This is a genomic window from Janthinobacterium sp. Ant5-2-1 (genome assembly GCF_001445815.1).
GTDB lineage: Bacteria > Pseudomonadota > Gammaproteobacteria > Burkholderiales > Burkholderiaceae_D > Janthinobacterium > Janthinobacterium lividum_E.
Map to the genome: position 1 here is coordinate 1 of NZ_LNCE01000007.1, position 46,202 is coordinate 46,202.

The window sequence follows — 46,202 nt, forward strand, 5'->3', positions numbered from 1 at the left end:
CCGAGGTGGGCGTGTTGACGGTGACGGACGAGCCGCTCTTGCCGGTGGCGTTCAAGCCGCCGACGACCACGTTGCCTTGCGCCAGCGCATACGTTTCATTGTCGGCCGCGCGCAGTTGCGTCAGCAGCAAGGTGCCGCCGCGCAAGCTTTTCGCATCGCCCAGCGACGAGACGGTGACGTCGATGGCCTGGCCACGGCGGTATCCTGGTGGAAATACGGCGCTGACCATGACGGTGGCGACGTTCTTGCTTTTCGCTTCGGCGCCGTCCGGCATCTTCACGCCGAACTGCTTGAGCATGTTGACCACGGACTGGCTGGAAAACTTTACCTGCGTGGTGTCGCCGCTGCCGTTCAGGCCCACGACGAGGCCATAGCCGACCAGAGGGTTGTCGCGCACGCCCTCGATGCTGACCAGGTTGCGCAACACTTGCGCGGCGCTGGCGGGCAGGGCAAAGCCGGAGAGCACGGCCAGCATGGCTGCCAGGGGCAGGGCGGAACGAAATTTCATGAGGTCACCTTAAAACGGCATCCATGGGCCGACGAAGAAGCGCGTCAGCCAGCCTGGTGTATTGGCTTCGGCCAGGGTGCCCTGGCCGGAATAGGCGATCTGTGCATTGGCGATGCGCAAGGACGAGACCTGGTTGTTCGAATCGATGTCGGCCGCGCGCAGGTAGCCGCGCAGGCGCACGAATTCCTCGCCCTGGTTCAGGGTCAGCGTTTTTTCGCCCTGCACGCGCAGCAAGCCGTTCGGCAGCACTTCCTGCACGATCACGGTGATGGCGCCGGACAGCGCATTTTGCTGCGTGCTGGTCGAGTCGCCGGCGAAGTTGCGGTCGGCCGACAGGTCGATGCCGGTCTTGGGGAAGGTCTTGCCGAGGATGTTGGCCGCATTCACGCCGACGGACGAGCCCTTGTTAAACGAGGTGCCGGCCTTCTTGCTGGCCTGCGTGGTTTCCTGCAGGGCCACCGTGACGACGTCGCCGACGCGGAAGGCGCGGCTGTCCGAGATCAGGTCCAGGCCCGCGTCGGGATTGAAAACGCCGCCGCCCACGCCGCCGCGCGCAGCGCTGCGCGGCGCCACGGGCAGCGGCGTATCGGAAAAGCTGGGCGCCACCGGCACGGCCGGATGGCTGGCGCAACCGGCCATCAACACCAGCAGCATGGCTGCCGTGGCTTTCATGGCGACCGTCATCAGCGTGCCGCTTGCGCCAGGTATTGCAGCATATTGTCGGCGGCCGACAGCACCTTGGTGTTCATTTCGTAGGTGCGCTGGGCAGCGATCATGTCGACCATCTCTTCGACCACCTGAACGTTTGAGCCTTCCAGCGCAAACTGTTTCAGCTTGCCCAGGGCGCCTTCGCCGGGACGGCCTTCCGTCGGCGTGCCGCTCGATGCCGTTTCCTGGAACAGGTTTTCACCGAGTGCCAGCAAGCCCGTCGGGTTGATGAAGCTGGACAGGTTCAGCTGGCCCAGCTGGGTGCCGTTGACATTGCCCGGCACGGTGGCCGTGACCATGCCGTTTTCGCCGATGGTGATCGCCGTGGCATTGTTCGGCACGGTGATCTGCGGCACCAGCGGCAAGCCCTGGGCGTTGACCATCACGCCGTTTTCATTGATGCCCAGCTGGCCGGCGCGCGTGTAGGCCGCTTCGCCGTTCGGGCGCAGCACTTGCAAGAAGCCGTTGCCGGTGATGGCGACGTCGAATTCGCGGCTCGTCGTTTGCAGGCTGCCGGTGGTAAATACCTTTTGCGTGCCCACCATGTGGGTGCCGTTACCCAGCTGTACGCCCGATGGCGAGAGGGTATTGTCGGCGCGCTGCGTGCCCGGCTGCTGCTCGACCTGGTAAAACAGGTCTTCGAAGACGACGCGGTCGCGCTTGAAGCCAACGGTATTGACGTTGGCCAGGTTATTTGCGATGGCTTGCAGTTTGGCATCTTGTGCCTGCACGCCGGTCTTGCTGATCCACATTGCTGGATTCATGGTTTGCTCCTGGTAATTGGTTGGCGTTGGGCTTAGGCGCCCAGCAGGCGGTTGCCGGACTCAGTCATCGCGTCGCTGGCCTTGAAAATTTTCATCTGCATTTCGAAACTGCGGTTCAGGCTCATGGTGGCGACCATTTCCTCGACAGCCGAGACGTTGCTGCCTTCCAGGTGGCGGTCGCGCAGGCGCACCGCCGGGTCGGCCTGCAAGTCTTCGCCGCTACGCGCAACAATCAGACCTGCCTCGTTCTTCGTCAGCTCGCCCGCTTCCGCGTTGACCAGCTTGAGCTTGTCGACGGTCTGCATTTGCGCCGTCCCCGGCACCTGGATGGAAATCGTGCCATCGGCGCCGATCGACAGGCTGGTGTGCTCGGGAATCGTGATGGGGCCGCCTTCGCCCAGCACGGGCCGGCCGTTGATGGTCAGCGCGCCCGTTTCATCAAGGTCCATGGCGCCGGCGCGCGTGTAGGCTTCGCCGTTTTGCCATTGCACCGCGAGAAAGCCGGGGCCCGTGACTGCCACGTCGAGTTCGCGTCCCGTTTCCTTGATGGCGCCCGTGCGCGTGCCGACGGCGCTCGACTGCGTTTGCGTCATGTGGCGGTCGTCGTAGCCATAGCCGTTTTGCAGCGGCTGGGCAGTGGACACTTCCAGGTTGGCGCGGAAGCCGCCCGTCTCGATATTGGCCAGGTTGTTGGCGTGTACCTGCTGTGCCCGCAGGGCACGGTCGGCCCCGCTCATGGCGGTATAAATCAGCGCATCCATTGCTCTTTACCTTTGCGTTTCGTGGATTACAGCGCTTGCATCAGCGATTGCAGCATGGCGTTCTCGGTCGAGATGACCTTTGAGTTGGCCTGGTAGTTACGCTGCGACGTCATCAGGCCCACCAGTTCGGAGGTGATGTCGACGTTCGACTGTTCCAGCGAGCTCGTCACCAGTTTGCCGGTCATGCCGACGCCAGGGCGGTCATACATGGGGGTGCCGGAAGTGGTCGAGGTGACCCAGCTGGTATCGTTGACGGCAGTCAGCGCGCCTTCGTCGGGGAAGGTGGCCAGGGCGATCACGCCGATGCTCTGCTTTTGGCCGTTCGTGTATTTCGCCACGACGGAACCGTCCTCGGCCAGTTCCACGCCCATGTAGGTGCCCGAGGCATAGCCGTCGGCGCGGTCGGTCGAGGTCGTCGCTTCGCCGGCGAACTGGGTGGTGCCCGTGTAGTCGATGGCGACGGACAGCGGCGCCGCGCCAGCTGGCGTCGGCAGCACTGGCGCGGCGGACGTGCCGGTCACCAGCTTGCCCGACGTGTCGAACGTCATGCTCGTCACCGGCGTCACATCGGCGTTGTCGAAGGTGTAGTGGACGTCCACGCCCGTCGCCGTCTTGACGAAGTACTGGCCCAGCGAGTGCTTGGCGCCCAGCGAATCGTAGACGATCGAGGACTTGCCGCTGTTGTAGCTCAGTTCATTGGTCTTGCTGAAGGGCACGGCCTTGATGGTCCATTCGGACGACATGTTGGCGGCATACGCGAGCTTGGTCGTCGCCACGGCGGGAATCTGGCCCGTCGGAATCTGCATGTCGCCCATGGTGCCCAGGGTGGTGCTGCCCTTGATTGCGGCATAGCCTTGCACCATCTTGCCGTTCGAATCGACCAGGTAGCCGCTGTTGCTGGCCGAGAAAATGCCGACCCGGCTGTAGCTCATGGTGTTTTGCGCATCGCGCGACACGAAGTAGCCGCGGCCGTCGATGGCCGCGTCGAGCGCGCGGCCCGTGTTCAGTACGCCGCCATTGAGCGACATGCTTTGCGTCAGCGAGCCGATTTCCGTGCCCGTCGCGCGCGAACCGGCGTACATGGCGGAAAAGTTGGCGCGGCTGCTCTTGAAGCCGTAGGTGCTGGCATTGGCGATATTGTTACTGGTGCTGTTCAGCTGCTGGTTGATGGACTGGATACCGGACAGGGCGATGTCGAAACTCATGTTGACTTCCTTTAGTGAAGGACGAGATTAGTGTGCTGGAAACGAAGGGAAGGGCGGATCAGGCCGTCTTGCCGTTAAAACCGGTGATCGCGCCAGGGTTGACTTCGCCCAGGTTCGACACGCTCAGGATCATGCTGCCGCCGGACGACAGGCGCACGCTGTTGAGCTTGCCCGCGATGTCGACCGTCGGTTTTTCGGCGCCGCTGGTGCTGACCTTCATGCTGTAGGTACCGGCAGGCAAGCCCAGGGCCACTGGATCGATGGTGAACGGCACGGTGCCGGCACCTTGGGCGCCCAGCTCGATCTTGTATTCCTTGTCGTCCAGGCCTTTCAGGGTCACCGTGGTCTTGGTGGTGCTGGCCGCCAGCGCGATGCTGCCGCCGACCTTGCTCTTGTCGAGCTGCACTGTTTCGCTGTTGACCATCACTTCGGAACCCACTTGCGCGCCCAGGGCCAGCACCTGCATCGATTGCAGCACGCTGGCATTGGCGCTGGTCAGCGACGCCAGGTTCTGCATCGCTTCCGTCTGCGCCTGCTGCGTCAATTGATTGACGAACTGGCTCGGGTCGGTCGGCGCGAGGGGATCCTGGTTCTTGATCTGGGCGACCAGCAATTTGGTGAACATGTCCTGGGTGGCATTGCCTTGCGACTTCACGGCATTGTTGCTGCTGCCGCTGCCGCTGGTGTTATTTGTAAAGAGATTGGTTTCCATGGATTATGCTTCACCTAATTTGAGGAGCGATTGCTGCATCGACTTGATGCGGCCCAGAACTTCGACATTGGTTTCAAAGGCGCGCGAGGCCGACATCATGTCGGTCATCTCGGCAACCTGGTTGACGTTGGGATAGAACACCATGCCATCGGCATTGGCCATCGGGTGGCCCGGTTCGTACACCTTGCGCAGCGGCTCGTCGCTTTGCACCACGTCGAGCACCTGTACGCGCCCGCCCGCGCCGCTGGCGCCGGGGCCATCCATCACGGCCGCAAACACGGGTTTGCGCGCGCGATAGGTTTCGCCTTCGGAACCGGCAACGGAATCGGCATTGGCCAGGTTGCTGGCGATGGTATTGAGGCGCACGGTTTGCGCCGCCATCGCCGAACCGGCGATCTTGGAAATATCCTGGAAGCTCATGCTGATCCTTATTGTCCGGAAATGGCCTTGGACAGACCCTTCAGTTTCATGTTGACGAAAGTGAGGCTGGTCTGGAAGTCGGTGGCATTCTGCGAGAACGCCGCCTGCTCGACGCCGATTTCAACGGTATTGCCGTCGCGGCTGGGATGGTAGGGCACGCGGTACAGGGCGCTGGCATCGTCATCGGTCGACAGCAGGCCCGCTTCGTTATCCTGCAACTGCTGCAGGGCGCTGCCGAAATCCATGTCCATGGCCTGGAAGCCGGGCGTGTTTTCATTGGCGATATTGGCCGCCAACACGCGGGTACGGTCGGCACGCAGCGCGAGTGCATCGGCGTGCACGCCCAGCGCATCCTTGAAATTAATCCCCATGGTCATCCTTTGTATTGAATTCGATCGTGCTTTTTGCGGTTCGGGCCAGAAAATAGGTGGTGCAGAGGTAAAATCCCAGCCTGGTCATGTTGACGCATGGTAAGGTCATGCCGCTTCAGTATCTTTGATTAAGGTTAGCAATGATTTACTTTGAGAACTATTCCGTGATGTGGAACAAGGCGCAATGTCGTCAAATACTGCTTCCAGGCATCTTTTTATTGGCCAGCCTATATAGTAGTGCAGGTCGCGCAGAATTGCCAGCCGACAATATATTTTCACGTGTGGAACAGTTGGCGCGTGAGCAGCTGGCGCAGCAGGCAGCCTCGGCGGGATTGCTGGAACCGCAGTTTCAAGTGACCGTCGTGAAAAGCGCGCGCCCCGTGCCCGCGTGCGCGGCGCCCGTCGCGCTGGAAACGGCGGACAGCCGCTCGGCGCAGCGCATGCGCTTTGTCGCGGTGTGTCCTGGAAGCAACGGATGGCGTTACGAAATGCTGGCGCGCGGCAGCATCACGGCCCAGGTGGCCGTCACCAGCGTGCCCGTCACGGCCAATACGCCGCTGCAATCGGGCGACGTGACGTTGGCGCGGCGCGACGTGACGATGGTGCCGGACAGTATTTCCGCCTTGTCCGGCGCCGTTGGCCTGTCGAGCCGGCGCAGCTTGCGTGCCGGCGAAGTGCTGCGGCAAGGACAACTGGCGTCGCCCGTGCTGGTCAAGCGGGGCAGTGCCGTCAATATCGTGGCGCGCAAGGAACAGGTAGAGGTGAGCATGGCCGGCGAAGCGATGGACCCGGGCGCGCTGGGCGAGGTGATTCGCGTGCGCAACGCCACCAGCGGCACGGTGATACGTGCCAGGGTAGTCGATGCGGGCGTGGTGGAACCGGCCGATATTGCCGGCCGTTAAGGAAAATCAGTCCGCGGCGGCCGTGCGCTGCAGACGCGTCGCCAGTTGCGTCAGCTTGGCGGCGTAGTTGGGATCGGTGGCATAGCCGCCACGCGCCAAACCCTGCGCGAAGGCGCCCGCATCGGCGCCCGTGTTCAGGGCGGCGCGGTAGCGCGGATTGTCGAGCAAGACTTGCGCATAGTCGCGGAAGGCGCTGGCCTGGTCCGGGTAGCTGCGGAAGCGCTCGGTTTTCTTCAGGGCCGTGCCGCTGCCCGCTTCGTATTCGGTGGTGACGTTGCTGGCCACGTCGCCCTGCCATTTCCCGCCGGCCTTGATGCCGAACAGATTATTCGTGTCCGCGCCCGTGCCCTGGCGCAGCGGACGCTGGCCCCAGCCCGATTCCAGCGCCGCGTGGGCGGCGACGATTTCCGGCGCCACGCCCAGGCGCGCGCCCGTTTCTTGCGTCCACGGCTTGATCGAGGCGAGGAATTGCTGCTGCGTTTCGCCGATTTCTCCGCCCTGGTTGATGCTGCCCAGTACATTCACGGGCTGGCTCTGCTCCAGGTAGGCGCGTCCTTGCGGACTCAGGCTGGTGGCGCTGCCGCCGCCCTGTTCGATGAAGCGGGCCACTTCGCCCTGCACCTGTCGGAACACGCTGCTGAAGCTGCCGTTTGAGCTGGTGGCATCGGTGGCGCGCATATTGCTCTGCACGGCGGATGTGGCCGCCGTCGATGGCGTCGCCGCCGTGGCGCGGGTGGTCAGGAAATCAGCCTGGCGCATACGTATCTTCCTCGCCATGCAGCACGCGCTGCATGATGCTGTACTGCTCTGTTAATAAATCGCTGTTGCGGGTATTCAGGCGCTTGCATTCGAGCACCATCTGTTCCAGCGCGGCCCAGTCGCGCTGGGCGGTCGTACGCGCGCCTTCTTGCAACAGTGCAAACAATTGCGCCATATCGCCTTGCGGGCCCAGCAGGGCAGTGACGAGGCTGACCCGTTGCCGGCGGCGCGCATCGAGCGGCTCGACGGCGGCGACCACCTGGTCGGCCAGTGCCGTCAGCCGGGCGCTCTGGTGGTGCAGGGTGGCCTGGAATTGCTCTTCCAATAAAGTTTGCAGGGCGGCATAGCCGGCGCGGTCGTCCGTCATGCCTTGCAGCACGCGGCGCACGGCTTCCTGGCGCGTGATGCCCTTGCGCGGCGCGGTCACGATTCGCCGCCGTGGAAACGCTGGATCAGGCCCGCCAGTTTCGATGGATCGAACGGCAATTCGCCCTTGGCCAGCGCATCGCGCAGCATGGCCACGCGCTCGTGGTCGATCTCGGGCATGGCGCGCAGGGCGGCCATGGCCGGTTGCAGCACGGCCGATTGCAGTTCCGCCCCGGCCGACGAGCCACCCATGGCGCCTGCGGCGCCCGCGTTCTCGGCGATCGCCTCGGCAGGCGCGACGGCGCTGCTGCGCACGGCAGCACCGGTATTGCCAGAGGAGATTTTCATACGTTGTCCCTTGCCCTTAATTTGCATGCTCGTCCCGATCTTTCTTTGCGGGCAGGCCCAGTTTATCGCGCAGGCGTTGCAGGGTGCCGGAGTCCGGTTCACCCACTTGCAGCTCGTCGCCTTGCGGCTTTTGCCCGGCCATGCCGAACATGGCGGCGATGCTGTCGGCCTGACCACGCGTCAATATTAACAGTTCGATGCGGCGGTTGATGCCGGCGCTGGCATTTTTTACGTCCAGCGGCGCGCGGTCGGCCATGCCCACCACTTGCAGCACGCTGTCCGGACTCATGCTGCCGATCAGCAATTGCGCGCGCGCCGACATGGCGCGGTTGGCCGACAGGGTCCAGTTCGAAAAGCCTTCATAGCCGGTATTGGCGTATTGCATCGAGTCCGTGTGGCCGACGATCAGCATCTGGTTTTCCATTTGCGCAAACACGGGACCCATCTGGCGCAGCAGCTTGCGGAAACGGTCCGTCGGTACGGCGCTGCCGCGCACGAACATGCCTTGCTTGTCCGTATCGTGCAACATGACGCGCAAGCCGTACGGCGTGATCACGGATTGCAGGTTGCTCTTCAGTCCCGCTTCATCACTGAGCTTGTCGAGCGCGCGCGACAGCGACAGCAAGTCTTCCGGCGACTGGTAGCTGACCTTGGTCTGGTTTTGCGGTGCCGCGCCGGCCTTGCCTTCCTGCGTCTGCTTGCCTTCCGTGCGCGTGTCGCCCGAGCCCTTGCGGGGCATGGGAAAACGCTCGATGAGGCTGCCGCGCGGACCGCCGCTCTGTTCCGGCATGACGCCCTGGCCTTCGCCCTGGCGGCTGCTGGCCGACGCATCCATCATGATTTCCTTCATCGCCTGCTGCTCGCGCGCGGCCATCAGCCACAGCACGAGGAACAGCGACAACAGGGCCAGGCAAAAGTCGGCGAACGCAACTTTCCAGGCGCCGCCATGGCCATCGTCGTCGTGCTTGCGTCCGGCACGCTTGATGATGGCCTGTTCATGTTTCTCATGCGGCTTTAGCACGGCGGCCTCCCCGGCCTTGGCCTTGCTCTTGTTCGGCGCCGCCATCTTCCAGCGCATTGATCCAGCTTTCCAGCTGGGCGAAGCTCGGCTTGATGTTCAGCTGCACCAGACGGCGGCCCGCATCGATGGCCAGCAGGGGCGGCTTGCCCGCCACGTGCGTGACCAGCACGACCTTCACGCATTCCATGGTCGAGCCTTCCTCGCCCACCAGCTGCTTCATCATGTTGCACATCGGATCGAGCACGCCGTAGCAAAAGAAGATGCCGATGAAGGTACCCACCATGGCGGCGCCCACTTTTTCCGAAATTTCCGCCGCATCGGCGCCATCGGCCACGGAATTCATGGCCATCACGATGCCGAGCACGGCAGCCAGAATACCGAAGCCGGGCATGGCTTCGGCGATCTTGTGCAAGGATTTCGACGGTTGCAGCAATTCGTCGTGGATGGCTTCCAGTTCCTGCTCCAGCACGCCTTCGAGTTCATGTGCGTTGATCTTGCCCATCGCCATCAAACGGAAGTTGTCGACGATGAAGGCCAGCAGCTTCGGCTCTTCCAGCACCAGCGGATAGCGCTGGAACAGGGCGCTTTCGCGCGGCGCCTCGACGTGGGCGTCGAGCGCCTTCAGGCCGCCGGCGGCCGTTTGCAGCAGTTCATACATCAGCAGCAGCAACTGGCGCTGGAATTCCGAGCCTTGCTTCTTGTGCGTGACGATCTTGCGCATCTGGTGCAGCATTTCACCAAGTACATGCTTGGGGTTGCCCAGCACCAGGGCGCCGACGGCGGCGCCGATGATGATGATCAGCTCGACCGGTTGCCAGATCGCGTGGACGGTGCCGCCCATCAGGGCGAAACCTCCGAATACACACCCCATCACGATTAAGATACCGATAATTACCATGTCAACTGCCTTTCTGCGTCATTGTGCTGCGTCAATTTGATGGATAGTGAAACTTATGCGTCTTGCAGCATGGCTTTCATCTTGCCCAGTGCCGTCTTGTTGAGCTGGCAGACGCGGGCGTCGCTCAGGTCCAGCACGGCGGCTATTTCTTTGTAGCTCAGTTCGAATTCGTAATACATCTGGATCACGCGCTGCTCGCGTTCGTCGAGCGCGCGCAAGGCTTGCTCCAGGCTGCGCCGCACCATCAATTGCTCTTCCGGGCTCGGTGCGCTGTCGGCCTGTCCCAGGCTTTCCTGCAGCACTTCGTCGAAACTGGCGATCAGCTCGGCGTTTTCCGCCAGCTGGTATTCCTGGAAGGCTTCCGGCGTCAGCTTCAGGGCGGCCATGATTTCCGCGTCCAGCGGCTCGCGCCCCAGGCGGCGGGTCAGGGCGCGCACACTGTCGCGCAGGCGGTGGCTTTCCTGGCGCACGGCGCGCGGACGCCAGTCCTGGCGCCGCAGTTCATCGAGGATGGCGCCGCGGATGCGCAGGCTGGCATAGCTGCCGAAAGATTGGTCCGGCACGCCGTAGCGGCGCAGGGCTTCGAGCAGCCCCATCAGGCCGATCTGTTCCATGTCGTCGCGGTCGATGGCGCCCGACACCTGCGAATTGAGCTGGCGCACGATGCGTTTCACCAAAGGGGAGTACGCCACCAGATGTTGTTGCTCTTCAGCAACGCTGAGCACGGCCGCGCAAGCGCTGGCGGCGGCATATTCGCCGGCGCCATACGCTTCCTGGTATTGCTCTACATAGGCCAAGGGATCTCCCACTAGGTCGGCTGGCGTGTTGGCTTATTCAATGATCAGCTTGCCGACCATGACTTCGGTGAACGGTTTTTCCATCTGTTCGCGCTCGTAGCTGACGTTGAAGGCCTTGTTGATCTGCTCGGCATATTGCTCCACGGTCATCGTCTGCGCCTTGTCCAGCGGAAAGCTCGACAGGGTGCTGACGGCGATCGAACGCATCAGCGGCAAGTGGTCCTTGGTCAGCTTTTCTTTTTCCTCGGTGGTGGCGATGACCAGGTCGGCCGACAGGTAATGCGTTTCGCCATCGCCGGGGCCGCGGCGCAGCATCACGATGACTTTGTCGAGCGTGAGGAACTTGCGTGCCTTCTTGCCCGTGGCGGGCGGCGGCGGGGCTTTTGCTTCGGCGACATCGGCATGGCCGGCGACCGGCTTGGCCAAATACCACATGGCGCCGCCAGCCGCGCCGGCGGCCAGCACGGCCACGGCGACAAAGCCGGCGATCAGTTTCATTTTCGTATTCATCAGGCGCTCTCTCGCTCGTGCATGGCGTAAGTGGTACTGGCAGTGCCGCCATCGGACAGGGCACGGCCCGGTTCGGCATCATCGTGCTGGCGGCCCGGTTGACGCTGGCCGCGCGCATCGCCTTCGGCAAACGCCTGGGCGGCGGGGCTGCGCGGGGTGGCGCTGATATTGACGGCGACCTCGGTGTACTGGCGCTGCGCCAGGTCGCTGCGCATGTTCTCGCCGATGCCTTGCAACTGGCGCAACACTTCCGAGTTCGACGCCGTGACGTTCACTTGCAGCGCGCCGGCCGTATGGCGGATGGAAATTTCAATGCGGCCCAGCATGGGCGGGTCGAGGCGGATCGTCGCGTGTTCGCTGTTGCGGCCGATCTGCGTCTGCAGGCGTTCGCCCAGCGCTTCGCGCAGCGGTTCCTGCCATTGCTGGGCAGGGCCGTTGAGCTTGATGGTGTCGCCGGATGGCGCCGCCGCAGCCGTATTGCCGATGGCGCCCGTCAAACCCGGATTGGGCGTGGCTGGGGCCGGCGTCGCGGCGCCGCGTTCGCCTTCGCGCGCGGCAGCAGGGGCGGCGACGGCTGTTGCCGGCGCGCCTTGCTGCAGCAGCGATTCGAACGGCTGTGCCGGCGCGCTGCCCTTGGCGGGCGCGGCCGGGTTGGCGGCGGCCAGCGGTTCGCGCGTATCGCGGCTTGCCGGTTGTGCCGTTCCCTGTGCCGTGATGGTGATTGCCGCTGGATGCAGGCTGATGTTGAGTGCCGGGTTGGCTTGCGCCACGTTCGCCTGCGCTGCTGTCTGTGTTTGCGCCTGGGCGGCGGCGCGCGCTTCGGCCGCGGCCGCATCCGTTGGCGGCGGCATCGTCACCGGCAAGCCGATGACGGGGGCGGCCATGGCTGGCATGCCGCTGTCGGCCTGGCTGTCGCTATCGCTGTCCTTGGCGGGCGCGGGCGCAGGCGCGCCGGCGTCGGCCGTCTCCACGCCCGTCACATCGAGCACCTGCGCAAACAGGGGCAGGACGGAAGGGGCGGCGCCATTGCTGCCATAGCCGGGCGTGCCGGGCAAGGCGGCGGCCTGTGGCTGCGCTGGCGCCGCTGCTGGTGCAGGTGCGGCCGAAGCCGCCCGTGCCGGAGCGGCCGGCGCCGTGTTGAAGTTCATGATCATGCTTGATTCCCGTCCGAGTCGTATTCGCCGAGCGCGGCGTAGGCGACCCAACCTTCCTTATTTGCCTGTAATGCACCCAGGTGTTGACCCAGGCGTTCTTTTTCCTCAGAGCAAATTTTAACCGCTTGCGCGTGAATTTTGCGCAAATGCAACAATTCTGTTTGTTCCTGCGCATTCCATGCGCCCCGTTCGGCCAGCAACGGGATGTTTTTCGCCAGGCTGGCCGAGAGTTGTTCCATCGCCGCCCAGTCCGGCTGCGCGAGCGCCGCGCTTAATTGCCGGCTCAGCTGCTGCAGCGCGGCGCGCCTAGGCATTGTTGGCCTGGACGCCCACCCAGCCGCGCTTGATGGTCGTCATCAAGGTCGTCACTTCGTCGATCAGGGTAGGGTCGAGCTTGATGCCTGCCGTGTACAGGCGCGCCACGCAATAGTCGTACAGGCGCGCCAGGTTGACGACCACTTCGCCGCCATTGTCGAAATCGAGCGAGCTCGACAAACCGTTGATGATTTGCGTGCACTTGTCCAGGCTGATGGCCTTTTGCTCGTAGCGCTTGCCCACGATGTGCCCGCGCGCGCGCGCCAGTTCTTCCAGCAGGCCGTCCGTCAGCACCAGTACCAGTTCGACCGGTGTGGCGCGGGCGGTCTGGGAGTCCAGGTTGACGGCGTGGTAACTGCCGTAAGCTTCATTGTTCAACATTATTATCTTCTCGCTATGTTAACGTGGCGCGGTGCGGCAGGCACGCTCGCCTTAGGATTTGTCGTTGCCGAACATGGCATCGAACATGTCGGAATTGCGCGTCATTTGCTCCTGCAATACCTGCAGGCGGGAAAACTGGTCCAGGAAACGGTTGTACGCCGTGTTGTACTGATTGGTCAGGCGCTCGCTGCTCTGGGCCAGGCTTTTCTGCAACTTGTCCGTCGCTGCCAGGCGTTGGGTGATCTGGCCTTTGGTGACATTGCTCCACTGGCCCAGCACCTTGTCCAGGCCGCCGAGCACGCCGGCTGGCGCCGACAGGCTGTTATTGCCGAACAGCTTGTCCAGGCCGCCAGGATTGTCCGCCAGCTTGGCCGTCAGTTTTGCCGTATTCAGGCTGATCGTGCCGTCGCGCTGGGCGGTAATGCCATACGCGACCAGCGATACGCCGTCGACGTTCAGGCGCAGGGCGTCGCCCATGCTCGAGCGCAGGGCGTTCAGGCCGGAGTCGTGGGCAAAGAGGCCGGCGGCGATGTTCTTTTCCGGATTGCCGGGGCTGGCCAGACCATCCATCACGCTTTTCAGCTTGTTGTAGGCGTCGACAAAGGCTTGCACATTGGCGATGGTGCCCGTGTTGTCGGTGCCGACGGTCACGGTGATCGGGCTCTCGCCAGCCGTCATGGCCTTGGTGAACGTCATTTTCACGTCGGGCACGTTGGTGAAGGTATTCGATGCCTGGGTAATTTTGGTGCCCGTGCCCTGGGCGCCCAGCCAGACGATGGCATCCTTGGGCGCCGCGATGGCTTTAATGTCGCTCTTCAGCGCCGTCTGCAGTCCCGGATCCGTCACGCTGTTGGTGTCGATCGAGACGGCATTGGCGACGCCCGTCAGATTCGACGTCAGCACCAGTTGCGCCTGGTTGCCGATATTGATGACGGAAGCGGTGACGCGCGCATTGTTCTTGCTGTTGCCATTGATGGCGGCGGCGATTTCCTGCGGCGTCAGGTAGGCGTCGCCATCCTTGTTGGCGGCGGCCAGGTCGATGTCGAAGGCGTTGTCGGCGGTGGCAGCGGCCAGCGGATCGCCGAGGCGGATGGTCATGTTGCCGCCGTTGGCCGGCGTGGTGCTGCTCAAGCCGCCATACGACGTCTGGCTGGCCGTGGCCAGTTGTTCGACAAAGAATGCATAGCTGCCCGGCGCCGCCTTGATGCCGGCCGTGCCCGTGCCATACGCGGTATTGCTGAAGGTGGCGGACTGGCTCAGCACGGATTTGCTGGACGTCATGGACGACATCGCCAGCTGGAATGCCGAGATGGCCGATTTCAGGTTGCCCAGCGCGCTAGAGGTATTGCTGGCCAGCGCAGTCTGCGCAGCCAGGGCGGCCTGTTGCGCCGCTACCGACTTGGTCGCCAGATTTTTTGCGGTGACGATCGGATCGTATTGCGGTGCAGTAATTACATTTGCCATGCCAGACTCCTGAATAAAGGGATATACCGGTACAAGGCGACCCCCATTCCCGTTTCGTGAAGTTTTCCTGAAAGAAACTTACACAAACCTCATTTTACCTGCCCGCGGAACCAGAATTGCGTCGCCAGCTCGTCTTGCCGCTTGGCGTCGACTCGGTGTTGCTCATTTGCAACATGCTTTTGTTTTTGCGTCAGCACCTGGTCCAGCACCTCGCGCTTGGCCCAAGCCGTATTCAGGGCGCGCTGCGAAACGGCCATGTTGGCTTCGTGCAAATGCAAATCGGTACGGTGCTGGTCGGCCATCTGCATGACGGCCTGCTTGAAGTTGCCGCAGTTGACGGACAGGGCCAGGGGCAGGGCGCCGCTGGGGCCGCTATCCGTGTACAGGCCCGTCAGGCGCTCCAGGTTTTTCTGGTAGCGCTCGCGCACGGCCGTCTGCGCCGCCATTTCACCTTGCAGGCGTTCCACTTCGGTGCTGCGCAGGCCGACCAGGGTGGTCAGGTTGCGGATGGTATGCGCGTCGCTCACGTATGCTCCTAGGCCATGATCTGTTCAAGTTGTTCGATGCACGGCCCCATCGGTGCTTCTTCCTTGGTGCCCTGGCACAGGAAGGCTTCGATGGGCGCGTGCAGCTGCACGGCGCGGTCGGTGATCGGGTCGGCGCCGGGCACATAGGCGCCCAGCGGGATCAGGTCGCGCACGCGCGCATGGCGCGCCATCGACGCTTTCAGCGCGCGCGACGCCTGCATGTGCGTGGGCGTGATCACCTGCGCCATGCAGCGGCTGATCGAGGCGGCGATGTCGATGGCGGGGTAGTGGCCCCGCTCGGCCAGCTCGCGCGTGAGCACGATGTGGCCGTCGAGAATCGCGCGCGCCGTGTCGACCACCGGGTCCTGCTGGTCATCGCCTTCGGCCAGCACCGTGTAGATGGCGCTCATGCTGCCTTCCGGGTGGGCGCCGTTGCCGGCGCTTTCCACCAGCTGCGGCAAGTTCGAGAAGACCGACGGCGGATAGCCGCGCGTGGCTGGCGGCTCGCCCAGGGCCAGCGCCACTTCACGCAAGGCCATCGCATAGCGCGTCAGCGAATCGACCAGCAGCAGCACGTGCTTGCCCTGGTCGCGGTAATGCGCGGCGATCGAATGGCACAGTTCGGTAGCCATGATGCGCATCAGGGGCGACTCGTCGGCTGGTGCGATCACCAGCACGGCCTTCTTGAGACCTTCGGCGCCGAGCGACTTTTCCACGAATTCGCGCACTTCGCGGCCCCGTTCGCCGATCAGGCCGACGACGACGACATCGGCCACCGTCTGGCGCGTGATCAGGCCCAGCAGCACGCTCTTGCCCACGCCGGAACCGGCCATCAGGCCCACGCGCTGGCCCTTGCCCAGGGTCAGCATGCTGTTGATGGCGCGCACGCCCACGTCGAGCGGCTCGACCACCGGTTGTTTCTTCAGGGGATTGATCTTGGGTGGCGTCACTTCCAAGACGTGCTCGCCGCCGAGGCGGCCCAGATCGTCGATCGGCTCGCCGAGGCCATTCACCATGCGGCCCAGCCATGACGGGCCGATCTGCAGGCTGGCCTTGTCGGGCAGGGGCAGGACGCGCGCGCCGGTGGTCAGTCCCGTGGCCTTCTTGAACGGCATCAGGTAAGAGAGTTTTTCGCGGAAGCCGACGACTTGCGCGTCGAGCCACTCGCCGCTCACAGTTTCAATCTGACAACGCTGGCCCGTGTGCAAACGACAGCCGGCGCTTTCCAGCAGCAGGCCGGAAGCGCCGACCAGGCGGCCGGTCGGGGTCGCGACCGGGATGTCGCCGATCTCGAAACTGCGCAGCGTGTCGGCGATCATGCAGGCGCGCCCTGATCCGCGTGTTCGGCGGCCAGCGCCAGGTGGCTGCTGACTTGTTCCATGCAGGCCGACAGGCGCTGATGGCAGCCCGCGTCGACTTCATTGTCGCCTGCCTTGATGCGGCATTCGCCCGCGTCGAGGCGCGCGTCGGCGATCAGGTTCCAGCGCTTGGCGCGCTTTGGATCGAGTTCGCTGATGCGTTTCAATTCTTCCGGATTGAGGAAGACGTCGATTTCCTCGCGCGTGGGCGGCATCGAGGCCAGGGTCTCGTCGACCAGGGCCAGTAATTGCACCGGCTGCAGCGCCAGTTCCGCGCGGATCACCTGGCGCGCCACCTTGGCCACCAGGTCGACCACTTCCTTGCGCTGCGCTTCGCGGTAATCGGCGCGTACTTTTTTCAGGTCGCGCAAGATGGCGTCGACGGGGCGGGCCAGGCGGTCCAGCGCCACCAGGGTTTCATTGCGGCCTTCTTCGCGGCCCTGCGCCATGCCATCGTTGCGTCCGGTGTCGTAGCCATCCTGCTGGCCTTGCACCAGGCCCACTTCGTAGCCGTCGCGCTGGCCCTGCTCGAAGCCTTCCGAGACGGACGCCTGCCACTGGCCATCCGTGTCCTCGTTGGAGGCACGCTGGCCGGCGGCGATGAATTGCGACAGGGGCGGGAAACGATACGAGCGGAAGTGTTTCATTCGATCACCGCTTCAGCAAACAGTTGCACTTCGATCTCGCCCGCGTCGGCGAGGCCCTTGACGGTGGCCATGATTTCCTGGCGCGTCTGTTCGATGCGCGACAGCGGCACGGGGCCGGAGCGGCGCATCATGTCTTCGAAGCTCTGCGCCTGGCGGCGCGGCATGGTTTTCAGCACGGCGTCGCGGATAGCCGGTTCCGCGCCCTTGAGGGCGATGGCCCACTGTTCCATCGGCACGTCTTCCAGGATGCGCGTGAGCGTGACATCGCTCTGCGTGGCCAGGATCAGGAAGTCGTACATGCTCAGTTCGATTTCCGAGACGACGTCCGGGTCGTGCGCGCGCAGCAGTTCGACCAGCGCGGCGCGGTTGCCCGGCATGCGGTTGAGAATCTCGGCGGCCTGGCGGATGCCTTCCACGCTGGTGCTTTGCGTGTCGAGCGTGCCCAGGCAGCGGCCCACCAGTTCGTCGAGCTCGACCAGCAGGTCGCGGTCGATCTCGTCCAGGCGCGCCAGGTTCAGCAAGACCAGGTCGCGGCCTTCGGCGGGCAGGGCGTCGAGGATCTGGCCGGCCAGCGCGGGCGGCAGGAAGGCCAGGAACACGGCTTGCATCTGCACGTGCTCGTTGACGATGTATTCGGCCAGCCATTTTGGCGAGGCCCACTGCAGGCGCGCCATTTTTGGACGGATCGCGTCGCCGTAAATATTGTTCAGCACGCTGTTCGCGATATCGCTGCCCAGCGCCATGTCCAGCGAGCGCTTCAGGTAGCTGCGCGAGGCGCCGTGCACGCCGCTTTGCTGGCGGTAGTCGTCGAAGAAGGTCTGCATGGCCGTTTTTACGGATTCGACCTTGATGCCGCTCATGCGCGACATCACTTGCGTGACTTCCAGCAATTCTTCACGCGACAGGCAGCGCAGCACGTTGGCCGCCTGTTCTTCGCCGATGCTCAGCAGCACGATGGCGGCCTGTTCCACGGGATTCAGGCTGACGCTTTCGTACTCGGCGCCGTCGGAGGGATTATTGTTGTTGAGTTCGGCCATTTTTCTGCATCCATTGTTTGACGACTTCGGCGACACGCTCGGGTTCTTTTTCCGCCAGTACTTTCAGGTGGTCGACCATCACGTCGACCGCCGAGCCTGGCGGCGGCAAATCATAGTTTTCCAGCAGCGGCACGACCGGCATGTTGCCAGGCGCGGCCGCTTCGCCTTCGAGCGCCAGCGGGCTGCCGTTCACGCCCAAGGCCGGCGCGCCGGCAGCGGCTGCGCCATTGGCGCCGGCGGCGGCGTTGCTGCCGCCCAGTGCCAGGGCTGGATCGAGCTGTTTCAGTGGCGGCGGCGCCAGGCGCGAGGTCAGCAGGCGCAGCAGCGGACGCAGGATCAGGAAGTAGCCGAGCACGGCGCCCAGGGCGTACAGCAGCCAGCCGCTGAAGTCGACGACGGTATCGCGCTCTTCCCACCACTGCGCCACAGGCGGCTTGGCGGGGAAGGCCAGCGCCGTCAGGCTCAGGCTGTCGCCGCGCTGGGCGTTGATGCCCAGGCCGCTGCGCAGCATTTTTTCGATATTGCCCAGTTCGGCAGGGGTCCAGCCCGTTTTCGGATTCGGTGCGGCGGCGCTGTTGAGGACGACGGCCACGCTGAGTTTTTCCAGGCGGCCACGGCTGCGCTTGATCTGCGTGATGCTGCGGTCGTAGGCGTACTGGCGCGTGGTGGCGTTCTTGCGGGCCGTGCCATCGTCGGACGGCTTCGGCGCGCCATCGGCAGGGGCTGCGCCGGCGGCGTCGGCCGGTGCCGGCACGGCGGCCGCTGGCGGACGGTTCGACAGGCTGCCGGGGATGCCGGCCACGGTGCGGTTGCGTTCCTGCTCTTCGCGCATCGCCTCGCTCGTCACTTTCGGGGCTTCGCCGTATTTTTCCAGCGTTTCGTCGACGCGGTCGTTGTTCACGGCGGCCGTCACGCTGAGCTTGAAGTTGTCTTCGCCGATGACGGGACCCAGCAAGCCCATGACGTTGTGGCGGATTTCATCCTGGAAGCGTTTCGCGCCTTCATTGCCGGCGGCCGAAGCGTCGAAGCCGTCCGTCAGGTCGACGTGCGCGGACAGCAGGTTGCCGCCCTGGTCGACCAGGCTCACGCGCGTGGGCGCCAGGCTGGCGACGCTGCCGGCCACCATGTTGATGACGGCGGCGATCTGTTCCGGCGCCAGGGTGCGGCCCGGTTTCAGCGCCACGACGACGGAAGCCGACGACTTGTCGCCGTCGCTGGCGACAAACGACGTCGACTTGGCAATCGACAGATGGACGCGCGCCGAAGCGATCGCGTCCATCGTCATGATGCTTTGCGCCAGTTCGCCTTCCAGGCCGCGGCGGAAGCGCACGTCCTGCACGAATTGGGAGACGCCCAGCGGGTCATTCTTGTCCATCAGCTCCAGGCCGGCCGGCAGCTGCGCCGTCACGCCTTTCGAGGCGAGCAGCATGCGCACCTTGCCCAGCATGGCGTCGGGCACCAGCACCTGGCCGCTGTCCGGATGCAAACGGTAGGGGATGTGCTCGGCGTCGAGTGTCGCCATCATGTCCGTCACGGCCACTTTTTCGCGCGCGCCAAACACCGGCTTGTAGTTGGCCTGGTCGCGCCAGGCATACATGGTCACCATGGCGGTGATGCCGATGGCCAGCACGACGATGGGAACCAGGTTTTTCAGCAGGGCGGGCGGGATGGCGGGCTGGGCGCCAGGGCGCCAGCGCGCAAATGCGGACTTCATGGTGGTAATCACTTGGGGTAACTTTCGCTGGGAGGCTGGGCGTGGATCAGGGCGTGAAGATTACAGAGGCAGTTTGATGAGTTCGTCGACGGCGCCCATGACTTTGTTGCGCACTTGCATCAACATGGAGAAGGACAGGCTCGCTTCCTGGCTGGCCAGCATGGCGCCGACCATGTCGTCGCTCTTGCCGCTGTCGACATCGCTCATTTTTTGCGCGGCCAGGCGGTCGTCGCCGTTGACCTTGCCGATGGCGTCTTTCATGCTTTGCGCAAAAGAGAAGCCCGATTGCTCCGGTGCGCCGAACTGGGCGGCCGGCATGATGCTGGCGCCCAGGGCGCGCGCGTCATTGCTCAGTGCTGCCAGATCGGCCTTGATCAGACCTGCGAGTTCGTTGCTCATCTTGCCCTCTACTTTCAATATGCGGTGACGTATCAATCAGAAATTACTGGTGTTGCCATTCCGGCAGAATTGCATGTCATGCGATTTTGCCCGGCCCGATCCGCAGGGCCCATCAGTTTTATCAGTTGCCACACCATCCGCTCAAGCAGACTCAAACAAACTCGGCAAACCCGCGCCGGCAGGATTTACATGGCCATGACAACTAATATTTATCTGATAAAAGTTTCTGCTGGTGGCAATAAGAAGAACTGAAAACTGCCATAAAAAACCGGAATCAGGTAAGCGGAATGGCACACTGCAAATCACTATTTTGTCCCTATAAGCTTACCTCGGGGCAACTATAAAGTAAAGAGCGGATTGCCTCAAGGAATATTGATACATGGCAATATTTAGCGTTTTCATGTATTGTTCAGCACCGTAGTCATCCAGCATGCGATACGATGCGCAATCGTTTGCTTGCAAGCCTGTCGGCAAGAGCAAGATGATGCTGTATTTAATTTCGGGCGATCCGTATAATTTGTTCTGCCACCGCAATACGACATGACCCTCATGATAACCACTAAGACAGATCAAACTGTGCGCCATCAAGTCCTCGATTCCTGTCTGCTTGGACGTCCTGTCCATTTGCTGCATGTATTCGGCGCCCAGCTGCGCGACGACCTGGCCGTGGCCCTGCGCCAGCCCATGAGCCGTCGCTACTGGGGTAATTTCCAGATCGATGCCGTGACCTTGTCGCGCGTCGAGAACGAGGACAGCGCGAACCGCTGGCTGAGTTTTTCCACGCAGGCTGGCCAGCCGGGCTTTGCGCTCGAGCGGCAGATACTCTTGAGCGTGCTGAACTATCGCTATGGTAGTGCCGGCGCCAAGGGGCCGCTGCCCGATCCGGCGCAAGTGCGCGTGACGGCCACGGAAGAACGCCTCGCTGTGGTGCTCGGACAACAGTTGGTGGGCAGCTTGTTTGCCCGCATCCACAAAAACCTGCAAACCTTGGGCAAGAGCAGCGACATCGACACCAATGCCGAGGTCGCCGTGCAGTCCGGCGTGCACCCGGCACGTGGCAGCTGGATCATCACCGTGGCCCTGAGCGACGTCGAGGCGGGGCAGAGCGGCCAGTTCTGGTTCTCGCTGGACAAGCGCCTGATGGCCGACGTGCTGCGCGGCCTGCTGCCCGAGCGCGCGCAAGCGAAGAAGGCTTTGCGCGGCAGCGTGCGTCCGCTCGCTTCGCGCCTGCAGGTAACCCTGGAAGGCCGCCTTGTCAGCAAGCAAGTGCAACTGGGCGCCCTGTTCGACTTGCGCGTGGGCGACGTGATTCCCGTCAGCCTGAGCCGTACCGACGTCATGCTCGACGATTCCCGTTTATTTACAGCGGCTGTTTCCGAACACAAGGGCAAGCTCTGTTTAACCTCATTTGAAGATGTCGAATAATATGAATATGACCGATACCAACCAGAGCGAAACCCTGCTGGAAGACCTGGGCGATGACATGATCATCGACCAGGGCGACGTCTCCGACGTGGCCAGCACCCGCGCGCGCCGCGACATTCCGCAGATGATGCGCAAGATTCCCGTCACCCTGACCCTGGAAGTGGGCTCGGCCCGCATCTCGCTGGAAGAATTGATGGCCATCGGCCCGGAAAGCGTGATCGAACTCGACATGCTGGCCGGCGAACCGCTGGTGATCAAGGTCAACGGCACGCCGATCGGCCGTGCCGAAGTGGTGGTGGCCGGCGAGAACTATGGCCTGAAAGTCATCGACCTCGACGGCCTCAATCTCGACCTGATGACAGCATGAAGCTGGCGGTACCCGGTTTGAGCCGGCGCCGCGGCGCGCTGGCTGCCGCGCTGGCTGTCCCTGTTCTGATGCTGTGCTGCAGCGCCGCCGGCGCGCAGGACCTGCTATCCGGCGTGGTGCCGGGCGCGAAGACCGACTTGTCGGTGAAGATGCAGATCCTCGTCGTCATGACCCTGCTCGGGCTGCTGCCCGTGATGGTCATGATGATGACCAGCTTTACCCGGTTCGTCATCGTGCTGTCGCTGCTGCGCCAGGCCCTCGGCCTGCAGCAGGGCTTGCCCAACCGTATCGTCACCGGCATCGCCCTGATTCTCACCTTGCTCGTCATGCGTCCCATCGGCGACCAGGTGTGGAAGGAAGCGTTCGTGCCTTACGACCGCGACCAGATCGGCATGCAGGAAGCCCTGAAGATTGCCGAAGTGCCCATTTCGCGCTTCATGCTGGCGCAGACGAGCAAGGCCGCGCTGGCGCAGATCGCGCACCTGGCCGGCGAGCCGTCGAGCATGCGTCCGCAAGACCACAGTTTCACGGTCAAGCTGGCCGCGTTTGTGTTGTCTGAACTCAAGACGGCGTTCCAGATCGGCTGCATGCTGTTCATCCCCTTCCTCATCATCGACCTGGTGGTGGCGTCCGTGCTGATGGCCATGGGCATGATGATGCTGTCGCCGCTCGTCATCTCGTTGCCGTTCAAGCTGCTGCTGTTCGTGCTCGTCGATGGCTGGACCCTGACCGTCAACACCTTGGTTACCAGCATACAGGGCTATTGACCGATGTTTACCCCTGAAGTCGCCGTCGACCTGATCATCGAAGCATTGCATGTCGTCATGCTGCTGGTGGTGATCCTGGTCGTGCCGGGTTTGCTCATGGGCTTGCTTGTCGCGCTGGTGCAGGCGGCCACCTCGATCAATGAACAGACCATGAGTTTCCTGCCGCGCCTGCTTGTCACCCTGCTGGCCCTGATCCTGGCCGGACGCTGGATGGCCGGTTACCTGATGGATTATTGCGTGTCCATTTTTCAGCGCGCCGCCACCCTGGTCGGATAGCGCCGCGCGCCATGGATCAGATTTTCAATCAGGTGCTGCCGTTTCTGCTGGCCGTGTGGTGGCCGTTCTGCCGCATCCTGGCCATGCTCAGCGCCTCGCCCGTGATCGGCGACGCCATGGTGCCCGTCCCCGTGCGGGTGCTGCTGTCGCTGGTGCTGGCGATCCTGATGCTGCCCGTGATGCAGGCGTCGGGCGTGTCGCAGGACTTGCTGAAGATCGATCCGTTTTCCCTGCACGCCCTCGTCGCCACGCTGGAGCAGGCCATCGTCGGCTTCGTGCTGGGCCTGGCTTTCCACTTCGCCATGTCCGTCATGTCGGTGCTCGGCTACCTCGTGTCGAGCCAGGTGGGCTTTTCCATGGCCGTCATGAACGACCCGTTGAACGGCACTTCGTCGGACGTGATTTCCGGCCTGCTCACCATCCTGTGCATGATCGTGTTTTTCGCCATCGACGGCCACCTCGTGCTGACGGGCGTGATCGGCGCCAGTTTCACGGCCTGGCCCGTGGGGCAGGGCTACGGGCCGCTGCTGCTGCAGACGGTGGCGTATAACGTGGCGTGGATTTTCGCCGCCGCCATGCTGCTGGCCTTGCCCATCGTCTTTTCCACCATGCTGGTGCAGCTGGGCTTTGGTTTCCTGAACCGGGTGGCGCCGTCGCTGAACCTGTTTTCGCTGGGTTTTTCCATGATCACCATGTTCGGCCTGCTGATGCTGATACAGATCGTGCGTTTTATTCCGGAGCACTATGTCGCCATGACGAACCGTGTGCTCGACATGATCGCCGAACAGATGCGGGTGGCCCATGGCGGATAGCAGCACGGGCGACAAAACAGAAAAGGCTTCAGCACAGAAGCTGAAGAAATCGCGCCAGGAAGGGCAGGTGGTGCGTTCGCGCGACCTGTCGACGGCGCTGGGCATCCTGATCAGCATGAAGGTCTTCATTTACCTGCTGCCCGGTTATCTGCTCAGCTTTCGCGAACTGTTCGCCATGTCCTTCATGCCGCTCGACAGCAAGGGTGCGCTGGAAAATGCCATGTCGATGGCGTTTACCACGTCGGTGGGCTTGCTGATCAAGATGATCGTGCCGCTGTTTTGCGTGCCCTTGTTCGTCGTGCTCGGTTCCTTGATCCCCGGCGGCTGGGTCATCAGCACGAAGAACTGGGCGCCGAAGATGGAGCGCCTGAGTCCGGCCAAGAACCTGGGCCGTTTGATTGCGCCCAAGCATGCTTTTGAATTCGGCTTGTCGATCGCCAAGGCCGTCGTGCTGGGCATGGTGCTCGTGCACGTGAGCCGCTCCAGCCTGACGCAGTACGTGGACTTGCAGCACAGGCCCCTGCAGCAGGCCATGCTCGATGGCTCGGCGCTGATGCTCGACGGCCTCATGGCGCTCATTTCCGTCTTCGTCCTGTTTGCCATCATCGACGTGCCGGCGCAAGCATTTTTCTTTGCCCGCAACCAGCGCATGAGCAAGCAGGACGTCAAGGAAGAACATAAAAGCAGCGAAGGACGGCCCGAAGTGCGCCAGCGCATCCGTCAGCTGCAGCAGCAGATCGGCCGGCGCAGCGTGCGCAAGACGGTGCCCGACGCCGACGTGGTGATCGTCAACCCCGAGCATTACGCCGTCGCATTGAAGTATGACCAGGACCGCGCCGAGGCGCCGTTCGTCGTTGCCAAGGGCGTCGACGAGATGGCGCTGTATATCCGGCAAGTGGCGAAGGAACACAATATCGAAACGCTGGAGTTGCCGCCGCTGGCGCGCGCCATCTACAACACCAGCCAGGTGCAGCAGCAGATTCCCGTGCAGCTGTACCAAGCCGTGTCGCAGGTGCTCAACTACATCCTGCAGCTGAAAGCATTCCGTACTGGGCAGCGCGCCGCCCAGCCCCCATTTCCCACCGAGGTGGTCGTGCCATCTCATTTGAGCGAGGTAGTACCTTCATGAATTTCCTGAACCGGTTGGTTGCCGAAATGCGCCGCCACAAGTTCGCCACGCCGCTGTTCCTGCTGGTGATCCTGGCGATGATCATCTTGCCGCTGCCGCCCGTGCTGCTCGATATCTTGTTCACTTTCAATATCGTGCTGGCACTGATCGTCATCCTCGTCAGCGTGTCGGCCAAGCGGCCGCTCGATTTCTCCGTCTTCCCGACGGTGATCCTGGCCACCACCATGCTCAGGCTGACCCTGAACGTGGCGTCCACGCGCGTGGTGTTGCTGCACGGCCATACGGGCGCGGACGCGGCCGGTAAGGTGATCGAGGCGTTTGGTAACGTGGTGATCGGCGGTAACTTCGTCGTCGGTATCGTCGTCTTCGTGATCTTGATGATCATCAACTTCGCCGTCGTCACCAAGGGCGCCGAGCGTATTTCCGAAGTGTCGGCGCGCTTTACCCTCGATGCCTTGCCGGGCAAGCAGATGGCGATCGACGCCGACCTGAACGCCGGCCTGATCAACCAGGAAAAAGCCCAGATCCGCCGCAAGGACGTGGCCGCCGAAGCGGATTTCTATGGCGCCATGGACGGCGCGTCGAAGTTCGTGCGCGGCGACGCCGTCGCCAGTATCTTGATCTTGATCATCAACATGGTCGGCGGCGTGGCCATCGGCTCGCTGATGCACGACCTGTCGTTCGGCGACGCCTTCCGCCAGTACGCACTGCTGACCATTGGTGATGGCCTGGTGGCGCAGATCCCGGCGCTGCTGCTGTCGGCCGCGGCCGCCATCCTGGTGACCCGTATCAGCGATTCGGGCGATTTCGAACAGCAAGTGGCAGGCCAGGTGCTGACGTCGCCAACGGTGATCTACAGCGCGGCCGGCATGATGGTGGCGCTGGCATTGATCCCGGGCATGCCGTGGTTCATGTTCATGACCTTTGCCGCCGTGCTGGCCTTCGTGGCCTGGCGTTTGACCAAGCGCGTGAAGGGACCCGACGCGGCCGGCATGGCGGCCATCGAGGCGGCCTTGCGCGATGACAAGCCGGCCGAACTGGAATGGCAGCAATTGCCCGCCGTACAGCCGCTGATGGTGATGCTCGGCTACAAGCTGGTCGGCATGGTGGATAAAACCCAGGGCGAACCGCTGAACAAGCGCGTCAAGGGCGTGCGCCAGAGCCTGTCCGAATCGATGGGCTTGCTGTTGCCGAACATCGGCGTGCGCGACGATCTGGCTCTGAAGCCGTCGCAATACGCGATCGTGCTGTCGGGCACCGTGGTGGCGCAGGCGGAAGTGCAGGCCGACCGCCTGATGGCGATTCCGTCGCCGAACGTGTATGGCCAGCTGGACGGCATTCCCGGCATCGAGCCGGCCTACGGCATGCCCGTCACGTGGATCGAACCGGGCGAAAAGGCGCATGCGCTGGGCCTCGGCTACCAGGTCATCGAGGCGCCCAGCGTGATCGCCACGCACTTGTCGAAGATGGTGCGCGAATACCTGCCGGAACTGTTCCGCCACGAAGACGTGTCGAACATGATGGAGCGCCTGACGGCCCTGTCGCCGAAACTGGCCGGCGCGCTGGACAAGGCGCTGACGCACACGCAATTGCTGCGCGTGTTCCGCGTCCTGCTGGCGGAAAATGTGTCGCTGAAGGATATCGTGCCCATCGCCACCACCTTGCTTGACAGCTCGGAAACGACCAAGGATCCGATCCTGCTGGCGGCCGAAGTGCGCTGCGCGCTGCGGCGCCAGATCGTCAGCGGCCTGTTCGGCCAGAAAATGGAAATGCAGGCATTTAACCTGGGTGGCGAGCTGGAAAACATGCTGCTCGGCTCTCTGAATCAGGCGCGCCAGTCGGGCAAGGTGACCCTCGATAACTACCCGATCGACCCGCATCTGCTGTCTCAGCTGCAAGTAAACATGCCGGTGGCGCGCGAGCAGATGAAGCAGCAGGCCACGCCGCCGCTGCTGCTGGTACTGCCGCAGATCCGTCCGCTGCTGGCCCGCTATGCGCGCCTGTTCGCGCCGGGACTGCACGTGCTGTCGTACAACGAAATCCCGGAAAACCGTGAAGTGAGCATCATCGGCACGGTGGGGTAAATTGCAGGGACGATAAAAAACGGCGCTTTATGCGCCGTTTTTTTATGCTGCGTCAATCCTGCTCGTCGATGGGCGGCAGCAAATCCTGCGTCGGCTCCGCCGGCCCGGCCAGCATGAATACTTCCTCTTCCTGTGCGTCCGCCGACGCGTCGCCATAATCGTAACCGAACGGCGCCGCCACTTCCTTCGAGACAATGATTTCTTCCTCCGGCTCGGACGCGGGCGCCTCTGCCGGCGCATCGGGATCGGCCGCCACTTCCGCTTCGGGCTGCGTCAGCAGCAGGGCCACTTCGGCCATGGCGCGGAACAGGGGCAGCGACAGCGAAGCGGCGCCCGCCTGCATCGGGTAGTTGCCGTGCACGCGCTGCGCGTGCAACTGGCGGTTCAGACGGCAGCGCACCAGGCGCAGGCCGGCGCGCCGTACGGCGTCGGCGATTTCGGGCAGGACCAGGCGCAAATGGCGCAATGCCGCTTCCTCGTCGGAGGCCAGTTCCAGCAGCACGCCGTCGCCGGACGGTTCCATCTGGATCACGACCCGGCCGATGCCGATGATGATCAGTTCGACGCGCAGCGCCACCTTGCCGCGCCGTTTCGGCGTGGCGTCCTCGTCTTCGTCGCTGGCCAGCACGCGCAGCAGCAGGCGCTGGCCGCCCCAGCCATACACGGCAAAGCGCCACGCTTCGCTGTCGACCGTCAAGGGCGGGCGGGCGCCTTCGCGCAGCAGGGCCGGCTGTTGCTCGGCCATGAACAAATTGCCCGGCACGTGCTGGCCGCGCGCCTGTTCCTGCAGGGCCGCGTATTGTTCGCCATACGTGCGCACCATCACGCGCCACGAGGCGGCCAGCTGCGCCGCGTCGGGCGGTTGCCATATCAGCTGGCGCGTGAAGAAGAGCTGGTTGACCTGCATGGCGCTGCTGTCGCGCGGCAAGGCGCCGCCCGTACCCTCGGCATTCGGCTTGATGAGGGATGCCAGGCTGTCCTGTCCCTGCTGCAGCTGGGCGGGCAGGGTGCCGGCGTCGGGCGCGGGCGCCATGTAGGGGCCGATCGGCACCAGCGGCTGCACCACGCCAGGCACCATCGGCGTAGCGGGGCTGACGTCGAAGCGCTGGGTAATCAGGGGCACCGGGTTGCCCGATGCAATGCGGTCTATCGCCATGTCATTGCTTCCTGCTGATGCATATTCATCCGATCCGCCATCGTGTCCTGCCGGTAATTATTGTAGTAAAGAAAGAATCAGCTTGCTCATGCTCTGGCTTTGCTTGAGCATGGCCGTACTCGCTTGCATCAGCATTTGCGCCGACGTCATGTTGGCGCTTTCAGCCGCGTAATCGACGTCCATGATGCGGCCGATGGCGGCCTTGGTGTTGGTGACCATATTGGACAAGTTATTGTAGACGTGGCCGAGCCGGTTCGCGGTGGCGCCCAGCGCCGAGCGCACGCTGCCGACCTTGTCGACGGCTGCCGCCAGCATGTCGATCATGCCGTTGGCGCTGCTGTTGCTGGCAAATTCGCTGCCGGCTGTGGCGCCCGGCGCGAAATTGACGGAGATCGCCTGCAGCGCAGTGTTGAGCGCACCCATGTCGCCCGCCACGCTGAACTGCATGGTCTCGCTGCCGGTGGCGCCGATCTGGAACGTCATGGCTTGCGACAAGGTGCCCATGCCGGCGCTGCCGTTGCCCAGCAATAAAGTGCCGCCGTAGCGGGTGTTCGTCATGACGTTGTACAGCTCGGCGCCCAGCGCATCGTATTCGCCCTGCATGGCGTCGCGGTCCTTCTGGTTCGACGAGGCGTCCGCCGCCTGGGTGGCCAGGTCTTTCATGCGCACGAGCATGCTGGTGACTTCGCCAAACGCGCCTTCGGCCGTTTGCAGCAGGGAAGTACTGTTTTGCGTGTTGCGCATGGCCACCGCCATGCCGCTGGTCTGGGCGCTCAGCCTGGTGGCGATCTGCAAGCCGGCCGCGTCGTCCATGGCCGAGTTGATGCGAAAGCCCGTGGAGAGGCGCGTCATCGACGTCGACAGCATTTGCTGTGCCCAGCCCATGGCTCGCTGGGCAGATAGTGCGGCAGTATTGGTATGAATGCTCAGCACGCGGCGGCTCCAGTGGACGATTGTTCGGTGTTCTACCTTGTATAGGCGACTATGCCGGCAACATCGTTAAACATGATGGCAATTTAGTTCAATATGCTGGAAATTCCCGGCACTGCAGGCGAAAAAAAAGCCAGACCGGAGTCTGGCTTCGAGAGACTGGCCGCGAGCGGCCGGGTCAATATTATTGCAGCAGGGACATGACCATCGAGGACATGCTGTTGCTTTGTTTCAGCATCGCGGTACCAGCTTGCAGCAGCATTTGCGACGACGTCATGTTCGAGCTTTCGGTAGCGAAGTCGGTGTCCATGATGCGGCCGGTAGCAGCTTTGGTGTTGGTGGCGATGTTCGACAAGTTGGTGTTGACGTGGTCCAGACGGTTAGCCGTCGCGCCCAGTGCCGAACGCAATGTGCTGACGCTGTCGATGGCGGTAGCCAGCAGGCCGATATTGGCGTTGGCGTTGGACGTCAGTTCCGTGGCGCCTGCCGCGGCGGCGCTCGAGAAGTTGGCGCTCAGGCCGGTCAGGGCTGCGTTCAGCGAGCTCAGGTTGCCCGAAACGTCGAACGTCATTTTTTCCGTCGAGCTTGCGCCGATCTGGAACGTCATCGACGTCGACAGCGTGCCGTCAGCTGCGGCGCTACCTTTGCCCAGCAGCTTGGTGCCGCCGAACGTGGTGTTGGTCATGACGTTGTACAGTTCCTGGCCCAATGCGTTGTACTCGGCTTGCATGGCGGTCTTGTCGGCGGCGGTCGACGAAGCATCGGAAGCTTGGGTAGCCAAGTCTTTCATGCGCACCAGCATGTTGGTCACTTCAGCGAACGCGCCTTCAGCCGTTTGCAGCATCGAGGTGCTGTTTTGCGTGTTGTTCATCGCAACGGTCATGCCGCTCGTTTGTGCTTTCAGACGGGTGGCGATTTGCAGGCCGGCAGCATCGTCCATTGCCGAGTTGATACGGAAGCCGGTGCTCAGGCGCGTCATCGAAGTCGACAGTTTGGATTGGGTATTCGAGATCGAATTTTGTGCCGACAGGGAGGCAGCGTTGGTGTGAAGGCTCAGCATGGTGTCATTCCTAATTAGGTGGTTACGGTGAGGAGCGACGATTTATCTGCTCCTATCAGTACAAGACGACCGTGCCGCCATCTTAATTAAATGCTTTAAGGAAATTTTTTAAAATAAATGCGGTTTGTCGGTTCACCGGCTCGTCCTGATGCTGTTGCGGCATGCTGGCGCCAGGCGCGCACGAAAAAAAAGCCAGACCGGAGTCTGGCTTCGAGAGACTGGCCGCGAGCGGCCGGGTCAATATTATTGCAGCAGGGACATGACCATCGAGGACATGCTGTTGCTTTGTTTCAGCATCGCGGTGCCAGCTTGCAGCAGCATTTGCGACGACGTCATGTTCGAGCTTTCGGTAGCGAAGTCGGTGTCCATGATGCGGCCGGTAGCGGCTTTGGTGTTGGTGGCGATGTTCGACAGGTTGGTGTTGACGTGGTCCAGGCGGTTAGCCGTCGCGCCCAGTGCCGAACGCACGGTGCTGACGCTGTCGATGGCGGTGGCCAGCAGGCCGATGGTGGCGTTGGCAGTGCTGGTCAGTTCGTTGGCGCCGGTCGAGGCACCCGACGAGAAGTTTTTGCTCAGGCCGCTCAGGGCCGTGTTCAGCGATGCCAGGTTGGTCGACACGTCGAAGCTCATTTTCTCGGTCGAGCTCGCGCCGATCTGGAAGGTCATCGAAGTCGACAAGGTGCCCTTGGCTGCGCCGCTGCCGTCGCCCAGCAGTGCCGTGCCGCCGAACGTGGTGTTGGTCATCACGTTGTACAGTTCCTGGCCCAATGCATTGTATTCAGCTTGCATGGCGGTCTTGTCGGCGGCGGTCGACGAAGCATCGGAAGCTTGGGTCGCCAAGTCTTTCATGCGCACCAGCATGTTGGTTACTTCTGCGAACGCGCCTTCAGCCGTTTGCAACAGCGAGGTGCTGTTTTGCGTGTTGTTCATCGCAACGGTCATGCCGCTGGTTTGTGCTTTCAGGCGGGTGGCGATCTGCAGGCCGGCAGCGTCGTCCATGGCCGAATTGATGCGGAAGCCGGTGCTCAGGCGCGTCATCGAAGTCGACAGTTTGGATTGGGTATTCGAGATCGAATTTTGTGCCGACAGGGAGGCAGCGTTGGTGTGAAGGCTCAGCATGGTGTCATTCCTAATTGGGTGGTTACGGGTAGGAGCGACTGTTTATCTGCTCCTACCCGTACAAGGCGACCCTGCATTCCACTTTATTAAATGCCGTATGGAAATTTATTTTTCATTGCCATAATGATAGGCTGTGCAAGTTCAATCGGCCACGCCGCCGTGCTCCGCCTCCCATTGCTTGCGGCTGCTTTTCAGGATGTCGATGACCAGCAAGGCCTTCGCTTCGTCGGCGCACAGGTCTTCCATGAACATGGCGTTATTGTTGCGTACCCATTCCAGTGGCATTTCCCACCAGGCCAGTTCCAGCAACGCGGCACGGACTTTTTCCGTGAAGCGGTAGCGGATCAGGCGCGCCGGCGAACCCGCATAGATGCCATAAGGTTCCGAACGGAAATTCGGTGGCAGCAGCGAGCGGGCGCCGATGACGCAGCCGTTTTCGATCACGCTGCCGCCCAGCACCATTGCTTCGTCGCCGATCCACACATCGTTCTTGATCACCGTGTCGGCATACTGTGGCGGCGGCGTATTTTTCAAGCCATCGCCGAGGATCGACAGCATGAACGTCGAGACCGTGCGCATTTCATGCTGGCCATTGAGGATGAAACTCAGGCGCGAGCCACCGGCCACATAGCGTCCGACGCACAGGCTTTGCTGTCCGCTGTCATATTTCACCAGTGAACCGACGCCGAAACAGGAGCCGCGCCCAATATAAAAGTGGCCGCTCTGCGGTTCCTGGTCCAGCCAGTTGCGGAAAAATTGATGGGGCAGGGTGCTGATGGCGCCATCCGCGTAGCCCAGTACCGTGAATTGCGCCGACCATGGGTGGTTCTCCGCTACGCCGGAAAAATTGGTTTCGGTGGAAATTTGCATCAGGCGATGTTCCGTATCACTTCTTGTTGCAGTGCGGGTGCGGCGATCATGGCGATAATGGCGTCCACGGTCGCCATCTCCAGATCGGGATAGATGGGCAGGCAGATCACTTGCGACGACGCCAGCCGCGCCACGGGCAGGTTCGCGTGCGCCGCGGACGGCATGCCTCGGTACATGGGGAAGTCGCTGATGAGCGGGTAAAAATAGCGGCGCGCGTAGATTTCCTGGTCGCGCAGCAACTGGAACAGGGCGTCGCGCGACAGCGGGTAGCCGGGGCCGACCAAGATGGGGAAATACGCGTTGTTGGCGGCCTCGGCATCGCCTTGCTGCACGCAGGTAATGCCACCGATGCCGGCCAGCTGCTGGCGGTAATGCGCATCGATCGCCTTGCGCTTCTGGCGCGCGCCGTCGATGCCCTTGAGCTGCAGCAGGCCGAAGGCGGCATTGATCTCGCTCATCTTGCCATTGATGCCGGCGGCCACAACCGTGACTTCATCGACGAAGCCGAAGTTTTTCAGGTGGTCGATGCGTTGCTTGGTCTTGGCGTCGGGGCAGACGATGGCGCCGCCTTCGAAGGTGTTGAAGATCTTGGTGGCGTGAAAGCTGATCACGGAAAGGTCGCCGTGATTGAGCACGCTGCCACCGCGGTGGCGTACGCCAAACGCATGCGCCGCATCGTAGATCACCTTCAGGTTGTAGTTGTCGGCAATTTTCTCGATGGCTTCGATGTCGCATGGCCGGCCGTAGCAGTGCACGGGCATGATGGCGGTGGTCTGCGGCGTGATGGCCGCCTCGATTTTGGTTGGGTCGAGGTTCAGGCTGTGCGGCTCGATGTCGGCAAAGACCGGCTTGATGTTGTTCCACAGCAGGGAATGAGCGGTGGCGACAAACGAGTACGGCGTCGTGATCACTTCACCATTGATGCGCAGCGCCTGCAAGGCCGTCATCAATGCCAGCGTGCCATTGGCGAACAGGCAGATATGCTTGACGCCCAGGTAGTCGCACAGCGCCTGCTCGAGCTGCTGGTGGAACGGGCCGCCATTGGTCAGGATCTTGTTGTCCCAGATCGTTTCCAGATACGGCAGGAAATCCTCCAGCGGCGGCAGCAGGGGCTGGGTGACATAGACGGGTTTGTTTTTTTGAGCGCTCATCATAATCCGATCGGCGGGTTGGGCACGGCCACGGGCGCTTCGAACGAAACTGGCGGCAAGCCTTCGCACCAGCGTTGCCAGGCCATGCGCAGGCCATTTTCCAGCCCTTCCGTGATCAGCTTGGGCTTGCCCAGGATCGAGCGCTCCAGGCGGTGCCGCATGCTGAAACGGTAGGCGCCCAGCAGCATGGGGTTGGCCGCCATGGACACGCTCTTGCGCACGAAATCCTCTTCGTCGGTGGCGATGAAGTCATCGAGTTCGACCTGGCGCATGATCATGTTGCCGGCGCGGCTAGGCATGGTGGGACCTGCCGTCGTGAGCGTGGGCACGCCCATCCACAGCGCATGCAGGGTCGTCGTGCTGCCGCAATACGGGAAGGCGTCGAGGCAGATATCGATGCGGTGATGGATGGCCATGAATTGGGCCATGCTCGTGCGTCCTTCGAAGGTCAGGCGCTCCGGCGCAATGCCTTCTTCCGCGAACCAGGCAGCCAGTTGTGGCGGCGCTTCCGATTTCGGCATGGCCGCCACGATCATTTTGGAATCGGGGACGGCGCGCAGCACCCTGGCCCAGCGCGCGATGACCTGGCGATTGATTTTGTTGGTGCGGTTGAAACTGCCAAACGTGATATAGCCATTTGCCAATACGGGCGCCGGCTCAATGCTGGGCGCAAGCTCGGATGGCAGGAATGGCACGCAGGCGGGGAGCAGCATCAGTTTTTCGGAGAACTGGCTGCCCAATTCGTCCGGCGGCGTGAAGTACTGATCGCTCAGATAGTAATCGATCGCCTGCAGTCCCGTCGTGAGCGGGTAGCCGATCCAGCTGGCCTGGACTGGGGCGGGCTTGGCGGCAAACATGAGCAGCCGGTTCTTGCCCGTGTGGCCGGACAGATCGATCAGGATGTCGATGCCATCGTCGCGGATCAGCTGGCCCAGGTCCGGATCGGACAGGTGCTCGACCTGGCGCCAGTGGGGAATGACTTCCCGCAAGCGCTCCGTGATATCGTCGTTTTGCGGATTGTTATGGTAGGCATACAGTGACAACCGGGCGCCATCGGCGATATTTTCCAGGATCGGGATGAGGAAGTGCGGTACCGGATGGTTGAGCAGATCGCCTGACACGAAGCCTACCTTCAGGGTGCGCAGCGGGTCGCGGGTATTGTCGTGCCCGCGTGGGCTTTTGGCGACGCGCTTTTCGAAGGTGTCGCTAAAGCGCTGATGTTCGGCAAACAGTGTCTCGGCGTCAATGTTTGCGCTATGCGACAGCAAGAACAGGTAGTTGCTGAACAGGGTTTCCCACAGCGGGCAAACGGCCAGCCCCTTGCGGCACGTTTCAATGGCTTCGTCTATTCGGCCGATATTGCTGAAAGTGGCGCTGATATTGACGTAGGCATCGCGATAGTCTGGGTTGATTGCCAGCGTCTTGTGATAGCACTCGAGGGCCAGCAGGGGTTCGTTCATGATCACATGGCAATTGCCGAGCGCAAAGTGAGCGCGATCGAATTCGGGGTCGATAGCGAGAGCGGCAAGATAACTCTGCTTGGCCAGTTCGATTTGATTCTGCGCCTGCTGTGTCGATCCCCGGTTAATGAGCGCCGAGGTGTTTTTTGGATTCAATTCCAGCGCGCGCGCGTAGGCAGCGATCGCTTCGTCGTACGCTTTCAATTCCTGTAGAACGACCCCGAGGTTGTTATGCGTCTCGCTATTGTCTGGTTCGTATTTAATTGCCTGGCGATATGGCGCGACAGCTTGCTCGAAGCGCTTGATGTTGTTGTAGTAGTCGCCCAGATGCTTGTGCATTGCAGCGTTCTCAGGTGCCATATCAATGGCCTGCTGAAAGTACTTCAGCGCATTGTCCCTGTCCTCGGCGGCTCCGTAGGCGATGGCGAGCTGGGCGCTCGCTGGCCCATCGTCTGGTTGCAGGTGATACGCACGCGTGCAGTACTCGATGGCTGCCGCGTAGTTTTTCTGTTTGCATTGAAGCAAGCCCAGATTGCTTAGCGCCTGAGGGAAATCGCCATCGAGCGCGATCGCCTGTTCATACGCGGCGATGGCTTCCTCAGCCTTCCCCAGCCACTGAAACGCGCGTCCCAGGTTATTGTGCAGCTTGGCGTCGTCCGCATGCAAAATGATGCCAGACTGGCAAATTTTTACCGCACTCTCGTATTCTCCGGCCTCATGCAGCGCCGCCGCCAAGTTGGCATGTGCCGCCTTGGTGCGTGGCGCCAGTTGCAGTACGGCCCGATAGCTGACGATGGCCGCTTGCCATTGTTTCAGGTCTAGCTGCGCATTGCCCAGATTCAGATAAATTTCCGCGTCGCCCGGCAGCAGGGCCAGCGCGCGTTGATAGCACGCGATGGCTTCGGCGCTGCGCTGCATGAGCTGTAATGTATTGCCGAGATTGAAATGGCCCTTGGCATAATCGGGACGCAGCGCCAGCGCTTGCCGGTAGGCCTGTTCGGCCTGCTCTAGCTTGCCTTGCGCCTGCAGCGCTGCCGCCAGGTTGCCATGCGCCTCGACAAAGTCCGGATTCAGTTCCAGCGCCCGGGTATAGCTGGCCACGGCTTGCGCATACATACCGCGTTCCTGCCATGCGGTACCCAGGTTGCCATGCGCTTCGGCATCGTTGGGCGCCAGCTGCACGGTTTTTTGCAGGGCCTCGAAGGCATCCTTGCCCTGTAATTGCAGGGCGGTGCCCAGCACGCTCCAGGCAAAGTCGGAGTCGGGATAGCGCTGTGTCAGGGCGTGGCTGGCCACTTCCAGTTCGGCATGGTGGCCGGCTTGATACAACTCAATGACGTGCTGTGTTTCCTGCGCTGTGGGCGTGCTGGCGATCGCCGTTTCGATGCGGCTGCGCAAGCCTTGCGACTGTTCGTTGTCGAGCCCGCGCGCGATGGCCGCCGTCACGATCTCCAGCGCCTGTTCGCGTTCGCCCGCCTTGAGCAAGCCATCCGCATACGACAGCCAGAACTGGCCTTCGTCGGGGTTCACCGACAGCGCCTTGTGCAGATACGGCAAGCCGGCCTCGTATTGCCCGACCTGTCCCGCCAATAAGCCCATATTGTGGTTGGCGATGGCGTGATAGGGATGCGCCTGCAAAATCGCCAGGTAAAGCTCTTCCGCCTCGGCAAAACGGCCAGCCTGGTGTTCGGTAATTGCCTGCTGCAATTCGGCGTCGAGGGGCACTGCGGGAAGGGCGTTTGCGTTCATGGGCGGGCGGAAGGTGAAATAGTTAGCAGAGGGAATTGTAACTGGTGAAAGTGCTTCTGAGAAACTTTCCAGGTGGAATTTATCCAGGAATGCTGTCGCAATGCAAACTTGGTGTTGCTGGCTGGTCAAAGCGCGGGGAAAAGTGGCTGTTTTAAAAACCTTGCAGGCGGATGGGCGGCATGCCTTGTGCCGGGCTGCTGGTATGATGCCCGTGAATTGGCGTCGTCCTTGCCGGACGGACGCTGTCCGATATCGTTCACTTTTCAGCTGGGATATGCAAAACATTTTGATCATTGGCTCGTCGGGCCATGCGAAGGTCGTCATTGATGTGGTCGAACGGCAGGGGGTCTTTCGCATTGCCGGCTTGATCGACCCATTCCGGACGGTCGGCGAGGAAACCTCGGGCTATCGCGTCCTGGGCGCCGAGTCCGATTTGCCGGTCCTGGTGGAACAGCTCGCCGTGCAAGGAGTGCTGGTGGCCATCGGCGATAACTTCGTGCGGTCAAGCGTGACCGCCCGCGTGGCGGCATTGTGCCCGCAATTGCCCTTCGTCAGCGCCGTGCATCCGCAGGCAAGCGTCGCCAGGGCCGTGCGTATCGGCGCGGGCAGCGTGGTGATGGCGGGGGCGGTGATCAATCCCGGCTGTGACGTTGGGCACGGTTGTCTCGTCAACACGCGCGCCTCGCTCGATCACGATTCCGTGATGGAGGCCTTTTCCAGCCTGGCGCCTGCCGCTGCGACGGGCGGCGGCTGCTTCATAGGCATGTGCAGCGCCCTGGGCATGGGCGCCTTGCTGCTGCAGCGCATGCGCATAGGCAGCCATTGCGTGATTGGCGCCGGCGCCGTGGTGACGCGGCCCGTGGCCGATCTGTGCGTCAGTTATGGCACGCCGGCAAAAACGATACGCAGCCGCCTGGCCGGCGACAAGTATCTGTAAGCCCATGGCAGCCGCAGCGGGGCAGCGCTACCGGCTGCGGTAGCGCTGCTGCTGCATGCCGGGCGACCGGCTTACATATTCGGATAGTTCGGCCCGCCGCCGCCTTCCGGTGTCACCCACACGATGTTCTGCGTCGGATCCTTGATGTCGCAGGTCTTGCAGTGCACGCAGTTCTGCGCATTGATCTGCAGGCGTTCGGCGCCGTCGTCGTTCTTCACGAACTCGTACACGCCGGCGGGACAGTAACGCGCTTCCGGACCTGCATACGTGGCCAGGTTGACGTCGACGGGCACGCTGGCGTTCTTCAACGTCAGGTGGATCGGCTGGTCTTCCGCGTGGTTCGTGTTCGAGATGAACACGGACGACATCTTGTCGAAGGTCAGCTTGCCATCGGGTTTCGGATACACGATCTTTTTCGACTGGGCTGCCGGTTTCAGGCATTCGTGGTCGCCATGCGAATGGTGCAGGGTCCACGGCGCCTTGCCGCGGAAGATCAGCTGGTCGATGCCCGTCATCAGGCTGCCCAGGTACAAGCCTTTCGACAGCCATGGCTTGACGTTGCGCGCCACGTGCAGCTCTTCATGCAGCCAGGATTTTTCAAAGGCGACAGGGTAGCTCGTCAGTTCATCGTGCTGGCGCTGTTCGCCCAGCGCGTCGAAGGCCGCGTCCGCCGCCAGCATGCCGCTCTTGATGGCGGCGTGGCTGCCCTTGATGCGGCTCATGTTCAGGAAACCCGCATCGCAGCCGATCAGTGCGCCGCCGGCAAACACCAGTTTCGGCAACGATTGCAGGCCGCCGGCCGCGATCGCCCGCGCGCCGTACGAAATGCGCTTGCCGCCTTCGAAGAACTTGCGGATTTCCGGATGCGTCTTGTAGCGCTGGAATTCCTCGTACGGCGACAAATACGGGTTTTCGTAGTTCAGTCCTACCACGTAGCCCACCATCACCTGGTTGTTTTCCAGGTGGTACAGGAAGGAGCCGCCGTAGGTTTTCGTGTCCAGCGGCCAGCCGCTCGAGTGAATCACCAGGCCCGGCTTGTGCTGGGCCGGGTCGATTTCCCACAATTCCTTGATGCCGATGCCGTACGATTGGGGATCCTTGCCGGCGTTCAAGTCATACTTGGCCATCAATTGCTTGCCCAGGTGGCCGCGCGCGCCTTCGGCGAACAGCGTGTACTTGGCGTGCAATTCCATGCCCAGCTGGAAGTCGGGACCTGGTTCGCCATCGCGCTTGACGCCCATGTTGCCGGTCGCCACGCCTTTCACGGAGCCGTCGTCGTTGTAGAGGATTTCCGCGGCAGGGAAGCCCGGGAAGATTTCCACACCCAGGTTTTCCGCCTGCTGGCCCATCCAGCGCACCACATTGCCCAGGGAGACGATGTAGTTGCCGTGGTTTTCAAAGCAGGCCGGCACGGCGAAGCCTGGCGTTTTATACGCTTTCGTTTCGGTCAGGAACAGGATGCGGTCTTCCGTCACTTCCGTGTTCAGGGGCGCGCCCAGTTCTTTCCAGTTCGGAATCAGTTCCGTCAGCGCTTTCGGGTCCATGATGGCGCCCGACAGGATATGCGCGCCCAGTTCGCCGCCTTTTTCCAGCACGCAGACGGACACTTCCTGGCTCTTTTCAGCGGCCAGCTGCTTCAGGCGGATCGCCGCGGCCAAGCCTGCGGGGCCACCGCCGACGATCACCACGTCATACTCCATGGTTTCGCGCGGTCCGTACTGTTCAACTAAGTTATTAGGCTGTGTCATGGTCTCGATTGTCAGTTACTCAATTAGGTAGCAAGGATAGGGAATAAAGCATCATCGGGGGAATTTAAGCACGAGTGTGCTTGTTTTTGGCGAGGATTGCAACTTTGGCGCCATTTTGCGTGACATTGCCCCTCGCCGCAATCTAAATCCGGCCATTTTGTGTAATGATGGCGTTTACTTTTGCTCGAGTGCGCTGCGGGGGAATTTGCCCGATTGCCATAGGCACGGCGTAAAGTGTTGTCTAAAATAAAACAGGAGTAGCTCGTGGGCATAGAAGTCAATTTCGAGGGCAAGATTGCCCTGATTACCGGCGCATCGAGCGGCCTCGGCGCGCGCTTTGCGAAAGTGCTGGCCCAGGCGGGCGCACAGGTCGTGCTGGCGTCGCGCCGCACCGAACGCCTGAAGGAATTGCGCGCCGAAATCGAAGCGGACGGCGGCGCCGCGCACGTGGTGTCGCTCGACGTGACCGACTTCGCCAGCATCAAGTCGGCCATCGCGCATGCGGAAACGGAAGCGGGCCCCATCGATATCCTCGTCAACAATTCCGGTGTCTCCACCACGCAACGCCTGGTCGACGTCACGCCCGAAGATTACTCGTTCGTGATGGACACCAATCTGCGCGGATCGTTCTTCGTGGCCCAGCAAACGGCCAAGCGCATGATCGCGCGCGCCAAGGGCGACCCGAAGAAACAGCACCGCATCATCAATATCGCCTCGATGGCGGGCTTGCAGGTATTGCCGCAGATCGGCGTGTATTGCATGAGCAAGGCGGGCATGGTGCACATGACGCGCGCCATGGCCGTGGAGTGGGGCAAGTACGGCATCAACACGAACGCCATCTGCCCCGGCTACATTTCCACGGAAATCAATGAAGATTACTTTGCCACCGAGCAGGGCAAGAAGCTGATCGAAATGCTGCCGAATAAACGCCCGGGCAAGCCGGAAGACCTCGACGGCCTGCTGCTGTTGCTGGCGGGCGAGGATTCGCATTTCATCAATGGCGCCATCATTTCGGCCGATGGCGGCATGAGCACCTTCTAGGGTGTCAGCTTGCGCTGCAGCCCTAGCGCTGCAGCTGCAGTCCCACCAGCTTGTGCACGAGCTCCGACGACGTCGACGCGGCGAACTTGCGCATCAGCTTGGCGCGGTGCATTTCCACCGTGCGGGGGCTCAGGTCGACCTGGCGGGCGATGACCTTGCTGGTCTTGCCTTCCACCAGCAGGGCGGCGATTTCGCGCTCGCGCGGGGTCAGCTCCGCTGTCACGGGACGTTTCTCGCTGACATCCTCGAACGTCCAGATGCCCGGCCCCAGCGGTTCCTTCGGCAGCATGGCGTGGCCCGTGACGTGGCACCAGAACAATTCACCATTACTGCGGCGCATGATGCGCTCGTCCGAATAGCGGCCCTTGGCGTTCATGATGGGGATGATGCGGTCACCGGTGCGCAGGAATTCGTCGTGCGTGGGGTAGAGTACTTCGAACGACTGGTCGTCCAGCTGGGCGCGCGCATAGCCGAACATGGCTGCCAGCGCTTCGTTGCAGCTACGCATGATACGGTTTTCCGACATGCACATGCCCACGGGCGCGTGCAGGAAGATGCTTTCATAATCGATGGCTGACGCGGCGTTCATCTGATACGTATCACTCTCACAGGGGGATTGCCGGCACGGCGCCGGTAGTTCTACGGTATTGTACTTTCCACTCGCGTATTTTATGCTGAGTCGCTGCCTGAGTCATGGACTCAAGACCAAAGCTTAACAAAAGATAGAGGGACACCCATGAATAAAGTTTATCCTGACGCCGCCTCGGCGCTGGCCGGTATCGTCCAAGATGGCCAGACCATCGCCGTCGGCGGCTTCGGCCTGTGCGGCATTCCCGAAGCCCTGATCGGCGCCTTGCGCGATTCGGGCGTGACGGGCCTGACTGCCATTTCGAATAACGCGGGCGTGGACGGCTTCGGCCTGGGCCAGCTGTTGACCACGCGCCAGATCAAGAAAATGATCGCCTCCTACGTGGGTGAAAACAAGGAATTCGCACGCCAGTACCTGGCTGGCGAACTGGAACTGGAATTCACGCCGCAAGGCACCCTGGCCGAAAAACTGCGCGCCGGCGGCGCCGGCATTCCCGCCTTCTTCACCAAGACGGGTGTGGGCACCATCGTTGCCGACGGCAAGGAAATCCGTGAATTCGACGGCGAGCAATACGTGATGGAACGCAGCCTTGTGGCCGACGTGGCGCTGGTCAAAGCCTACATGGCCGATCGCGCCGGCAATTTGGTCTACCGCAAAACGGCGCGCAATTTCAACCCGAACGTGGCCATGGCCGGCAAGATCACCATCGTGGAAGTGGAAAAACTGGTGGAAGTGGGCGAGATCGACCCGGACCAGGTCCACACGCCGAGCATCTTCGTGCACCGCATCGTGGTCAACGCGAACCCGGAAAAACGCATCGAGCAGCGCACCGTGCGCAGCGAAGCATAAAACAGAATACGGAGATTACTATGGCTTGGACACGTGACGAAATGGCCGCGCGCGCGGCAAAGGAATTGCAGGATGGCTTTTATGTGAACCTGGGCATCGGCTTGCCGACCCTGGTGGCGAACTATGTGCCGGAGAACATCGAGGTATTCCTACAGTCGGAAAACGGTTTGCTGGGCATCGGCCCGTTCCCGACCGACGCGGAAGTCGATGCCGACCTGATCAACGCTGGCAAGCAGACGGTGACGGCCTTGCCAGGCGCCGCCTACTTCAGCTCGGCCGATTCCTTCGGCATGATTCGCGGCGGCAAGATCAATCTGGCCATCCTGGGCGCCATGCAAGTGTCGGAAAAGGGCGATCTGGCGAACTGGATGATTCCAGGCAAGATGGTCAAGGGCATGGGCGGCGCGATGGATCTCGTCGCCGGCGTCAAGAGAGTCGTCGTGCTGATGGAACACGTGGCCACGGCCAAGGATGGCACGACGTCGCACAAGCTGCTGAAACAGTGCGACTTGCCGCTGACGGGCGTGGGCGTGGTTGACGTCATCATCAGCGACCTGGGCGTCATCGACGTGACGGAAAACGGCTTGAAGCTGGTGGAACTGGCGCCGGGCGTGACCAAGGAGCAGGTGCAGGCGGCCACGGGCGCGGAACTGGACGTTTCCGCCGTGTAAGCTCGGCGTAGCGTCGTATGGAAGCGGGGCGGACAGTGATGTCCGCCTTTTTTTATGCGTTCGCCTTGCCGCGCAATGCGTCCAGGCTGTAGGCGCCGGCGCCCGCTGCCGCGAAGTACAGGAAGGTGAAGCAGTACATGACGGCCATTTCGCCGCCGTTCAGGATCGGCAGGAAACCGGCGGGCGCGTGCGCCATGAAATAGGCGGCCGCCATCTGGCCCGACAGGATGAAGGCGACGGGGCGCGTGAACAGGCCGACCAGCAGCAAGATACCGCCGACCAGCTCGATGACGCCGGCCACGCCCATCACGGAAAACAGTTGCAGGCCGTCGAACATGGCCACGTGCGGCGCGCCGAACAGCTTGGCCGTGCCGTGTTGCAGGAAGAGAAAGCCGAGGATGATGCGCAGCAGGCCCAGCAGGCGTGGGCTCCAGGTGGCGTAAAAAGCGGGCGAGAGGGACATGAGTGCTCCATTCAAAAGTGAGGATGGTTCGGTGTCAGGCTTGCATTAACGCAATGTCATTATGCGGGAGCCTGGCGGCGAAAAGTAAGCAGTACTGTAATGGTTTTTCATTCATTGATCATCGTGATAAATATTGACGCATGATTTACTATGTGTTGATGATGCGATATGGCCCGCGCACAATGAAAAAAGCCCCGCAGATCGCTCTGCGAGGCTTCCAATGGAGAGTACAGCTTACTTGACGATATTTACGCTTGGTGCAACGTAGGCGTCGTCGGTCGGGTGGGTGGGATGGGCCAGTTCGCTATGCAGCTTGTCCATGTCCAGTTCCTTTTCCCATTTCGACACGACGATGGTGGCCACGCCGTTGCCGACGAAATTGGTCAGCGCGCGGCATTCGCTCATGAAGCGGTCGATGCCCAGAATCAGCGCCATGCCGGCCACAGGAATCGTCGGCACCACGGCCAGGGTGGCGGCCAGGGTAATGAAGCCGGCGCCGGTGATGCCGGACGCGCCTTTCGAGGTCAGCATCGCCACGCCCAGGATGGTCAGTTCTTGCCAGATGGTCAGTTCCGTGTTGGTTGCTTGCGCCACGAACAGGGCCGCCATGGTCATGTAGATGTTGGTACCGTCCAGGTTGAACGAGTAGCCGGTAGGCACGACCAGGCCGACGACCGGCTTGGAGCAGCCCAGGCGCTCGAGTTTCTTCATCAGGGCCGGCAGGGCCGATTCCGACGAGCTCGTGCCCAGCACGATCAGCAGTTCTTCCTTGATGTACAGCAGGAAGCGGCCGATGGAGAAGCCCGTGTACTTGGCGATCAGGCCCAGCACGACGAAGACGAACAGGAAGCAGGTCAGGTAGAACGAGCCCATCAGTTTGGCCAGCGGGATCAGCGATGCCAGGCCGTATTTGCCGATGGTGAAGGCCATCGCGCCGAACGCGCCGACAGGAGCGACTTTCATGATGATGTTGACCATGCCGAAGATGGCATGCGACAACTCGTCGATCAGCTTGGTAACGGGACGGCCGCGCTCGCCCAGCAGGGACAGCGAGAAGCCGAACAGGATGGCGATCAAGAGTACTTGCAGGATGTCGCCTTTGGCGAAGGCGTCGACGAAGGTCTTCGGGATGATGTTCATCAGGAAGTCGATGGTCGACATGCCTTCGGCGTGCGTGTATTGCGCGATCGACTTCGCGTCGAGGTGGGCCGGATCGGCGTTGAAGCCGGCGCCCGGTTTGAGGATGTTAGCAACCAGCAAGCCGATGGCCAGCGCGAAGGTGGAGACCACTTCGAAGTACAGGAGCGCCTTGCCGCCCACTCTGCCGATTTTCTTGACGTCCTGCATGCCGGCGATGCCGGAGACCACGGTACAGAAGATCACGGGAGCGATGATCATCTTGATCAGTTTGATAAAGCCGTCGCCCAGCGGTTTCATGTCGACGGCGTTGGCGGGGTAGAACACGCCCAGCAGCACGCCGGCCACGATGGCGAACAGCACCTGTACGTACAGGATTTTATAGAATGGTTTTTTCACGAGTGGTCTCCTCTTGCGGGTTGATGCTGCGATCATCCGCGCATTGCCAGGCCGGCTCAATTGTGGATAACCGCAGATATGCATTTTCGCTATATCGGGTATTGCGCCATGGCGGGCGTGCCAGCAGTGTGCTGCGGCGCAGCATTTCAGCCGCGCGCTTGGAGCATTGCCCGCGCTGCGCTACACTGCCGTAGCGTCGCGCGCGGGGCAGCCGGCAAATCGCCGATTTCTTTGTTTTTTACTACCAAATAACGACGCCGGACAAAACCGTAGCTCCGGTGTTATAAGGAATGGCATGATTGAAGCGAGCATCAAATCCGTGCAATGCATCTCTCCCGCAGGCTTGCATACCATGTCGTACAAGGAGTGGGGCGCGCCCGACAATCCGAACGTGCTCGTCTGCGCCCATGGCGTGACGCGCGTGGCGGACGACTTCGACAACCTGGCGCGTGCCATGGCCAGCGATTACCGCGTGATCTGCCCCGACGTGGTGGGCCGCGGGCGCTCGGGCTGGCTGGCCAATCCCCAGTTCTACCGCGTGCCGCAATATGTGAGCGACATGGTGACCCTGCTGGCGCGCGTGTTGGCCAATGGCGAGCGCCAGACGGTGGACTGGTTCGGCACCTCGATGGGCGGCTTGATCGGCCTGGGCCTGGCGTCGTTGCCTCACAGCCCGATCAGCAAGCTGGTGCTGAACGATATCGGCCCGACCCTGGCGCCCGAAGCCTTGCAGCGCATCGGCGACTACATCGGCCAGGACTTGCGTTTCGAGACGTTCGAGCAGGGCGCCAAGTTCGTGCGCGACGTGTCCGCCAGCTTCGGCCCGCACACGGACGCGGAATGGCATAAACTGGCGGTGGATGTGTTGCGGCAAGATAAGGATGGCCACTGGCGCCGCCACTATGATATGGGACTGGCCATGCCGTTCCGCTCGGCCACGCCGGAATCGGCGGCCAGCGACGAAGCCATGCTGTGGGCCGCGTATGACGCCGTGCGCTGCCCGACTCTGCTGGTGCGCGGGTCGGAATCCGATTTGCTGTCGCACGAGACGGCCACGCGCATGCTGGGTCGCGGCCCGAAAGCGGAACTGGTGGAAATCGCCGGCGTGGGCCATGCGCCCACTTTCGTCCATGACGACCAGATCGCCATTGCCCGCAAGTTTTTGCTGGGCAAGTAATAATCAGTAACGCTGTACAGATTTTGAAACAACCGAAAGAAGAAGCATGGAAATTACACGATTGCACGTAGGCAAACGCCTCTCCGAAGTAGCGATACACAACAACACCATCTACCTGGCTGGACAGATCGCGGAAGACACCACGCAAGGCATCGTCGGCCAGACGCGCGAAGTGCTCGGCCACGTCGACCGTCTGCTGATGGAAGCGGGCAGCGACAAGACTTGCATCCTGTCGTGCCAGATCTACATCGCCGACATGAAGGATTTCCCCGGCATGAATGAAGTGTGGGACGACTGGGTCGCCTCCGGCCACACGCCGCCGCGCGCCACGGTGGAAGCGAAACTGGCCAATCCGGCATGCCTGGTTGAAATCGTCATCATCGCTGCAGAACGCTAAGTTTTTCAAGCTGTTGAGTCATCAAGTTTATAAGGTAATACATGGTTTCCATCTCGGCCCCGAATAGCGCCACATCGGAACAACTGGTAGAGGGCTTGAGTGCGCCGGACAGCGCGCGCGTGCTGGATGCGCTCGCGTATGCCGCCGAAGCGTATGGCGACAAGCAGACCTTTGCCGGCCGCTCCGCGCTGGAGTTCGCCATCGGCGTGGCCACCACTCTGGCTTTCCTGCGCAGCGATGCGGAAACGCGCATCGCCGGCCTGATGTTCGAGCTGACCCTGCTGGAACCCGATACGGCGGCCGACATCGAGCCCCGCTTCGGCAAGCAGGTGTGCGACCTGGCAACAGGCGTGCGCCAGCTGATCCGCTTGCGCGCGCTGACCCAGGCGCAGC

51 protein-coding genes are annotated in these 46,202 nt (G+C 62.1%); 15 read left to right on the forward strand and 36 right to left on the reverse strand.

Annotation, left to right across the window (positions count from 1 at the left end):
* The 8 genes from ASN89_RS01665 to flgB form a co-directional block, all read right to left on the reverse strand.
* Positions 1-508: flagellar basal body P-ring protein FlgI (locus ASN89_RS01665; RefSeq protein ID WP_200968940.1), on the reverse strand; the 508-nt coding region annotated here is incomplete at its 3' end.
* Positions 509-517: 9 nt separating this feature from the next.
* Positions 518-1,180, reverse strand: a complete 663-nt coding sequence (gene flgH / locus ASN89_RS01670) for a flagellar basal body L-ring protein FlgH (protein ID WP_058048078.1) — start codon at positions 1,178-1,180, stop codon at positions 518-520.
* An 11-nt stretch (positions 1,181-1,191) separates the two neighbouring features.
* On the reverse strand, positions 1,192-1,980 hold the full coding sequence (gene flgG, locus ASN89_RS01675; protein ID WP_167389655.1) for a flagellar basal-body rod protein FlgG: 789 nt from the start codon (positions 1,978-1,980) through the stop codon (positions 1,192-1,194).
* Positions 1,981-2,012: 32 nt separating this feature from the next.
* Positions 2,013-2,741 carry a flagellar basal body rod protein FlgF gene (locus ASN89_RS01680; protein ID WP_046684898.1) on the reverse strand — a complete coding sequence of 243 codons (729 nt, stop codon included), beginning with the start codon at positions 2,739-2,741 and terminating at the stop codon, positions 2,013-2,015.
* 26 nt (positions 2,742-2,767) lie between these two features.
* Positions 2,768-3,946, reverse strand: coding sequence for a flagellar hook protein FlgE (locus ASN89_RS01685; RefSeq protein ID WP_058048055.1), 1,179 nt, complete (start codon positions 3,944-3,946; stop codon positions 2,768-2,770).
* A 58-nt stretch (positions 3,947-4,004) separates the two neighbouring features.
* Complete coding sequence (locus tag ASN89_RS01690; RefSeq protein WP_058048056.1) at positions 4,005-4,658, reverse strand: flagellar hook capping FlgD N-terminal domain-containing protein; 654 nt, start codon at positions 4,656-4,658, stop codon at positions 4,005-4,007.
* Between the two features lie 3 nt (positions 4,659-4,661).
* Positions 4,662-5,078, reverse strand: a complete 417-nt coding sequence (flgC, locus tag ASN89_RS01695; RefSeq protein WP_034757795.1) for a flagellar basal body rod protein FlgC — start codon at positions 5,076-5,078, stop codon at positions 4,662-4,664.
* Between the two features lie 8 nt (positions 5,079-5,086).
* Positions 5,087-5,449 carry a flagellar basal body rod protein FlgB gene (flgB, locus tag ASN89_RS01700; protein ID WP_034758109.1) on the reverse strand — a complete coding sequence of 121 codons (363 nt, stop codon included), beginning with the start codon at positions 5,447-5,449 and terminating at the stop codon, positions 5,087-5,089.
* 281 nt (positions 5,450-5,730) lie between these two features.
* Between flgB and flgA the strand changes: the two genes are divergently transcribed.
* Positions 5,731-6,351 carry a flagellar basal body P-ring formation chaperone FlgA gene (gene flgA, locus ASN89_RS01705; protein ID WP_046684901.1) on the forward strand — a complete coding sequence of 207 codons (621 nt, stop codon included), beginning with the start codon at positions 5,731-5,733 and terminating at the stop codon, positions 6,349-6,351.
* A 6-nt stretch (positions 6,352-6,357) separates the two neighbouring features.
* Here flgA and ASN89_RS01710 read toward each other — a convergent pair whose 3' ends face one another.
* The 17 genes from ASN89_RS01710 to ASN89_RS01790 form a co-directional block, all read right to left on the reverse strand.
* On the reverse strand, positions 6,358-7,110 hold the full coding sequence (locus tag ASN89_RS01710; protein ID WP_058048058.1) for a glycoside hydrolase family 73 protein: 753 nt from the start codon (positions 7,108-7,110) through the stop codon (positions 6,358-6,360).
* Complete coding sequence (flgN, locus tag ASN89_RS01715; RefSeq protein WP_058048059.1) at positions 7,097-7,537, reverse strand: flagellar export chaperone FlgN; 441 nt, start codon at positions 7,535-7,537, stop codon at positions 7,097-7,099. Before flgN ends, ASN89_RS01710 begins: the two co-directional genes overlap by 14 nt.
* On the reverse strand, positions 7,534-7,824 hold the full coding sequence (gene flgM / locus ASN89_RS01720; RefSeq protein ID WP_034757812.1) for a flagellar biosynthesis anti-sigma factor FlgM: 291 nt from the start codon (positions 7,822-7,824) through the stop codon (positions 7,534-7,536). Before flgM ends, flgN begins: the two co-directional genes overlap by 4 nt.
* Positions 7,825-7,840: 16 nt before the next feature.
* Entirely contained in the window at positions 7,841-8,902 is a 1,062-nt protein-coding gene (locus ASN89_RS01725; protein ID WP_046684902.1) for a flagellar motor protein MotB, read from the reverse strand.
* Positions 8,829-9,743, reverse strand: coding sequence for a flagellar motor stator protein MotA (gene motA / locus ASN89_RS01730; RefSeq protein ID WP_034757817.1), 915 nt, complete (start codon positions 9,741-9,743; stop codon positions 8,829-8,831). The genes ASN89_RS01725 and motA overlap by 74 nt, the downstream gene beginning before the upstream one ends.
* Before the next feature lie 53 nt (positions 9,744-9,796).
* Positions 9,797-10,540 (reverse strand): FliA/WhiG family RNA polymerase sigma factor, encoded by a 744-nt coding sequence (locus ASN89_RS01735; protein WP_046684903.1) that lies wholly within the window; start codon positions 10,538-10,540, stop codon positions 9,797-9,799.
* Between the two features lie 33 nt (positions 10,541-10,573).
* On the reverse strand, positions 10,574-11,050 hold the full coding sequence (locus ASN89_RS01740; RefSeq protein WP_046684904.1) for a flagellar basal body-associated FliL family protein: 477 nt from the start codon (positions 11,048-11,050) through the stop codon (positions 10,574-10,576).
* Complete coding sequence (locus ASN89_RS01745; protein WP_058048060.1) at positions 11,050-12,204, reverse strand: flagellar hook-length control protein FliK; 1,155 nt, start codon at positions 12,202-12,204, stop codon at positions 11,050-11,052. The genes ASN89_RS01740 and ASN89_RS01745 overlap by 1 nt, the downstream gene beginning before the upstream one ends.
* Entirely contained in the window at positions 12,201-12,518 is a 318-nt protein-coding gene (locus ASN89_RS01750; RefSeq protein WP_058048061.1) for a hypothetical protein, read from the reverse strand. Before ASN89_RS01750 ends, ASN89_RS01745 begins: the two co-directional genes overlap by 4 nt.
* Positions 12,511-12,900, reverse strand: a complete 390-nt coding sequence (gene fliS / locus ASN89_RS01755; protein ID WP_034757830.1) for a flagellar export chaperone FliS — start codon at positions 12,898-12,900, stop codon at positions 12,511-12,513. The genes ASN89_RS01750 and fliS overlap by 8 nt, the downstream gene beginning before the upstream one ends.
* Positions 12,901-12,951: 51 nt before the next feature.
* Positions 12,952-14,364, reverse strand: a complete 1,413-nt coding sequence (fliD, locus tag ASN89_RS01760; protein ID WP_058048062.1) for a flagellar filament capping protein FliD — start codon at positions 14,362-14,364, stop codon at positions 12,952-12,954.
* An 89-nt stretch (positions 14,365-14,453) separates the two neighbouring features.
* Positions 14,454-14,891 carry a flagellar export protein FliJ gene (locus ASN89_RS01765; protein WP_046684908.1) on the reverse strand — a complete coding sequence of 146 codons (438 nt, stop codon included), beginning with the start codon at positions 14,889-14,891 and terminating at the stop codon, positions 14,454-14,456.
* A gap of 8 nt (positions 14,892-14,899) precedes the next feature.
* Entirely contained in the window at positions 14,900-16,210 is a 1,311-nt protein-coding gene (fliI, locus tag ASN89_RS01770) for a flagellar protein export ATPase FliI (RefSeq protein WP_046684909.1), read from the reverse strand.
* Positions 16,207-16,896, reverse strand: a complete 690-nt coding sequence (gene fliH, locus ASN89_RS01775) for a flagellar assembly protein FliH (protein WP_034787861.1) — start codon at positions 16,894-16,896, stop codon at positions 16,207-16,209. The genes fliI and fliH overlap by 4 nt, the downstream gene beginning before the upstream one ends.
* Positions 16,893-17,933 (reverse strand): flagellar motor switch protein FliG, encoded by a 1,041-nt coding sequence (locus ASN89_RS01780; protein ID WP_046684910.1) that lies wholly within the window; start codon positions 17,931-17,933, stop codon positions 16,893-16,895. Before ASN89_RS01780 ends, fliH begins: the two co-directional genes overlap by 4 nt.
* Complete coding sequence (fliF, locus tag ASN89_RS01785) at positions 17,911-19,647, reverse strand: flagellar basal-body MS-ring/collar protein FliF (RefSeq protein WP_152988405.1); 1,737 nt, start codon at positions 19,645-19,647, stop codon at positions 17,911-17,913. Before fliF ends, ASN89_RS01780 begins: the two co-directional genes overlap by 23 nt.
* A gap of 60 nt (positions 19,648-19,707) precedes the next feature.
* The gene (locus tag ASN89_RS01790; protein WP_058048064.1) at positions 19,708-20,046 is read right to left on the reverse strand and encodes a flagellar hook-basal body complex protein FliE; all 339 of its coding nucleotides are present in this window, start codon (positions 20,044-20,046) and stop codon (positions 19,708-19,710) included.
* A gap of 576 nt (positions 20,047-20,622) precedes the next feature.
* Between ASN89_RS01790 and ASN89_RS01800 the strand changes: the two genes are divergently transcribed.
* From ASN89_RS01800 to ASN89_RS01830, 7 genes are read left to right on the forward strand one after another with little or no spacing between them, the layout of a single operon-like run.
* Positions 20,623-21,471 (forward strand): FliM/FliN family flagellar motor switch protein, encoded by an 849-nt coding sequence (locus ASN89_RS01800; protein ID WP_235432957.1) that lies wholly within the window; start codon positions 20,623-20,625, stop codon positions 21,469-21,471.
* 1 nt (position 21,472) lies between these two features.
* Positions 21,473-21,838 (forward strand): FliM/FliN family flagellar motor switch protein, encoded by a 366-nt coding sequence (locus tag ASN89_RS01805; RefSeq protein WP_046684914.1) that lies wholly within the window; start codon positions 21,473-21,475, stop codon positions 21,836-21,838.
* Positions 21,835-22,605 (forward strand): flagellar type III secretion system pore protein FliP, encoded by a 771-nt coding sequence (fliP, locus tag ASN89_RS01810; protein ID WP_046684915.1) that lies wholly within the window; start codon positions 21,835-21,837, stop codon positions 22,603-22,605. Before ASN89_RS01805 ends, fliP begins: the two co-directional genes overlap by 4 nt.
* 3 nt (positions 22,606-22,608) lie before the next feature.
* The gene (locus ASN89_RS01815) at positions 22,609-22,881 is read left to right on the forward strand and encodes a flagellar biosynthetic protein FliQ (RefSeq protein WP_034757874.1); all 273 of its coding nucleotides are present in this window, start codon (positions 22,609-22,611) and stop codon (positions 22,879-22,881) included.
* 11 nt (positions 22,882-22,892) lie between these two features.
* Positions 22,893-23,693, forward strand: coding sequence for a flagellar biosynthetic protein FliR (locus ASN89_RS01820; protein WP_058048066.1), 801 nt, complete (start codon positions 22,893-22,895; stop codon positions 23,691-23,693).
* Entirely contained in the window at positions 23,683-24,822 is a 1,140-nt protein-coding gene (locus ASN89_RS01825) for a flagellar biosynthesis protein FlhB (RefSeq protein WP_058048067.1), read from the forward strand. The genes ASN89_RS01820 and ASN89_RS01825 overlap by 11 nt, the downstream gene beginning before the upstream one ends.
* A complete protein-coding gene (locus ASN89_RS01830; protein ID WP_046684918.1) occupies positions 24,819-26,906 on the forward strand; it encodes a flagellar biosynthesis protein FlhA in 2,088 nt (695 codons plus the stop codon). The genes ASN89_RS01825 and ASN89_RS01830 overlap by 4 nt, the downstream gene beginning before the upstream one ends.
* A 52-nt stretch (positions 26,907-26,958) precedes the next feature.
* On the opposite strand, the gene ASN89_RS01835 is transcribed toward ASN89_RS01830, so the two are convergent.
* From ASN89_RS01835 to ASN89_RS01865, 7 genes are all read right to left on the reverse strand, one after another.
* Positions 26,959-28,062 (reverse strand): hypothetical protein, encoded by a 1,104-nt coding sequence (locus ASN89_RS01835; protein ID WP_058048068.1) that lies wholly within the window; start codon positions 28,060-28,062, stop codon positions 26,959-26,961.
* 57 nt (positions 28,063-28,119) lie between these two features.
* A complete protein-coding gene (locus tag ASN89_RS01840; RefSeq protein ID WP_058048069.1) occupies positions 28,120-28,995 on the reverse strand; it encodes a flagellin in 876 nt (291 codons plus the stop codon).
* Between the two features lie 181 nt (positions 28,996-29,176).
* The gene (locus ASN89_RS01845) at positions 29,177-30,052 is read right to left on the reverse strand and encodes a flagellin (protein WP_046684920.1); all 876 of its coding nucleotides are present in this window, start codon (positions 30,050-30,052) and stop codon (positions 29,177-29,179) included.
* A 243-nt stretch (positions 30,053-30,295) separates the two neighbouring features.
* A complete protein-coding gene (locus tag ASN89_RS01850; protein ID WP_046684921.1) occupies positions 30,296-31,171 on the reverse strand; it encodes a flagellin in 876 nt (291 codons plus the stop codon).
* Positions 31,172-31,312: 141 nt separating this feature from the next.
* The gene (locus ASN89_RS01855; RefSeq protein ID WP_058048070.1) at positions 31,313-32,041 is read right to left on the reverse strand and encodes an acetyltransferase; all 729 of its coding nucleotides are present in this window, start codon (positions 32,039-32,041) and stop codon (positions 31,313-31,315) included.
* A complete protein-coding gene (locus ASN89_RS01860; protein ID WP_152988407.1) occupies positions 32,041-33,192 on the reverse strand; it encodes a DegT/DnrJ/EryC1/StrS family aminotransferase in 1,152 nt (383 codons plus the stop codon). The genes ASN89_RS01855 and ASN89_RS01860 overlap by 1 nt, the downstream gene beginning before the upstream one ends.
* Positions 33,192-36,401, reverse strand: coding sequence for a tetratricopeptide repeat protein (locus tag ASN89_RS01865; protein WP_161911726.1), 3,210 nt, complete (start codon positions 36,399-36,401; stop codon positions 33,192-33,194). Before ASN89_RS01865 ends, ASN89_RS01860 begins: the two co-directional genes overlap by 1 nt.
* 274 nt (positions 36,402-36,675) lie before the next feature.
* Between ASN89_RS01865 and ASN89_RS01870 the strand changes: the two genes are divergently transcribed.
* On the forward strand, positions 36,676-37,338 hold the full coding sequence (locus tag ASN89_RS01870; RefSeq protein ID WP_058048073.1) for an acetyltransferase: 663 nt from the start codon (positions 36,676-36,678) through the stop codon (positions 37,336-37,338).
* A 71-nt stretch (positions 37,339-37,409) separates the two neighbouring features.
* Here ASN89_RS01870 and ASN89_RS01875 read toward each other — a convergent pair whose 3' ends face one another.
* Complete coding sequence (locus tag ASN89_RS01875; RefSeq protein WP_200968942.1) at positions 37,410-39,086, reverse strand: electron transfer flavoprotein-ubiquinone oxidoreductase; 1,677 nt, start codon at positions 39,084-39,086, stop codon at positions 37,410-37,412.
* 264 nt (positions 39,087-39,350) lie between these two features.
* On the opposite strand from ASN89_RS01875, the gene ASN89_RS01880 reads away from it, so the two are divergent.
* A complete protein-coding gene (locus ASN89_RS01880) occupies positions 39,351-40,127 on the forward strand; it encodes an SDR family oxidoreductase (RefSeq protein WP_034752351.1) in 777 nt (258 codons plus the stop codon).
* Positions 40,128-40,149: 22 nt separating this feature from the next.
* Here ASN89_RS01880 and ASN89_RS01885 read toward each other — a convergent pair whose 3' ends face one another.
* Entirely contained in the window at positions 40,150-40,716 is a 567-nt protein-coding gene (locus ASN89_RS01885; RefSeq protein WP_058048075.1) for a LuxR C-terminal-related transcriptional regulator, read from the reverse strand.
* 147 nt (positions 40,717-40,863) lie between these two features.
* On the opposite strand from ASN89_RS01885, the gene ASN89_RS01890 reads away from it, so the two are divergent.
* Together ASN89_RS01890 and ASN89_RS01895 are read left to right on the forward strand one after the other, a co-directional pair.
* The gene (locus ASN89_RS01890; protein WP_058048076.1) at positions 40,864-41,565 is read left to right on the forward strand and encodes a CoA transferase subunit A; all 702 of its coding nucleotides are present in this window, start codon (positions 40,864-40,866) and stop codon (positions 41,563-41,565) included.
* A gap of 20 nt (positions 41,566-41,585) precedes the next feature.
* Positions 41,586-42,236: a CoA transferase subunit B gene (locus ASN89_RS01895; RefSeq protein ID WP_035818065.1), complete on the forward strand. Its 651-nt coding sequence runs from the start codon at positions 41,586-41,588 to the stop codon at positions 42,234-42,236.
* Between the two features lie 52 nt (positions 42,237-42,288).
* Here the strand turns inward: ASN89_RS01895 and ASN89_RS01900 are convergent, their stop codons facing one another.
* Both ASN89_RS01900 and ASN89_RS01905 read right to left on the reverse strand, forming a co-directional pair.
* On the reverse strand, positions 42,289-42,699 hold the full coding sequence (locus ASN89_RS01900; protein WP_058048077.1) for a DoxX family protein: 411 nt from the start codon (positions 42,697-42,699) through the stop codon (positions 42,289-42,291).
* A 234-nt stretch (positions 42,700-42,933) separates the two neighbouring features.
* Positions 42,934-44,271: a dicarboxylate/amino acid:cation symporter gene (locus tag ASN89_RS01905; protein WP_235432958.1), complete on the reverse strand. Its 1,338-nt coding sequence runs from the start codon at positions 44,269-44,271 to the stop codon at positions 42,934-42,936.
* 259 nt (positions 44,272-44,530) lie between these two features.
* On the opposite strand from ASN89_RS01905, the gene ASN89_RS01910 reads away from it, so the two are divergent.
* From ASN89_RS01910 to ASN89_RS01920, 3 genes are all read left to right on the forward strand, one after another.
* Entirely contained in the window at positions 44,531-45,412 is an 882-nt protein-coding gene (locus tag ASN89_RS01910) for an alpha/beta fold hydrolase (RefSeq protein ID WP_046684929.1), read from the forward strand.
* A gap of 46 nt (positions 45,413-45,458) precedes the next feature.
* The gene (locus tag ASN89_RS01915; protein ID WP_034784210.1) at positions 45,459-45,809 is read left to right on the forward strand and encodes a RidA family protein; all 351 of its coding nucleotides are present in this window, start codon (positions 45,459-45,461) and stop codon (positions 45,807-45,809) included.
* Between the two features lie 41 nt (positions 45,810-45,850).
* On the forward strand, positions 45,851-46,202 hold a 352-nt coding region (locus ASN89_RS01920), incomplete at its 3' end, for an HD domain-containing protein (protein ID WP_152988406.1).

Coding starts and splice junctions, on each gene's coding strand:
- flgG (WP_167389655.1), bottom strand. CDS start 1,980: ATGAATCCAGCAATGTGGATCAGCAAGACCGGCGTGCAGGCACAAGAT.
- ASN89_RS01710 (WP_058048058.1), bottom strand. CDS start 7,110: ATGCGCCAGGCTGATTTCCTGACCACCCGCGCCACGGCGGCGACGCCA.
- ASN89_RS01870 (WP_058048073.1), top strand. CDS start 36,676: ATGCAAAACATTTTGATCATTGGCTCGTCGGGCCATGCGAAGGTCGTC.
- ASN89_RS01690 (WP_058048056.1), bottom strand. CDS start 4,658: ATGGAAACCAATCTCTTTACAAATAACACCAGCGGCAGCGGCAGCAGC.
- ASN89_RS01915 (WP_034784210.1), top strand. CDS start 45,459: ATGGAAATTACACGATTGCACGTAGGCAAACGCCTCTCCGAAGTAGCG.
- ASN89_RS01805 (WP_046684914.1), top strand. CDS start 21,473: ATGAATATGACCGATACCAACCAGAGCGAAACCCTGCTGGAAGACCTG.
- motA (WP_034757817.1), bottom strand. CDS start 9,743: ATGGTAATTATCGGTATCTTAATCGTGATGGGGTGTGTATTCGGAGGT.
- ASN89_RS01820 (WP_058048066.1), top strand. CDS start 22,893: ATGGATCAGATTTTCAATCAGGTGCTGCCGTTTCTGCTGGCCGTGTGG.
- ASN89_RS01745 (WP_058048060.1), bottom strand. CDS start 12,204: ATGATCATGAACTTCAACACGGCGCCGGCCGCTCCGGCACGGGCGGCT.
- ASN89_RS01910 (WP_046684929.1), top strand. CDS start 44,531: ATGATTGAAGCGAGCATCAAATCCGTGCAATGCATCTCTCCCGCAGGC.
- flgH (WP_058048078.1), bottom strand. CDS start 1,180: ATGAAAGCCACGGCAGCCATGCTGCTGGTGTTGATGGCCGGTTGCGCC.
- ASN89_RS01860 (WP_152988407.1), bottom strand. CDS start 33,192: ATGAGCGCTCAAAAAAACAAACCCGTCTATGTCACCCAGCCCCTGCTG.
- ASN89_RS01835 (WP_058048068.1), bottom strand. CDS start 28,062: ATGGCGATAGACCGCATTGCATCGGGCAACCCGGTGCCCCTGATTACC.
- ASN89_RS01815 (WP_034757874.1), top strand. CDS start 22,609: ATGTTTACCCCTGAAGTCGCCGTCGACCTGATCATCGAAGCATTGCAT.
- ASN89_RS01905 (WP_235432958.1), bottom strand. CDS start 44,271: ATGATCGCAGCATCAACCCGCAAGAGGAGACCACTCGTGAAAAAACCA.
- ASN89_RS01685 (WP_058048055.1), bottom strand. CDS start 3,946: ATGAGTTTCGACATCGCCCTGTCCGGTATCCAGTCCATCAACCAGCAG.
- ASN89_RS01855 (WP_058048070.1), bottom strand. CDS start 32,041: ATGCAAATTTCCACCGAAACCAATTTTTCCGGCGTAGCGGAGAACCAC.
- ASN89_RS01895 (WP_035818065.1), top strand. CDS start 41,586: ATGGCTTGGACACGTGACGAAATGGCCGCGCGCGCGGCAAAGGAATTG.
- ASN89_RS01885 (WP_058048075.1), bottom strand. CDS start 40,716: ATGAACGCCGCGTCAGCCATCGATTATGAAAGCATCTTCCTGCACGCG.
- ASN89_RS01845 (WP_046684920.1), bottom strand. CDS start 30,052: ATGCTGAGCCTTCACACCAACGCTGCCTCCCTGTCGGCACAAAATTCG.
- flgC (WP_034757795.1), bottom strand. CDS start 5,078: ATGAGCTTCCAGGATATTTCCAAGATCGCCGGTTCGGCGATGGCGGCG.
- flgB (WP_034758109.1), bottom strand. CDS start 5,449: ATGGGGATTAATTTCAAGGATGCGCTGGGCGTGCACGCCGATGCACTC.
- fliS (WP_034757830.1), bottom strand. CDS start 12,900: ATGTTGAACAATGAAGCTTACGGCAGTTACCACGCCGTCAACCTGGAC.
- ASN89_RS01680 (WP_046684898.1), bottom strand. CDS start 2,741: ATGGATGCGCTGATTTATACCGCCATGAGCGGGGCCGACCGTGCCCTG.
- ASN89_RS01780 (WP_046684910.1), bottom strand. CDS start 17,933: ATGGCCGAACTCAACAACAATAATCCCTCCGACGGCGCCGAGTACGAA.
- ASN89_RS01865 (WP_161911726.1), bottom strand. CDS start 36,401: ATGAACGCAAACGCCCTTCCCGCAGTGCCCCTCGACGCCGAATTGCAG.
- ASN89_RS01830 (WP_046684918.1), top strand. CDS start 24,819: ATGAATTTCCTGAACCGGTTGGTTGCCGAAATGCGCCGCCACAAGTTC.
- fliP (WP_046684915.1), top strand. CDS start 21,835: ATGAAGCTGGCGGTACCCGGTTTGAGCCGGCGCCGCGGCGCGCTGGCT.
- ASN89_RS01875 (WP_200968942.1), bottom strand. CDS start 39,086: ATGACACAGCCTAATAACTTAGTTGAACAGTACGGACCGCGCGAAACC.
- fliI (WP_046684909.1), bottom strand. CDS start 16,210: ATGATCGCCGACACGCTGCGCAGTTTCGAGATCGGCGACATCCCGGTC.
- ASN89_RS01850 (WP_046684921.1), bottom strand. CDS start 31,171: ATGCTGAGCCTTCACACCAACGCTGCCTCCCTGTCGGCACAAAATTCG.
- ASN89_RS01825 (WP_058048067.1), top strand. CDS start 23,683: ATGGCGGATAGCAGCACGGGCGACAAAACAGAAAAGGCTTCAGCACAG.
- ASN89_RS01740 (WP_046684904.1), bottom strand. CDS start 11,050: ATGAATACGAAAATGAAACTGATCGCCGGCTTTGTCGCCGTGGCCGTG.
- fliD (WP_058048062.1), bottom strand. CDS start 14,364: ATGGCAAATGTAATTACTGCACCGCAATACGATCCGATCGTCACCGCA.
- ASN89_RS01750 (WP_058048061.1), bottom strand. CDS start 12,518: ATGCCTAGGCGCGCCGCGCTGCAGCAGCTGAGCCGGCAATTAAGCGCG.
- ASN89_RS01900 (WP_058048077.1), bottom strand. CDS start 42,699: ATGTCCCTCTCGCCCGCTTTTTACGCCACCTGGAGCCCACGCCTGCTG.
- ASN89_RS01890 (WP_058048076.1), top strand. CDS start 40,864: ATGAATAAAGTTTATCCTGACGCCGCCTCGGCGCTGGCCGGTATCGTC.
- ASN89_RS01790 (WP_058048064.1), bottom strand. CDS start 20,046: ATGAGCAACGAACTCGCAGGTCTGATCAAGGCCGATCTGGCAGCACTG.
- flgM (WP_034757812.1), bottom strand. CDS start 7,824: ATGAAAATCTCCTCTGGCAATACCGGTGCTGCCGTGCGCAGCAGCGCC.
- ASN89_RS01725 (WP_046684902.1), bottom strand. CDS start 8,902: ATGCGCTGGAAGATGGCGGCGCCGAACAAGAGCAAGGCCAAGGCCGGG.
- fliH (WP_034787861.1), bottom strand. CDS start 16,896: ATGAAACACTTCCGCTCGTATCGTTTCCCGCCCCTGTCGCAATTCATC.
- fliF (WP_152988405.1), bottom strand. CDS start 19,647: ATGAAGTCCGCATTTGCGCGCTGGCGCCCTGGCGCCCAGCCCGCCATC.